Source organism: Acidithiobacillus sp. TH-A117 (assembly GCF_057473465.1).
The window spans coordinates 1-52,418 of record NZ_JBYCKQ010000011.1 but is presented as its reverse complement, the minus strand read 5'-3'; the positions used below and the strand labels follow the sequence as shown (position 1 = coordinate 52,418).

Genomic DNA, 52,418 nt, shown 5'->3' with positions numbered 1-52,418 from the left:
TAATTGGTCGTCACAGCCTGTCGTGCTAACGCCGGCTCCAGATCCCAGCTCCGTGATGCTTGATAGGTCCCAGCCAGAAATAGCAGGAGATCCAGGCCGCCCCATTGCTGTTTAATGACTGTATAGGCTTTTTGTAGCTGCTCTGTTTGGGTCACATCAGCGGGACAGATCAAGGGCTCATTGCCCAGCTGGCTGGCGAGCTGTCCGAGTTTGTCGGGATTACGCGCCGTCAGGGCAATTTTTGCTCCCTGGTCATTTAGAGCCTTGGCACAAGCCGCGCCAATGCCGGTACTGGCACCAACGAGCCAACAACGTTTGCCCTGCCAGTAGCTACTCATACGGGTACCGGATCGCCCAGGCGGGGCAACTGCATCATGATTTCACGATTTTCCGGTGTATCTGCGAGGCGATGAATTTCAATACTGACGTCTCCCACAAAAAAACCCCAGAAGCGCATTTTACTGCGATTAATGACGTGATCTTTATCGATCAGATACATCCAGTCATCTACCCGCAGATTAAAAAATCGCTTACCCACAGGCTGTCGCAGCGTATAACGCCAGCGCATGGCAAATCCCTCGGCTTCGCCCTGGGCAACGCCCACAATATCTCCCGCAGAACCTTGTGCCGTCGCGGCAAAGGTATGCTCTCCAGTGACTTGCAACTGCCACAGGCGTTCTGCATGTGTCGCTTTACCGTCATTATCCAGAAACAGAAATTTTTCACTGAGTGAGCCAACCGATTCGCTCTGCCAAGTGCCCAGCAAATGCATAATAAAGCGATTGACAACCTTACCGGAGCGATCCTGGAATATACCCGTAGCTACAGAAGGCCCATTAAAAAAATGATGAAGCTGAAATAGGGGAAGAGTTGACGCATATTTTTTCATGATGTGCCTGTCTGTCAAATAAGAGTATCCAGGAAATTATAACCGTTATACAGCAAAAAAGAGGGATGCAAAGCATCCCTCAAGGCCACCAGAAACTAAAATGCGAAATTCAAAATCAATAGATCAAGCTGAGACAGCCAAGAGCTGGTATAGATCGGCAACCGCCCGGGCACCGGCCGATTGGCCTTGGGCCATGGAATCATCAATAGTTTCCGGACCAGTTGCTGCGCCACATACGTAGATTCCTCTACGTGTTGTTCCCTGGGTATTGGTGTATTGTTCTGCACGATCAATGAAACCGTGTTTTTCCAGACCGATGCCAAAAACCTTGGAAATTTCCGGGTTGAGTGCATTAGGGTCCATACCTATGGCGTGAACCACCATATCCATGGGGATGACGATGGGTCTTTTGACCAATGTGTCTTCGCCTTTAACCAATAAACGACCATCAGGAGATTTGGTTACTTCAGCAATGCGGGCTTTCACAAATTTTGTCTTGAACTCTTCTTGGCTTTTCCAGTAAAACTTGTCTTCGTACAATCCGAAAGTACGAATATCCATATAATAAATAAATACATCAGTGGTTGGAGATATTTCCTTGATTTCCATGGCAAGATTGGTAGATACAGTGCAACAGATCTTGGAACACCATTCTCTGCCGATTTGCCGGTCACGAGAGCCTACGCAAAGCAAAATAGCCACACGCTCAGGAACCCGCCCATCTGAGGGACAGCGTATCTGCCCCGTTGCTACCATTTGTTCCATCTGGGTAGTGGTCAACACATCTTCGTAAGTGCCAAACCCCCACTCCGGTTTGTTAATGGAATCAAAATGCGTAAATCCTGTAGCGAGAACCACCGCACCTGCTTCAACTTTTTCTCCAGAACTCAAAGTTGCTGTAAATTGACCGGGTTCGCCACTGAAATCAGTCACTTTGGTAGAGGTGTGAATGGAAACATTTTTGTTGCCCGTTACCCTGCTGACCATACGACCAATAGCATCCTTAGCCCATTCGCCGGAAGGCACCAAACGGGCATATCCGGATATGATGGGTGCCCCGCCCAGGACATCTTCTTTTTCGATGATGACCGCTTTTTTGCCCATGGAAGCTATCGTTGCTGCTGCAGAAAGACCCGCCGGACCTGCCCCTACAACTAATACTGAATCGGTATTTGCCATGACACGCTCCTGGAATTCAACTGATGGTTGAAATTTAGAACATGCCCGTTATGCTGTCAAGCTTTTGTACTGGACAAAAGCTAGTCAAAGGAAAATTTCACGACCATTCGCGTATTGCCTTCAACATATCCTGCAGGCGCACAAAACAGGATTCATCCCCTGCCACTCCCAGTTCCAGACAGCCACTCCCACCCAACCACAGGGTAATACCAGGTGGAATACGCTGCTGCAAATCCTGCAAAAGTTCGCGGTTCTGCAGGTTGACAGATGCCGCCGATATGGCCATGTGAATGACCTGAACATGACAGGCTTCTGCTGCCGCCAGGAGATCATCCAGTTCCGGCTCCGGTCCGATAAACAGGACATCCACTCCCTCCCCCATCAGCAAGGCCCGGGTCATCTGCAACTCCAGGGAGCGCCCCTCCCCCGGAAAACTCGCCAACAAAACCCGCAGACGCGCTACACCAACCGGAAGCTGACTGGTAGCCACGTAGAGACATTCTCTCAACAATTCCTGAAGACACGCCTCCCGATAAGGCTGAATTTCTCCCATGAGCCGGGCACGGGCCACGCGCTGCAACAACGGCGCTGCAACCTGCAATATGAAGCGCGGCAGGCCCTCCTGCTGGAGCTGGCGACGCAAATAACTCAACAACCGTTCTGGCCGATCAGAGGCGAGCATTGTTAAGGCTTCTGCCAGAGTTTCAGGATCCTCTCGAGGAACTGTTGACGGCAAGGGAATTTCGGCCACCAAATTCTCGATTTTTTGGGCATCGGCACCGACTACAGCTCCCGGCCGATAGCCTGCTGCCAGCAGTCGATTGATCTGGTGCAAGCGGTCTATCTGGGCACGGCTGTACAAACGGTTACCTGCCAGATCCCGACCGGGCACAGGAAAGGCATAACGCCGCTCCCACATGCGCAATAATTCTTTGGAAATACCGGTTTCCTGCTCAACCACACTGATTGGAAATTGCGGCGCATCCACCTCATCCGTACTGATATCCACCAATGTTCCCTTTTTGTATATGACGTATTATTGACATATGAATCCTGAACAGTAATCTACTCTATCGTCGCCATGGAGGTTCCTGTACAAACTTGTTTACTCCATGGTCACACAAATACTCAGGAATGCCTATGAGTTATGTAAATTCTGGGGGCAATCCGCGAGCAAGGCAAGACAGTGACGCAGGAATCGCTCTTCCTGACAGACTCATTTTGTCCAAGGAACGTGAATGTTAGCCAAAAATTTTGTTGCAGACGATATGCTGAACCATCCTGAACAGATCACCGCGACCATGGCTGATCGACAAGGCTTTGGCATTATTGCCCTGGACAATCATGCTCTAGTGAAAATTTTCAATGCCGCAGAATCACGCCTCAGCGGACTCAGCACCATAGACGTTCTGGGTCGAAACTTTTTTACCGAAGTCGCGCCCTGTACTGCCAGCCGACTGTTTCGGGGCCGATTTCGTCAAGGCCTCAAGGATGGGATCATGGACACCCATTTTTATTATACATTCACCTATCGTATCCGCCCGGTCTCTGCACATGTTCATATGTTTTTCAACGTCCGCAAGAGTCCACTTTTTTTTATTTTCATTGATCGCATTATCCAGCTTTATGAGGATCTTGGCTGATGACGATGCCCGCAGAAACTAAAGTGATTACCCATTTTTTGGCGTATGTCGATGAGCTGTTGCACGCAGTAGCCGATCTTCCGGAAATCCACCAGGAACAAAAACAGCTTTATCATGTTTGCCTGAACAGCCTTTGGCAGATGTTGAACAATGCCTTTCAACAGAATGGACAACAATTTCTCAGCGCCGAACAGGTGCAGCTGCTGCAGATGGTTGATCGCGAAATTCGCCAGAATGAAGAGGACATCTCCGTCGACTTTCGTGATCAGCTCCGGCGCCTGTTGAGAGAGATGCCCGAAGATCTGGTTTCCTGACGGTGACCGATCGCGATGCTTTTTTGCAGCGATTGGCTGCGGGCATGCATCAGGGCTTTGCCCTGGACTGGCACCATAACAGTGCTAGTCACGCCTGGCCCGGACAGGCGCTATGGGCTCGAGCGGCGCGCATCAAAACCCGCTGGCGGCGCAGCAAACTGCTTCCCGGCGCACGAGTTGCCGTCGATATTCCCAACAGTCCGGCCTATGTGGCTTACATGCTGGCTTGTTGGATGGGTGGCTGGACTTTTTGCCCCTTGCCTAAACTCCATCCCCGGGAAACCCGGCGACGTCTGCAAAGGCTTCAACCGGCTTTGTGGATCCATTATTCAGCGCAGCGTCTGCAGGAAATCCCCTGTAACGGCCATACGCAAGAGGATCAGGATGTCGCGCTAATTATGTGGAGCTCGGGCAGCATGGGGGCCGGAAACGCTTACCGTCTGAGTTTTGCCGCCCTGCAATGGCAGATGGACACCCATTTGCCGGCACTGCAGCCAAGTACCGAAAGTCTGTTCTGGAATACCCTGCCCTGGGCGCATGTTTTTGCCGGGGTACTGGAATTACTGACTGCCAGCATGGCGGGCAGCGTCATTCAGTTAGAAACCCAGCGTAGCCGTTCCACGCCTCCAGGCTGCACCCATCTTTGTACCGTTCCGCGCATTGCCCGTTTGCTCGATCAGCAACAGATACAAGCCCTGGAGGGAGGCATCATCGGCGGTGCGCCCATTGGTGACCGACTGGCAGCACAGCTTCAGGGCAGCAAGCTCCGGGTCGGGTATGGACAAAGCGAAGCCGGGCCGGGCATTACCCTGGGACACCCCGGTGAGTTTGCGCCTTTTATCCTGGGATACCCCCTCGTGCAATGCACCATTGCCGGAGAAACTCTGTATTATCAATCTCCGGGACAGGCAGATGCGTATTTGGGCATGACGGGTTGGCTGCCCATGCCCCAGCCCCAAGGCTGGCGAAACAGTGGTGATGAAGTGCGACAGGATCCTGATGGCTGCCTGTACTGGTTAGGACGGGAGGACGGCGGATTCAGCCTTGCTGATGGGAACAGCGTCCGCCCCGAAGTGGAAGAGTCGCGCTTGATGGATCAATATCCCGAAGCAGAAAGCATTGTTCTCGGTGCTCCCGGGGCGCGTCATTTGCGTGCCGTCGTGAAAGTATCAGAAGCGCAAAAAGCCACTTTCATCCGTGCATGGCAAGAGCCATATTTGTTGCATATTCCCGAGCAGACATTCTGGGCACAGGCGCCAGCCCCCCAGGGCAAACCCAGCCGGCGCTGGTTGTATGAAAACTGGCCGGCGTAAACTTCCTTTCGCTTTTGTGGCTGGCTCCCCTATAATTTTTGCTCATTTCCGAATCGTGAGTAATCATCCCCATGCGCTCCCAAGCCGCGTCTGTCAGCCCCGGTGAAATTTGGGGGCATGCCGTTGCCAACATTACCCCGTCAGCCATGCCCGCTGTGACGATTTCGTTGGTGGCCATGCACAGCGGCAATTTTACCTGGCTGGCCTATAGTGTCATCGGCTTATTGATGATGCTGGTGGCTGTGCAAATTGGCATTCTTGCCCGGCATTTCCCTTCTCCCGGCTCCCTGTTTTTTTATCTCGGCAAGGCCTTGCATCCCATCGCTGGCATGGTGGCGGGTTTTGTCATGATTACCGGTTATTTCGGTGCTCTGGCAGCCGCTCCGCTGTTGGGAGGATTGTTCCTGGAGCAGGCGCTGGCATTCTTTTGGCCGGTTCAGGGTATCGGCTGGATTGCGGTGATTGCTCTGCTTTATCTACTCGTTGCCTGGCGGCTCGCACGGCGCGGGATTGAAATTTCCGCCCGTTGGGGGCTGTGGGTCGAGATTTTTTCGATCGCCTGCATTGTCCTCATCGCCGCCTTTACTCTGGGACATTACGGCTGGCGCGATCCCCATCAATGGGATTTTTCGCAACTACAGCAAGGTCCGTTTACCCAGGCGTTGATTTTGTCCCTGTTGGCTTATGGCGGCTTTGAAACGGCGGGCAATCTCGCCGGAGAAACCCGGGCGGCCCGTACCGCCATCCCCAAGGTGATGCTGTTTTCCGTGGGCATGGTGGGGATCTTTTTTGTAGCCATGGCCTATATCGAAATTCTCGCTTTTTCCCATATTCCTTCGGCTATTGGCAACAGCCCGGCACCACTCAACCGCATCGCCGAGGCCATTGGCAAACCCTGGCTGGGCATCTTCTCGGACTTAGCCATGGCTACCGCCGCTTTTTCCGCAACCATTGCCACCCTCAACAGCATTTCCCGGATTTTATTCAGTATGGCCGGGCATCAGGTCATCACCCCTTATCTGCATTTTCGCCACCCGCTGCACCATACGCCGACCCGCGCCCTGGGCTTGTTGGCCCTGCTGGTCATTACCAGTACGATAGTAGTCAGCATTGCCCAGTTTTCGATATTGTCCGTTGTGGGCACGTTTGGCACTTTTACCGGACTGGCTTTTCTGCTGATTTACAGCCTTGCCAACATTGCCACGCCGCTGTTTTTGTTTCGTCAGCAACACTCGTGGCGCTGGTTGAGCCTGATAGTTTCCGGGATTTCCCTGCCGCTCCTGCTGAAAGTTTTGCAAGTAAGTTTATGGCCTTTACCAACCGGGGGAGAAGGTGTTGCCAGCGTGCTTTTTGTGCTGTTGGTGATCATCATATTTATCCGGGGTTTGCTATGGGCACGCTACCAACCCCGGAAACTGCATCAAATCATCGACGTGGTCGATGAATAAACTTATTTCACTTCCGCTACTTTTGCCCGATTTTCAGCGGTATCAGGGAGTTTGTGCATTTCCAGAAAAATATTTCCGGCATGTAGTCCATACCAGGTCACATCGGTATGATCCATGACCGTATTCGGAGTAATCATATACATCCAGTCATTGGCATGGAGGTTATAAAAGGTTTTGCCCACCGGTTGGCGCACATCGTAGGACCAGTGCAGAGCGAAACCAAAGGCATCTCCAGATGCCTTGGCCACATTGCCGGCTGAACCTTCGGCACTACCCACAAAATGATGGTTACTGGTTTCAGTCAGATGCCAAACCCGTTGTTGATAGGTTTTTTTGCCTGCGGCATCAAAATAGGTGAAATTTTCCACCAGAGTACCCTGATTACCTTGCCAGGTGCCCATCATGCGCACCACAAAACGATTGACGACCTTACCAGAACGATTTTCAAATACGCCTTGGGCCATCAGGGGGCCATTAAAAAAGGTCTTCAGATCGAACTTTGGCCGACTTTGCGCATATTCCTGGGGCTGCGTCGCGCAACCGGCCAAGGCCATGACCAATGATAAACCGACTATTTGCTGTATTTTATTCATGATAACCTCCCAATAATGGAACCAAAGAATTCCGACCCTCTACGGACCAGACACCCATGAGAATAATGGCCAATATTTTGATCAGTGCTGGCACCAGCGCATAACAAAAAGATAAAGCCCAAAGATCTTGTCCTGCCGAATAGCCTAAGCCTTGCAATAATGGCAATATCAAACCGGCCCCTAAAGCGGTGGCTGCTTTACCTACCCAATTGAACAAACCGAAATAACTTCCCGGACGACTGCGCTTATCATGGTCGCTGTGGTCGGCCAGAAGACTCGGTGGCAGAGCCTGATCAGCTCCCAGAGTCAGCCCCGTCAGCACGCAAATCAGGGCATAGGGCCAAACATCACCCGAGCGAAGAAAAAAAGCACCTAAAAATGCCAGGATGGCGACGAACATCGACAGGCGCCAGGCCAGACTTTTACTGAAACGTCCCGATAGCCATAACCATAAAGGCATGCCCAGGGCACCTGACAGGAAATAAGCCAGCAGGAACAGGGGGGCCAGAGAATGTGCGCCGAGTATTTCATCCACAAAAAAGAAAAACAGCGTTCCGGCTACGGTATTGGCGGATTGTGAAAGCAAATAAATTATCAGCAGGTGCCGTAATGGCTTATGCTTCAGCGCTGCAAAAAAGCCCCACCAGGGGAGTCTTTCACCAACGACCGGGCGCTGCATGCCGGGTTTTTGCAAAGGCAGCACGGCCAGTACCAAAAACAGGGCAAAAATACCCGCAAATATTTCCAGGCCATGCACTCTGCCCCATTGCTGCATCAATAGATCCGGAAGGGCAGCAGCCAGCAGTACGCCCACCAAGGCTCCCGCCTCACGACTGGTGGTGAGCCAGGTCCGGCCATTGTAATCCCGGGATAATTCTGCTCCCAAAGCCTGATAGTTGACGCTGGTCACACTGAAAAACAGATAAAAAATGATCAGCGATAATGACAGGCTGAGCCAGATCATTCCCGGCCACGGATTGAAAAGTCCGTAAAAACCCAGAATCATCCCCGGTATACCCAAGAGAATCAGCACCCGGCGCCCTTGATGATGTTCTGCCCAACGGTCACTCCAAAGTCCGATCAGCGGATCCTGTATGGCATCAAGCAAACGCACCGCCAGCAATATGATACCCAGTAAACTCAGGGAAAGGCCAAAATTTTTGGCATACAGATGGGGAATCAGTAAATAAACCGGCAGTGCGCCAAAAGCCAGCGGCATTCCCAAGGGCGCATAAAGCAGAAGAGTTCTGAAGGAAGGAATACCCTGCCGCTGAACTTTATTCATGCCTGCCCAGCAGATTTTTCCGCAAGCCCGGCACCTGGGTCCGGGGACTCAGCCAGATGGCAAAAAAGTCCGGACAGAATTGCGGATCATCAATTTTACTGTGCAATACGCCATTATAATAAAAAGCGGTATATTTTCCGGGCACGCACAAACCAACAATCTGATCCCCGGATTTCACGTCCGGAAAGGCGGTTTTCAGGTCCGTCTGAAATCGGGTCAATTGCGCAGGACTCAGACCGTCCAGCCGACGCATTTCTTTCAGCGAAGTTTTTACCAGTTCGTGACTGCTGAAGCTCCGCTCATAGTCTATTCCCAATGCAAATGGCTGGGTCGGCGTGTAATCACTGCCGCTCACCCAGAGTGCCGCATTATAGACGCTGAAAAATAACCAGTTCAGATGTCCTGCGCCCAACAAATGCAAATCAGGCTCGGCGGTTTTCACTGCCGCCGGCAAGGACACCTGGGGCGGTTTTGCCCAGGCCAGCGGACTGAGCAACAATACCCACAAAAAAATGAGTAGCTTAGCCATGGAACAATGTCACCTGAGTCAGATCGATTTCACTCTCGGCAAAACCCGCCTCGCAGTACATCAGATAAAAACGCCACATTCGGCGGAAAACCGGGTCATAGCCAAGCGCCTCAATGGCTTCTTCCTGCCTGTCAAATTGCTGCCGCCATAGCTGTAAGGTCCGTGCATAGTCCTGACCAAAGTCTTTGCGTTCAAGCATCTGCAAACCTGCAGCACGGATTTCTGCCAGAAGTCGCGCCGGCGCAGGCAGCATACCCCCGGGGAAGACATAATGCCGGATAAAATCAGAGCTTTTCTGGTAAGCGGAAAAGCGTTCGTCGGCAATGGTAATACTCTGGATCAGGGCTCGCCCGCCGCGTCGCAACAACTGCCGAATTTGCTGAAAATAACTGGGCCACCACTCAGCCCCTACGGCTTCGAGCATTTCGATCGAGACAATGCCGTCATAATGGCCCTGCATGTCGCGATAATCCGTCAGAGAAAACTCCGTGAAATGATCCAGCCCCTTGCGATTTAAACGCTCCCGGGCAAAAGCCAACTGCTCGGTGGATAGGGTGATACCATGGACAAAATATCCGCAGCGCGCTGCATATTCGGCAAAACCACCCCAACCACAGCCAATTTCCAGAATCCGCGCTCCCGGAGCCAGATTCAATGCATTCAAGGCGCGGGCATATTTTTTTTCCTGGGCAGCCTCCAGACTCAGGGCATCTTCTCCATCATAGAGAGCGCTGGAATAGGTCATGCTGTTATCCAGCCAGAGCTGATAAAAATCATTGCCCAGATCATAGTGGAAAGCGATATTGCGGCGGCTACCTCGCCGGGTATTGGCGCGTAGCAAACGATTCAAAAGAGTAAATATCAGTCGCCGGGACCATGAACCTTCAACATATTTTTCGACCATAGCCCGATTGGCAATGGCCAGACGCAACAAGGCGACCGGATCACTGCTCTCCCACAAGCCTTCCATGTATCCGCGACCAAAGGCGATATCTCCATCCCGAGCCAAGCACGATAAAATGCGCCAGTCATGAATGACCCAGTCGGCGTGCAGGCCCGATTCTGCCCCCTGAAACTGCATGATCTCCCCTTCCGGGGTTTTCAGAGTCAACTGTCCGCAACCCATTCCTTCCAGCATTTTTAGCAAGGTCTGTGCAGAACGGGGCAGCCTGTTCACAGGAACGCGGCGATTATCAAACACGGTGCTCATAAACTGATCTCCTGCTGCGGGGGTTCCGGTTTTTTGTGAAAGGGGATATGGGCACGCCAGAGCCTCAGAGCCTGCCAGTGAATAAAAAAGACCACGGAAAAAGTCATGAAGGGCTGTTGCAACACCGCTCTCCATACCTTGGGCAAACTCAGCGGCTGCCGGTTTCCCGCTATCCGGGTAAGCAAACAGGGTTCGCCAGCCGCATCCAGATAATGAATATCCGCATGAAAACTCTGCTCTTGCAGGCGAAACCGAAAACGATATTGCCCTTCTACAGGTAAAAACGGCGACACATGAAAGGCTTTGTCCGCAATCAACCAGTCTCCCTGCCCAATAATCCGACGATCTGCGTGGGCGAGCAGATAACTATGGTGCTCGCCAAAAGTATTATTGACCTCTGCCAGCACCCCGCGAATCTGGTCGTTTTCATCCAGTCCCAACCAAAAACTGACTGGATTGAATACATAGCCCCAAAGACGTGGGTAGGTAACCAGCACATAGCGGCTGGCAGGAATCCGCTGCTCGGCAAAGCATCCCTGAATCCAGGGCAACAAAGCAGAGCCGTCCCGGGGACCGTGATCACGATTATAAAAACGCAGGGGACTGAAGCGTGAAAGCACCTTTTGCAAAAGGGGCAGCGCATCCAGATCGAAGCAAATGCTGAACGTGCGATAATGAAAAGCAGGACGCGGGGGTTGCAGGCGTCGGTGCATGACCCGCCCCAACAAAAGTCCACCGGTTAACGTAGGGCGTGTTCTGGGCATATTTCCATCCGGGGTTCAGAAACGGAACTCTCCTGTTGCTGCCAGGCCGCACGAATACCCATGCGATTGGCGACTTCTACCGCACTGCGCAGGCCATCCTCGTGAAAGCCGTGACCCAGCCAGGCGCCACAAAACCAGAGTCCATCCGCGCCCTGCAGACGACGGATGGCTTCCTGACCCGCCAGCGCCCCGTGATCAAAAACCGGATGGGCATAATGAAACTGCGCCCAGGTTTTTTCGGGATCCGGTGCCTGTTGCGGATTCAAGGTCACCATTACCGGTGAAGTGAAAGGCAAGGGCTGCAACTGGTTGATCAGGTAGGTGACTGCTACAGAACGCTGAGCATCAGCAACACCCTCTTCGTGAAAATTCCAGGCCGCCCAGGCCTTGCGGCGTTTGGGTAAAAAGTGTTCATCCCCATGCAGATACGCGATGTTGTCCTGATACTGGCAATGCGCCAGCGCCGCTTTCTGGGCAGGCCAGTGTTCGCCCAGCAGTTTTCTGGCTTGATCTCCATGTAATGCACAGATGACCTGATCAAAGTGCTCTTCTCGGCCACCAGCGTACTGAACCAAGACTCCGCCCTGACGATCGGGGCGCAAAGCTTCCACCGGCGTATTCAAACGCAGATCCGGCAGATCCCGGATGATACGCTGCACATATTCACGCCCTCCGCCCAGCACCGTCCGCCATTGCGGACGATTAAAAATCTGCAAAAGCCCATGATTGCGATAAAACGTCAGGATAGACCGCGCCGGATAAGCCAACATGGTCCCGGTCGGACACGACCAGATGGCGGCGGCCATGGGCAGCAGGTAGGCGCTCTTGAACCAGTCACCGTAAGCCCCCCGCTCCAGAAACTCTCCCAGAGTGATGTCCGCATCGCTCTGATTCAACCAGGCCAGGGCGGCGCGGTTGAAGCGGAGAATGTCCTTGAGCATGCCCCAGAATGCGGGACGCAGGACATTTCTTTTTTGCGCAAAAAGGGTACCGAGACTGGAGCCGCACCATTCCAGATTCAGTGCCGGAAGGCGCACGCTGAGCGACATATCGCTGGCGGTCCAGGGTACATCCAGCTCAGCAAAAAGGCCCAGCAGATGGGGATAGGTGCGATCATTAAATACCAGAAAACCCGTATCCACCGGTGCCGACAGCCCCTGGTGCTGCACATCCACCGTATGGGTATGACCACCGGCATAATCTGCGGCCTCAAACACAGTCAGTTCATGGGTTTTCCGTAATATCCAGGCCGCTCCCAGACCGGAAATGCCTGCCCCGATGATGGCAATGCGCATAAATCTCCTTTGTACCTTGTTTTTAAATGTACACTACAACACCATATTTTGTACGAATATTCCAGACTGTCTGCTGAGCAGCATGCTGAACGCCTTGATCAAAGACATAAGCCTTCAAGCGCAGCATGCAACACTCCATGGCAGAGCAAAACCAAAGGTAACCAACAATATTAATAGATACGCAAATTACCCGCCTGCGGATGCAAAACGCATAAGAAGGAGGATTGCACCTCAAGCTCTTTAGACATATTGTACTATACAATTTCTTATTTTGTATAAGGCAGTTCAATGGTTCGACGTATCATGGCAGAAAAAATCTGTGTGATTTGTCATCGCCCCTTCGCCTGGCGCAAACGCTGGCGACGCTGCTGGGATGAAGTACTGTATTGCTCTGCCGCCTGTCGAAAACAAAAGCGGTCCGCCAGGAATCCGACCGATGCCCGCTCCTGAGCGTATCATTCGTCACCTCATCGTCATTCTCGGCGATCATCTGGATCCGGAGAGCGCGGTTCTCACAGATTTTGATCCGGAACAAGATTGCTGCTGGATGGCTGAAGTACCTGAAGAATCCACCGTCGTCTGGTCCCATAAAGCCCGCATCACCCTTTTTCTCAGTGCCATGCGCCATCATGCGGAAAGCTTGCGGCAAAGGGGATTTCCTCTGAAATATCTGACTCTGGGCACCCACCCCTTCCAAAGCCTGGCGGAAGCATTGGACGACACCCTGCAGCGCTGGCAACCGCAGCAGATCATCAGCCTGCGACCGGGTACCTGGCAGTTACGCGAAACTCTGCGCACTTGTGCCGAGCGACGGGGAATTCCCTGGCAGGAACGCCGCCATCACAATTTTCTATTTTCGATTTCCGAATTTGCCGAATGGGCAAAATCCTACCGGCAGCTGCGTCTGGAATTCTGGTATCGTTATGCTCGCCAGAAAACCGGCATCCTCATGGAAAATAATCAACCGGTTGGCGGACGCTGGAATTATGATCAGGAGAACCGTCAACGTCCCGGCCCTCAGGGTCCGGGCTGGATTCCCGAACCACTGAGTTTTCCGCCGGATGCGATAACCCTTGAGGTGATGGCGCAAATCGACGCGCAGTTTACTGAGCACCCGGGCAGCCTCGCACACTTTGACTGGCCGGTGACCCCCCAGGAAGCAGAAGCGGCGCTGCAGGACTTTATCGATCAGCGTCTAGCCTCATTTGGTCCCTTGCAAGACGCTTTCTGGCCCGATCAGGTCTGGCTTTATCACTCACGACTCTCCGCCGCCATGAATCTGGGACTGCTCCGCGCCGAAACTGTTGTCCGGGCAGTAGCGCAAGCCTTTCATGCGGGTCGTGTGCCAATTGCCTCAGCAGAAGGATTCATCCGCCAGGTGCTGGGCTGGCGTGAGTACGTGCATGGCCTGTACTGGCTGCAGATGCCGGACTGGCTGGAGCAGAATGTTCTGCAAGCCCACCAGCCGTTGCCGGACTTCTACTGGACCGGGGAAACCGATATGGCCTGCCTGAAAGACACCATAAGACGCACTCTGCGCCATGGCTATGCCCACCACATTGAACGCCTGATGGTTACCGGCCTGTTTGCCCTGTTGCTGGGTGTGGAACCGCAGGCTGTTCATCGCTGGTTTCTGGCCATTTACGTCGATGCGGTGGAATGGGTGGAACTTCCCAATGTGTTGGGCATGTCCCAATATGCCGATGGTGGCTGGATGGCTTCCAAACCCTATGTAGCGAGCGGCAACTATTTACAAAAAATGGGCGGACATTGTCAGGGCTGCTCCTATCAGCCCAAATTGGCCACGGGTGAAAAAGCCTGCCCGTTTACGGTGCTGTACTGGGATTTTCTGCAGACCCACGAGGAAAGATTTCGAGCACATCCGCGTACGGCCCTGCAATGGAAGCATCTGGATCGGTTGTCTCACGACCAGCTAGCCAATATTCGGGAGCAGGCCCAGAGCATCCGTCACAATCTGCAGCAGGGCCGGGCAACCACTCTGAATCAGGTGCATCCAGACGCGCAGATTTCGCGTAATCTGGAATAAGTCTATTAGCGAGGTCAGCGATGGCAGATATCATTCCCATTTCCGTTAGTTTATCGTCCAACCCGGTACGGGAGTCTCCGGCGGATTTTCCGGTATACGCCAAAATTCTGCACCTGGGGTTGGTGCTGAGCGTCACCTTTGAACTGTGGAACAGTCTGGCGGCGCTCTGGTTTGCGGACTTCACCTGGTTTCCACTGCATGTCCTGGCGGGTTTGATTCTGACCGGCTGGCTGGTCCTGACCTGGCTGACTTACCTACTGACTCCCTGGGGGCGGCATCTACTCGGCACCTGGTTTTCTTGGCGCATGCCCCGGGCTGTCGCTCAAGATATGGCTCGACTATTGCGTGGCCGGTTACCCAGTCATGGCGTACAACCGGGATTATCCAGTCTCTGGCAAGCCATTTTCTTCGTCGGTGTCAGCGTGGTGACCTTTGGGGGTTTTATAGGCTGGCTGGTCCTGCGTGGCAATTTGCATCTCCCTGGAGGCGCTCAGCTTGGACTCACCCTGATGCGTCTGGGTACCCCCCTGTTAGCCTATTTCTGGATCGGCCATGTGCTCATGGCCTTTTATCATGCACTGCGCGGCGATGCCCTTTGGCGCATATTTGCCGTTTGGAAAAGAGGATAAAATCATGTCAATCAATCGTCGTGCATTTTTACGTTCAGCAGGTGGACTACTCCTGGCTGGTAGCGCGGGGGGACTGGTATATCCAGCCATGGCCTGGGCCGATACCAAAATTCCGGTTTTCCCCGAGTACTACACCTACACGGGGTCTTACCCTGAAATCAATCCCGACGCCTACCGCCTGCAAACCACCGGGCTCATCCATAAACCGCAGGTATTCACCCTGCCGGATCTCTATCAACTCGGTAAAGATCAGGAAATCGAAACCTTTCATTGCGTCACCGGCTGGATCGTCAACAATGTCCACTGGCAAGGCATTGCCCTGTCGCGCTTCCTGAACCTTCTGGAACCGCAACCGTCAGCCCGGTATGTGGCCTTCTACAGTGCCGATGGTGTGTATGTCGATAGTCTCACCCTCGACCAGGCCCGGGCGCCTGGCGTCATCCTCGCCACCCACATTTCCGGGCAACCCTTGCTCCGCAAGGGCGGTTATCCCCTGCGTCTGCTGGTGCCGCAAATGTATGGTTACAAAAGTGTCAAATGGGTCAACCGGATTGTGCTGGACAGCACACGACCCCAGGGCACCTGGGAGAAAGACGGTTATGCCAATAATGCTTACATCAAAAAAGGTTTTAGCTTTATGGATCTACTTTAGATAGCGGCGGCCAATCCACAGAATCACCAAGCTCAGTACAAACAAAATGGCTCCGCGCACAATCCAGATCGTTTCGTTGATCATGAAACTGCTTTTGGGGTAGGGGAAAATACCTGTCCCCTGCAAAAAGAACAGTAATCCCGAAAGCAAGACCAAAATACCCACAAAATTAAGTACTAGAAATGCTGCCTTGCGCATGGGTATATCCTCAAATGACTTCAAGCTTTCGGCAGGGTCACGCCACTTTGCCCCTGGTATTTACCGCCCCGATCCGCGTAGGAAACCTCACAGACTTCGTCGGATTCCAGGAACAACACCTGGGCGACGCCCTCATTGGCATATATTTTGGCAGGTAAGGGCGTGGTGTTGGAGAACTCCAGGGTGACGTAACCCTCCCATTCCGGCTCGAAAGGCGTGACATTGACGATGATTCCACAGCGCGCATAGGTGCTTTTGCCGAGACAAATGGTCAGCACATTACGCGGAATGCGGAAATACTCCACAGTACGCGCCAGCGCAAAGGAATTGGGCGGGATGATGCAGGTATCGCCGCTGAAATCCACAAAGGAATCTTCACTGAAATTTTTGGGATCGACAATGGCACTGCGGACATTGGTAAATACCTTGAACTCCCCGGCACAGCGAATATCGTAGCCATAGGAAGACAGCCCGTAGGAAATGATGGGACTGCCCTCGACATGACGCACCTGACGGGGAGAAAAAGGGTCAATCATGCCCTCGTGTTCGGCCATATGGCGAATCCAGCGATCGGATTTGATACTCATCTCAGCGGTTCTGCACGACAATATTGGGGAATTTGTGGCTGTGATCCACCGCCTGATTGGCCACCCGTCCGGCTACATGACGGGCCAGCTCGATGTAGATCTTGGCCAGACGCGAATCCGGGTGTGCCACCACCGTGGGTGCCCCGTTATCCGCCTCACTGCGAATGCTGCGATCCAGGGGAATGGCCCCGAGAAATTCCACCCCATCCTGCTCGGCCATGGCCGCGCCGCCGCCATGCCCGAAAATGTCATCCTCATTGCCACATTTAGGACAGATGTAAAAGCTCATGTTCTCGATAACACCGAGAATGGGCACGCCGACCTTCTCAAACATTTTCAAACCCTTGCGGGCATCCAGCAGAGCAATATCCTGAGGCGTGGTGACAATTACCGCTCCGGAAACCGGCACCTTCTGGGCCAGGGTCAACTGGGTATCGCCAGTACCCGGCGGCAAATCAATCACCAGATAATCCAGTTCGCCCCAGCGCGTATCCGACAGCAACTGTTCCAGGGCCTGCATCACCATGGGCCCACGCCAGACCATGGGCGTTTCTTCATCGATGAGAAAACCTATGGACATGGCCTTGATGCCATGCCCTTCCATCGGTTCCATTTTTTTGCCGTCCTTACTGGTGGGCTTACCGGAAATACCGAGCATGCGCGGCTGACTGGGGCCATAAATATCGGCATCCAGCATGCCCACCCGGGCGCCTTCCTTGGCCAGGGCCAGGGCCAGATTCACCGAGGTCGTCGATTTGCCGACCCCGCCCTTGCCCGAAGCCACGGCGATGATATTGCGCACCCCTTCCATCAATTTGACGCCGCGCTGCACCTGATGGGTGACAATGCGATGACCCACCGTAACCTCAACCTGCTGGTTGTGGTCATTTTGAATCTGCCGCGCCACATCCTGACTCAGACTGATGGCCACCCCGGCGCTGGGGTAAGGGAGTTCGATCCGGATCTGCTTCCCGTCCACACTTTTCAGCACTCCGGCTTGCGCGAGGTTTTTACCCAGATAAGGGTCTTCCATCGCCTGCAATGACTGCTCTACCTGTTCCCGTGTCAATCCCGCCATGATTGTCCTCATCCCCGGCATCCAAAGTTGCCGTCATCTTAACCGGTGTATCCGCAAAAATCCGTTTTAATTACGGTGAGTCAGCGCGGTAGCTCGGCACTGATCACCACTTCGTGGCGCTCCAGCCCGCCCCCTTCCCCAAAAGCTTCCTTGGGCAGAGGGTTGGCATGGGCCGCGCGGAAGTCGTCACTTTTCATCCAGGCCTCAAAAGCCGCCTGATCCACCCAGTGGGTCAGGACCACATACACGCCATCATCATTGACCGGGCGCAAAATTTCCATGCGCACAAAGCCCGGCTGTTTATCCACTTCACCGGCCCGCTTTTGGAAACGTGCTTCAAATTCGGCCCGATATTCAGCTTTCACAGGTACCCGATTCGCGACCACATATTGCATGATAAAAGCTCCTCGTTCACTCAGTCGGAAAAAGGCAGGACTGGCCCCTGCTTCAAGCCAAGTACATCCTGCATATCGTAAAATCCCGGTACTTGTTGAGATAACCAGTGTGCTGCCCGCAGGGCTCCCTCGGCAAAATTCAGGCGACTGGCGGCGCGATGGGTCAATTCCAGGCGCTCCCCCGCGCCCGCCAGCCATACCGTATGCTCACCCACTACATCGGCGCCTCGCAGAGTGGCAAAGCCGATGCTGCCATCTTGGCGCGGGCCGCTGATGGCATTGCGATCCATGCATGCCACCTCTTCCAGCGCCACGCCCCGCCCCCGGGCCACCGCACGCCCCAGAGCCAGGGCGGTTCCCGAAGGCGCGTCCATCTTGTGACGATGGTGGGCTTCGACAATTTCAGCATCGTAACCCTCACCCAGCACCCGGGTGATGGCCGGGAGAAAGGCCAGGAGTACATTGACGCCCACGCTCATGTTCGGCGCCAGCAACAAGGGAATGTGTTGGCTGGCGACCTTGAGGGTATCCTGCTGCTCGGGTGAAAACCCTGTCGTCCCGATAACCATGGGCGTTTTGTGCTGCAGGCAAGTCGCCACATGGGTCAGGGCTGCGTCCACCGGACCGAACTCGATGACCACATCCACCTGATCGAGTACCACCGCCAGATCTGCCGTTACCGGCACCCCCAGCGTCTGTACGCCAGCCAGTTGCCCGGCATCCTGCCCCAGATAGGCAGCACCCGAACGACCAATGGCGGCAGTCACTTGCAGGTCATTGCGCACGACCGCCGCCTGAATCAGCGCCCGTCCCATCCGACCCGAGGCGGCGGTAATGGCCAGACGCGTGGACTGAGGCATCAGAGGCCCATCCGGTCAAAAAAGTCTTTGGCCTTGTTCCACCAGCTTTCCTGCTGGGGATGCTGGGTCTGATCGCCGGTGGTGCTGGCGAATTCTTCGAGCAGTTCTTTTTGCCGTGCCGACAAATGGACAGGCACCTCAACCTGCAGACGACAATGGAGATCACCATGCAATTTGCTGCGGACCCCCTTGACACCCTTGCCGCGCAGACGGAAAACCATACCCGACTGGGTTCCCGGAGCAATCTGGATTTTCGCCCGACCGGTCAGGGTGGGGACTTCCAGCTCACCGCCCATGGCCATAGTGGTAAAGCTCACCGGGACCGCACAATGCAGATCATCGCCATCGCGCTCAAACAGGCTGTGGGGCTGCACCCGCACCTGGATATACAAATCACCCGCCGGCGCGCCCCGTTCTCCGGCTTCGCCTTCACCGTTCAGGCGAATGCGGTCGCCGGTATCCACCCCGGCCGGCACTTTGACTTCCAGATTCCGGGTTTTGCGCACCCTGCCGTGCCCCTGACAGGCCGTGCAGGGATCCTTGATGGTCTTGCCACTGCCATTACACTGGGGACAGGGACGGGTCACCGAGAAAAAGCCCTGGACCATACGTACCTGCCCACGACCACCGCAGGTACTGCAATCTTCCACCTTGCTGCCGGGTTTAGCCCCACTCCCATGACAGACTTCGCAGGGAGCTGAACTGGGAATCTGAATGGTGACGGTCTTGCCCAGCGCGGCTTCTTCAAGCGCAGGTCCAGTTCATAGCGCAAATCCGAACCACGCCCCGAATCCTGGGCGCGTCCGCCGCCAAAAGCCTGCTCGAACAAATCGCCGAAAATATCGCCGAAGCCACCACCACCGCCTCCGCCGAAACCGCCAAAGCCACCGCCAAAACCGGCACCTGGTCCGCCACCGCCCTGCACACCTGCATGCCCGAAGCGATCATAAGCCTGTCGCTTGGAAGGGTCGGACAACACCTCGTAGGCTTCGCTGATTTCCTTGAAGCGATCTTCCGCGCTGGGATCATCGGGATTGCGGTCGGGATGATAGCGCATGGCCAGGCGACGGTAGGATTTTTTGATTTCCCCATCGTCTGCCGTGCGCGTAATTTCCAAAATTTCGTAATAATCGCGTGTAGCCATTTTTTATCCTGAAACAGGCAAGGGGACAGGATACCAGATCCTGCCCCCTTATCACCAAAGTCTGAATTACTTCTTGTCGACTTCTTCAAACTCCGCATCGACCACATCATCGGCCTTGGCCTGACCTTCACCAGCCCCGGCAGCACCGGCCTCGGCCTGACTACCCGCCGCACTCTGCAACAGTGTGGACATGGCCGCCATCAGGGTAGCGACCGCACTTTTGATAGCCTCGGTATCTTCACCCTTGACCGCCGATTCCACTGCCGCAATAGCTTCAGTGACCTTGGCCTTGTCTGCTTCGGGAGCGGACGCCTGCTCATTCAGGGCTTTGCGGGCGCCGTGGATGCTGGCATCGGCTTCATTCCGGGCTTCAATCAAAGCCCGCGCCTTCTTGTCATCGGCCGCATGGGCTTCGGCCTCGGCGACCATCCGCTTGATTTCCTCCTCAGAAAGGCCGGAACCGGCGGTGATCTTGATGGACTGTTCCTTGCCGGTCTGATTGTCCTTGGCCGACACATGCAGAATGCCATTGGCGTCGATATCAAAAGTCACTTCGATCTGCGGCATACCCCGGGGAGCCGGAGCAATATCGGCCAGATCAAAACGCGCCAGGGACTTGTTATCCCGGGCGAGTTCGCGCTCACCCTGCAACACATGCACCGTCACCGCCGATTGATTATCTTCCGCCGTCGAAAACACCTGGGACTTGCGGGTCGGGATGGTGGTGTTCTTTTCGATCAGCTTGGTCATCACGCCGCCCAGGGTTTCGATACCCAGGGAAAGGGGCGTCACGTCCATGAGCAACACGTCCTTCTTGTCGCCGGACAATACCGCGCCCTGAATGGCCGCACCAATGGCCACCGCTTCATCAGGATTGACATCCTTGCGCGGCTCCTGACCGAAGAAATCCTTCACCTTTTCCTGCACTTTGGGCATCCGGCTCTGACCACCAACCAGAATCACGTCGGTCACCTGACTGGTGGACAGATTGGCGTCCTTCATGGCCACCCGGCAGGGGGCCATACTGCGATCGATAATATCTTCCACCAGAGATTCCAGCTTGGCCCGGGTCAGCTTCATGTTCAGATGCTTGGGACCACTCTGGTCGGCGGTGATGAAGGGCAGGTTGACGTCGGTCTGCTGGGAGGAAGACAGCTCGATTTTGGCTTTTTCCGCTGCTTCCTTGAGCCGCTGCATGGCCAGACGATCATTGCGCAGGTCAATTCCGGCCTCGGCTTTGAACGAATCCGCCAGGTAATTGATGATGCGATTATCAAAGTCGCCGCCACCGAGGAAGGTATCCCCGTTGGTGGACAATACCTCGAACTGGTGTTCGCCATCCATTTCCGCAATTTCGATGATGGACACGTCAAAAGTACCACCACCCAGGTCATATACCGCGATTTTGCTGTCTCCGGGCTTTTTGTCTTCGCCAAAAGCCAGAGCGGCTGCGGTAGGCTCATTGATGATGCGCTTCACTTCCAGGCCGGCAATACGACCGGCATCCTTGGTAGCCTGGCGCTGGGCATCGTTGAAATAAGCTGGCACCGTAATCACTGCTTCGCTGACCGTTTCACCCAGATAATCTTCTGCTGTTTTTTTCATTTTCTGCAGAATGAAGGCAGACACCTGCTGCGCAGAATATTTTTTGTCACGCACTTCCACCCAGGCATCGCCATTTTCGGCCTTCACGACCTTGTAGGGGACATGCTTCAGATCTTTCTGCACTTCGGCATCGTCATACTTGCGGCCGATCAGTCGCTTCACTTCATAAATGGTGTTTTCCGGGTTGGTGACCGCCTGCCGTTTTGCCGCTTCACCCACCAGCACCTCACCCTCTTCGGTGATAGCCACAATGGAAGGGGTGGTGCGCTTGCCTTCGCTGTTTTCGATGACCTTGACCTTGTCGCCTTCCATCACCGCGACGCAGGAATTGGTGGTCCCTAAATCGATGCCGATTACCTTAGCCATTATCTGTTCTCCTGAATCAATAAATTTATAGTGTGTGGACCGTTATGATGCCGCTTTGGGTGCCTTGGATACCGAAACCATGGCCGGCCGCAACAGACGGTCATGCATGCGATAACCTTTCTGGTGTACAGCAAGAATCCGGTTGGCATCCCCTTCTGCTTCCACCATGGCAATGGCCTGATGCAAATGTGGATCAAAACGTCCTTCGCCCATCTCTATGGGGGCGATACCGGCTTTTCCCAAGGCCTGGGCAAAAAGTGTCAGGGTATTTTCAATGCCCTGGCGGAATTGGGTAATGGCCTCATCGCCTTCCAGAGGTGTCGCCAGCGCCAGTTCCAGACTATCGATGACCGGCAGCAGTTCTCTGGCAAAGCGGTCAACGGCATAATTGCGCGCATCTTCTATCTGTTTTTCCGAACGCTTGCGCTGGTTTTCGGCATCGGCCAGAGCGCGCAGATAATCGTTGCGGTAGGCTTCCGCCTTTTCTTCCCAGTTGACGGTATCCGAAGCCGTTTCGGGGTTTTCTGCCACTTCAGCTTCTTCCGAAGCCTCTGAAGAGGACACGGGTTTTTCTTCTTCACTCATGCGCAATTTTCTCCTGACTCGTTGGGTTTTCCACCATATGGGGAAAAGCCGGAAATTTTTCAAGTCGCCGCAATCAAGATTGTGATAAAGCGCGACCGAGCAGGTGGGCAGTGCCGTCCACCAGCGGAATGATTTGTTGATAGGGCATCCGCATCGGCCCGATCACGCCCAGCACACCCAGCACTTCACCGTCCACCACGTAAGGGGCAGACACCACACTGCAATCACTCAAGGGCGCAAAGCCGGACTCCTCACCAATAAAAAGGCGCACTTCACTGCCGCGCATACTGCCGTCCAGCAGATGCACCAGATCCCGCTTCTGGCGGACGGCATTGAGCAGCTCACGCAGGCGCTCACTCCCGGCCAGTTCGGGCAGGTCCAGCAGCTGAAATTCGCCTTCAATCAGCATCCGCTGCTGGTCTTCTTCGAGCATTTCCTCACCCAGTTCCATGGCGCTGCGCAGGATGCGGTCCATCTCGTGGCGGGATTGCTGTAAATCCCGCTGCAGTTGCTGAATGACCTCCTGCAAAGGCCGACCGCCATAACTCTCATTGAAATAATTGGCGGCCTGATTAAGCTCGGCAGCGCTCAGAGCGTGTTCGGTGCGAATCAGGCGGTTTTCCACGTCGCCCTTGTCCGTCACAAAAATGGCGAGGACTTCTTTTTCCCGCAACGCCAGAAAATCCACATGGCGCAGAGTCCGGTTGGCGCGCCGAGGCACCCGCACGAATCCGGCCATGTGGGTCAGTTCGGACAATACTTCCGTAGCGGCGTGGAGCACCTGTTCGGTGTCAGGAATATGATGACCAATGCGCTGCACTAGCAACTGATGGGATTGGGGGGACAGGGGTACGACCCGCAGCAGGGCATCGACAAAAAAGCGATAACCCACATGGGTGGGAATACGCCCCGCCGACGTATGGGGAGAAATCAGGTACCCCTCATCTTCCAGATCCGCCATGACGTTGCGGACAGTGGCCGGGCTGATTTTCAAACCGGCATCTTTAACCAGTTGCCGACTACCTACCGGAATACCATTGGCAATATGTTGCTCGATCAGGGATTTGAGCAGATGGCGGGCACGTTCGTCCAATGCCATCAGGTATGCCTCGGACATGACTGAAGCTTACGGGCAAACCGGGAGGGTGTCGTCCACAGCCTCAGCGCGGCAGTGAATAAAACGGGGGATACGTTGTACATAGTCGAATCGCGGCCTTTAGCACTCAACCATCACGAGTGCTAATAACTTAGCAAAAAAAGGATGGTTGAGCAAAGAACCGGTCCAAGCTCCCTGAAGATTCAGGGGAGACCACAGGGAGTCAGAGCAATTACTTGATCTTGTCTTCCCGATAAGCCACGTGCTTGCGGGCCTTGGGGTCGTACTTTTTCATTTCCAGCTTGTCCGGCGTGGTTTTTTTGTTTTTGGTCGTGGTATAGAAGTGACCGGTACCGGCCGTGGAAACCATTTTGATCTTGTCGCGCATCAGTTAAATCCTCAGATTTTTTCGCCGGCAGCACGCAGTTCAGCCAGAACTGCATCAATACCTTTCTTGTCGATGGTACGAATACCCTTGGTGCTCACCCGCATGCGTACCCAGCGATTTTCACTTTCCACCCAGAAACGGTGATACTGGAGGTTCGGCAGAAAACGCCGACGGGTCTTGTTGTGGGCATGCGAAACATTGTTGCCGGCCATGGGCTTTTTGCCGGTCACCTTGCAAACTCTGGACATCAGATAAATCTCCCTGAAAAATGGCGCCCTTTATATCACGGATCAGCACTGACTGCCAGCAGCAGCAAAAAATAGCAGCAAAAACCCTCCGCCGGATATCTACATGCACTCTAACAGCATTGCCTGACAAGCGCTTCCCCTGTAATTTATCACCACTATGACAAAACGCATCCTGATCACCAGCGCCCTCCCCTATGCCAATGGCCCAATTCATATCGGTCATCTGGTGGAATATACCCAAACGGACATCTGGGCCCGCTACCAGCGCTTGCGCGGTCATGATTGCGTCTATGTCTGCGCCGATGATGCCCATGGAACAGCTGTTATGCTGCGTGCCCAGAGTGAAGGCATTACCCCTGAGGCCTTAATTGACCGCATGCACGCAGAACATTTGCGCGATTTTACCGGCTTCGGGATCAGCTTTGATCTCTACCACAGCACCCACTCTCCGGAAAATTTTGAAATTTCCCAGGAAATCTATCGCGCCCTGCGCAGCGCCGACCACATCAACATCCGGGAGATTGAACAGGCTTACGATCCCATTGAGGGAATTTTTCTGCCAGATCGTTTCATTCGCGGCACCTGCCCGCGCTGCAAGGCTGTCGATCAATATGGAGACAGTTGCGAAGTCTGTGGCGCCACCTACAGCCCCACCGACCTGATCAATCCGGTTTCGGCAGTGTCGGGGGCAGTTCCCGAACGCCGGCAATCCGAGCATTACTTCTTCCAGTTGGGTGATTTTACCGCCTTCCTGAAACAGTGGATTCACAGTGGTGTGCTCCAGGAAGAAATGGCCCACAAACTGGACGAATGGTTCAGCATCGGCCTGGCCGACTGGGACATCAGCCGGGACGCGCCCTATTTCGGCATCCCCATTCCTGATGCGCCGGGCAAGTTCTTTTATGTCTGGCTCGACGCCATGCCCGGCTATATAGCCGCTACCCGCCACTGGTGCGCCAAGCACGATCGCGATTTCAAGGATTACTGGGGGCAGGATGCCAACGCCGAGATTTATCATTTCATCGGCAAGGACATCATCTACTTTCACGGGCTATTCTGGCCGGCCTTGCTCAAGGGTTCCGGATACCGCCTGCCCGACGGCATTTTTGCCCATGGCTTTATGACCGTCAACGGCGCGAAAATGAGCAAGTCCCGGGGGACTTCCATCACCGCCGGACAGTACCTGCAGCAACTCAATCCTGAATTTTTACGGTATTATTTTGCCACCCGCCTGAACAGTCATGCCGAAGACATCGACCTCAATCTGGAAGATTTCCTTCTCAAAGGGAATGGCGACCTGGTCGGCAAGGTGGTCAATCTGGCATCCCGGGCGGCGGGATTCATTCACCGCTTTTTTGGCGGACAATTGGCCGCCTCTCTCGGCATCGACCAGGCCTTTTACACCAGCCTGCTACAGCAGCAGGAAAGCATCGGCGAGGCTTATGAAAGCCGCGAGTATGGCCGGGCCATGCGCGACATCATGGCGCTGGCCGATCAGATCAATGCCTATGTGGATCAGAATGCCCCCTGGACCATGGCCAAAAATCCCGAACAGCGGGAAGACCTGCACCGTGTCGCCACGCTTACCCTCAATGGCTTTCGGGTGCTGGTGACCTTGCTGAGCCCGGTGCTTCCTGAACTGGCCCGGAAATCCCTGGCCTTTTTACAAACGGAACTGAGCTGGACAGGACTGGCGCAACCCTTGTTGAATCATGCCATTCAACCCTATAGCCACTTGTTGCAGCGTATGGAAAAATCCCAGGTAGATGCCTTGATTCAGATCCCTACGGAAACGGCTACCGCCCCTGCCAGCGCCAGCACGGCAAAAGCTGCGCAGACACCGCCAGCAGCCAAAGCCAGCCCTGGCGATGATAGCAGCACCATCAGCATCGAGGATTTCAGCAAGGTTGATTTGCGCATTGCCCGCATTGTCGCGGCTGAAGCAGTGGAAGGCGCCGATAAACTGCTGCATCTAACCCTGGATATTGGTGAGGAAAAAACCCGCTCGGTGTTCGCGGGTATCAAGAGCGCCTACGATCCTGCCAGCCTGCAAGGGCGGCTCACGGTCATGGTGGCCAATCTGGCGCCACGCAAAATGCGTTTCGGCTTATCCGAGGGCATGGTCATGGCTGCGAGCGGCCCGGAAGGCGGGCCTTTCCTGTTGTCACCCGATACGGGCGCCCAACCGGGGATGCGGGTCAAATAATTCCCGGAGGCACTGCGGGCTCAGACAGTACTTATCAGTTTTCCAGCATCCAGCCCAAGGTCTGATCCATGGAGATATGCGTCAAGGGACCGAGATGCGCTTGCAAGCGGGCGGCCGAACCCAGCAGGCGCGGCACTTCGTTGGCACGAACAAAAGCGGGGTTGATCCGTACTTCCAGGTGATGGCCACTGATCTGCTCGACCAGGGCCATTATCTCGCGCAGAGAGTAAGCCTGGCCCGAGCAAACATTGAAAGTCTGGCCGCAGACTTCCGCAGCGGCGTCCAGCAGCAGATGCGCATAAATGGCGACCACGTCGCGCACATCGGAAAAATCCCGGCTCACGTCCAGATTGCCCAGCTCTATGGCCGGTGCCCGGCGGCGGAAGTGGGAGACAATCTTGGGGATGAGGAATTTTTCGTCCTGTCCGACTCCGGTGTAGTTGAAAGGCCGAGTCATCACGATGGGCAAGCGTTCGCCAAAGGTGCGGACCATGTGTTCCATGGCCAGCTTGCTGCAGGCATAGTGATTGACCGGCGCCGGACAGATGGATTCGTCGATGACCTCCACCCCCGGCGTGCCATACACATTGGCTGAGCTGGTCACCAGCACTCGCTGCGGGGGACGAGAATTCATAGCGCGTCATTGGGCAACGCCCTCCTCAGGCGGAGAGCTTACAGCGGAGCCAGACCTCATTCCACATCGGCATAGATGATTTCCAGGTTGATGTCTGCATCCAGACAGGCGAGCCGGAAGCTGCCCTCCTGACAGGTATCGTGAATCCCCTCCGGATAACGAAAGATGTCCGCCCTGCGAACATCCTGGTCGATGATGACGTATTCACGCAGCCCGGGAATGTGCCGGTAGGCAAAAAGCTTTTCCCGCCGGTCGATGCGGGCGGTGGAAGGCGAGGCAATCTCCACGATCAGGCAGGGGCGGGCGCGGTAGTAAGGGGATGCGCGGTCTTCCGGATCGCAGGCCAGGAGCAGGTCTGGGTAATAGAAATAGCTTTCCTCGCCATCATTCACCCGCACCTTCATGTCCGCCATAAAGAGCTGACAACCGCGCTTGCGGGCCAGGGAGTGCAGGGCCACGAACATGCCACCAGCGATCAGGCCATGCCGGTCACTGGCACCCGTCATAGCCAACACCTGTCCGGCGAGATATTCGTGCTTGATCTCGCTGAGTTGTTCGCTTTCCAAATAGTCGGCAACGGATATAACGGTTTTGACACCGGCTTGAATCGTCACAATAGCCTCCGCAAGAATTTTGCTCTAAAGCTAGACCTGCCCCCCAACGGCGTCAAGCCAGCCATCCCGTTATAGGCTTGCGCCGGCGACCAGTACTTCTGCTGGCTGGTAACCAGCCTTCCCGCATGACTGAGGTAACCGAACTTGTCCCCCCAGGCCGCCGATCTGTTTGCCTAGCTCCCGGAGTTGGCGGTCGGTTTCCTGCATCCGAATAACGCGGGGTAGCCCAACAGCCAGCGCGACCCGACACTCATGACGCTGGTTGCAGCAGGACATCGACCATCCGATCCATGATCTGCCGGATCATTTCAGCGTGGTGTCTATGCGGTCGTCACCGCAAGCGATCCGCATAGACACCACGCCGACCTCGTGTTCTCCTTATTCATATTGCGTTGACTTGCTTACGGTCGATGCATTGCCTCAGCATGCAGCTTTAGGCCAAGGGCGCCAATGACCTTGAGGATGGTGTCAAAACCGGGGCTACGCTCCCCGGAAAGCGCCTTGTAAAGGCTTTCGCGGGAGAGGCCCGCGTCTTGGGCAACCTGGGTCATGCCCTTGGAACGGGCAATATCACCAAGAGCCTTTGCAATGAAGGCAGCATCACCATCTGCTTCTTCAAGGCAGGCTTCGAGATAAGCCGCCATCTCTTCCGGTGTTCTGAGGTGTTCTGCAACGTCATAACGAGTGGTAACAGTCTTGGTCATGGCAACTACTCCGAAAGGTTCCGCGCGAGACGCAATGCGGCCTTGATGTCATTGGCTTGAGTGCTCTTGTCTCCGCCAGCCAGGAGAATGATGAGATCTCGGCCTCGCTGCTTGAAATACACCCGATAACCGGGGCCGCAGTTGATTCGCAACTCGGATACGGGTGGGGCACCATCGAGACGCACCTGGTGATGCTGAATGCGGCGGAGCTACTCCACCCCCGTAATTCTTTCAAAGAAAACAGAGGGTGGCCCGGGCTAGCGCCAATGCCTGGGCGTAAATCCTTCGGGAACCCGGATCTCGAAGATCTCGTCGTGGATGTCGGCGGTATAGAGCCCGGCCTGCTGGGCCTCTTCGCGGACTTCCAAATCCCAGTCCACTCCAGCCAGAATGCCGATGCGCTCCATCTGCGCCTTATCGGGAAACCAGTCCGGGAAATCCGCCAACTGCCCCAGGAGCTGCTCGATGGCGTCCTTCTTTACCCGGCTCTTGACCTCCACCATGACCGCCAACTGTCGGTCATTGCTCCAGGCCAGAACGTCGTATTCCCGCTCCTGTCCCAGGCGGCGCACCCGCAGCCGGGGGCTAATGTTTTCCATGGCAAAACGCTGGATCAGGATACGTTCCATGGAGGGCAAGGCCAGCCCTTCCGTGAAATAACCGAACTTGTCCCCCAGGCCGCCGATCTGTTTGCCCAGCTCCCGGAGTTGGCGGTCAGTTTCTCTGCCCAACTTCTGCAATATCTGATCGGTTTCCTGCATCCGGCGATCCGTCTCCCTGGACTGCTCCGCCAGGCTGAAGACCAGTTTTTTTACGTCATCCCAGGTAATGTGCTCCGTGCTGGTGGACATATTGCCTCGCTCCCTCATCAAACCCGTGCAATGATTATAGCGCGCGGCCGCTCTACATCCAGCAGAACCTGGCACTCATGAGGTAGCTTGCAGCAAGGCGGAGGTGTCCAAGGCTTTTCGGTCTTCGGCGTTGCCGTTCACCGCAAGCGATCCGCATAGCGGAAAGCCATATTACGGGCTTGCTCGGCATTGTTTCTGAGTGCCTTGATGCTGGGTTTTCGCCGTGGACGGTGTGCTGCCCGATCGCCAAAGCGAATGAATAAACACAGCCGGTTGTCTAACATCGGTTTCCAAAGCCTGGCCAACCCATAACGATCTGATATGAGATTAGAATGCAAACCCCTGCCGGACGCGGCGCAGGTCTGACCCGGATGCACATGCTACAAAGCTAGACCTGACCCCATTTATCATCAAACCTTGTCAGCCTCGTCCGGCACATCCGGGATGGCGCTCAGATAGCGTTCGAAATCCGCCCGCCGACCCTGGGCTGCCTCCTGACGCAAAAAGTCCAGGGTCAGCATGGATGCCAACTTTTCCGCAGCCGCGCTGGCAATAAACTGATTCACCGAAATCGCGTCACGCGCAGCCAGTTCGCGGATCTTGGCATGCACTGAATTCGGCAGACGTACGGTCAGGGCTGTCATGATGCACTCCTCAACAAAGTCAGAAAAGATGCCGGGGTGATGGGCGTTAACCCCAGCTCAACAATCCGCTGAAAATCGTGAATATTAAGGGTCACCAGGAACTGACTGTTTGATGCCACGGCGCACTCCAGCACCATGTCGTCGTCCGGATCACGCAAAAATGGACGCCACAGGTAATACACATCCTGCAAGTGGGCAATAGATGTCAAATAGCGCAGATAAGCCAGAGCATCGTCACGCCGAAGTCCGTGGGAGCAGATCGGCCATATAGCGCCCGGTAAAACCCGAGGCACCTGTGACGAGTACCGTCTTCAAAACGAGAATCCCTGCCGGACCCGGCGCAGTAGAGCCCGGCCTGCTGGGCCACTTGGCGGACTTCCAAACCCCAGTCCACCACGGCCAGGATGCCGACGCGCTCCATTTGCGCCTTATCGGGAAACCAGTCCGGAGAATCCTCCAACTGCCCCAACAACTGCCCGATGACTTCCCGTATACTTCTTCAATTGATATGGAAACGCTATAATCGCTCGTAGCATATATTGACCCGGCAAGGCAGTCAGCGTGAAAATCGTTGGAACTATTCAACATATTGAGACTATCGCCGATGGGTCCGGTATCAGGGAGAGGGCCAATCTTCGGGAACGGTACGGTGAAGGAAACTGGAAAAAGAAGAAAGGAGTTGCCTCCATATGTCTGGATGATGGCTCCTTGGCGACTGCCGAGTTACATTGGTATGAAGCTCATGGCGTTGGCAAAGTCAAAATGAAGGTAAAACGATGGCTATAAAATTTGTGGTGTGCGTCAACAAGCCGCAAGGCGGCGAATTTTCCATGGATGACGTGGCAATAGGTCAAATATACGAGGTTGTCGAAGCGGTAGACCAGCGCGGGTTCATTCGCATTCTCGATCAAAGCGGCGAAGACTATCTCTATCCAGCACCTTGCTTTGAACCAGTCAGCCTGTCGGAAACCGCTAGTCACAGACTCCACGATGCCCTGAAGCAGGCAGTCTGACCGGCACCATCCCCTCATGACACGGGTTGCAGCAACCGGTCCAAGATCTGCCGGATCATGCCAGCGTAGTGTCTATGCGGCCTTCACCGCAAGCGATTCACATGGCGGAAAGCCATATTACGGGCTTGCTCGGCATTGCTTCCGAGCGCCTTTATGCTGGGTGTCAACAATTACAATTCAAGGGCTCCGTGCTCATTCTGCTGAGGTATGTGGATCCCTTCAACGCCACCTTTCGGCGCATGGGTGACATTCCTGCCGCTTTTTAGGTGCAGATGAATCAGTCAACCAACTTCGTCATAGGGGAAGCGCCCCGCCCAAAGGTTCCGAACGATCAAATAGCGTTTCCGGTGCCATATCCAAGTTGTCTGGCCAGCAGACCGTATCAAAGCCCACATAAGCCCGCTTGAACTCGTCCGGGTTCTTCAGCCGGGTAAATGCCCCTTTATCCAAATAAGGGGTCATGTCAAAGAGACGATGATCCCCAGTGTCAAACCACAACTCCAAAGTAAAGTCGTCCCGGGGTAAAACACGTACAACGCTTTCCATTGCTTCACCTCAACGTAAGGGATCAATCGGGAAGGGCGTTTGCCCGTTCACCGCCAACTCCCAATCAGCCAACAAATCTTCACGGTGGATTTCGATCCACGCCTGAACCAGACGCACTTTGGAATGTGGAAGCACACCACTCAACAAACTGCCATCGAGCATCGAAAACGAGGCATCCTGGCCTTGGTACTTGGCATGAATATGCGGCAAATTGTGACGCTCGTCGTCAAAAAAATAGAGTATAGATAACGATCCCGTAAAACATACTAATCGTTGGCATGGTCGCCCCCGTATTGTTTACCCACCCACTGACGATACTCGCCGCTGGTGACATGGTCCATAGACTCCACGATGCTCTTGAAGCAGGCAGCCTGACCGGCACCATCCCTCTCATGAGGCAGCTTGCAGCACAGCATCCACCATCCGGTCCATGGCCCGCAGCAGGGGGCGCATGGTCTGCAGATCTTTCCAGGCGCGTTGGTGGCGTTGCAGCAGTGCGGGGGTGTCCAAGGCTTTCCGGTCTTCGGCCACGGCCAGCAGATCCCGATACAGGCCGATTACCATGGGCGGGCAGTCGGGGTCCTGCTTCAGGTCGGTTTGGGTATGGCGGGTATGGCGCAGCTGCGCCCCAGGGGCCTGGATCAAGTGATCATAGTTCACCAGAATCCGCTCTTGGCCATGGGTCAACAGAATGCTATTCAAAGTATGGGTCAGCCAGAGCAGATAGCTTTGGGTGCGGTCCATGCCATCCCGTTTTTGCAGGGAGTCGGCGATGCTTACCGGGTTGCGCAGGGCCAGGCAGTAGGCGACCTTTCCACCCGCCCGGGCTAACGCCTGTTGCCAGAATGCCAGCAGGCGGCACAAGCGCGGGTCTTTGAAGGCATAAGGTTGCCCTTCCTGACGCTTGCTATGCAGAAGGGCCACGGTCTGCTCCAGAAAACCGACGTCCACCAACTGCGCAATCTGTTCCGATGACAAGGGGGTACTGTGATACCACTGGGAACCCAAGCTCTGGAGCATAGCTTCATTCAGGTGGTAGATGTCCATGTCTTCCCAAAAACCTTTGGGATTGACCTCGGGCATGGGCTCCATCAGATGCGCCCCCAGTTGCACGCCCAGAGTCAGCAGCCCGCGCGTAAGGGCACTGGTGCCGCTGCGGTGCATGCCCAGCACGGGTATCCAGCAAGGCACGGCGGCTTCGCTACTCAATCGTAGAGCTCTGCTTGGGCAAAACGGGGGGCGGCGGCGTCCTTGGCGGCCAGTGTCGGTTGCTTGTCCGGCAGGTCAAGGTCAGTCAGCGGCCAGTCAATGGCCAGGTCCGGATCATTCCAGAGGATGTTGCGGTCGTGTTCGGGATACCAGTATTCCGTGGTCTTGTAGAGAAAGTCCGCCGATTCACTCAGCACCACAAAAGCGTGACCAAAGCCCGGCGGCACCCAGAACTGGCGATGGTTCCCGGCAGACAGCTCCACCCCGGCCCATTTCCCGAAGTGGGGCGAGCTCCGGCGCAAATCCACGGCCACATCCCAGACCCGGCCACTGACCACCCGGACCAGTTTGCCCTGGGGTTTGACGAGCTGGTAATGAATGCCGCGCAGCACCCCGCGCACGGAGCGGGAATGATTATCCTGCACGAACTCCACATCCAGCCCGGTATCGGCGGCAAAGGTCTTGCGATTGTAGCTTTCCAGAAAGAAGCCCCGCTCGTCCCCAAAAACCTTCGGTTCGAGAATCAGGACCTCGGGCAAGGCTGTCGCTATCACGTTCATCGGAGTCCCTCCTGCAAAAGTTGGAGCAAATATTGACCATAGCCGTTTTTCTGCATGGGGGTGGCGAGGCGTTCGAGCTGTGCCGCATCAATCCAGCCAGCGTGTCAGGCGATTTCTTCGGGGCAGGCGATTTTCAAGCCCTGCCGCTTTTCGATGGTGGCGATAAACTGCCCCGCTTCGAGCAGGCTTTCATGAGTGCCGGTGTCCAGCCAGGCAAAACCGCGCCCCAGGGTCTGCACCTGCAACTGGCCCTGCTCCAGATAAACCCGGTTGACGTCGGTGATTTCCAGTTCGCCGCGCGGCGAGGGCTGAAGGTTGGCGGCGATGTCCACCACCTGATTATCGTAAAAATACAGGCCGGTAACGGCGAAGCTGCTTTTGGGCTGGGCGGGTTTTTCTTCGATACTCATGGCGCGGCCGGTGGCATCGAAGGCCACCACGCCGTAGCGTTCGGGGTCGTGGACATGGTAGGCGTAGACCGTGGCACCCTCGCGCTGGGCATGGGCCTCTTTGAGCGAGGCTTGCAGATCATGGCCCCAGAAGAGGTTGTCGCCCAGCACCAGACTGCTGGGCGCGTTGCCGATGAAATCGCGGCCTATGACAAAAGCTTCAGCCAGCCCGTTGGGACTGGGCTGCACAGCATATTGCAGATTCAGACCCCACTGGCTGCCATCGCCCAATAATTGGCTGAAACGCGGGGTGTCCTGGGGTGTAGAGATGATGAGCACATCGCGGATGCCCACGAGCATCAAGGTACTCAGGGGATAGTAGATCATGGGTTTGTCATACACCGGCAGCAGTTGCTTGCTGACCGCCTGGGTGACGGGGTAGAGCCGGGTGCCGGAGCCGCCGGCGAGGATGAGGCCTTTGCGGGCTGTGGTCATAGGGGTGATCATAGCGGAAGTTCCTCGATCAATCGTTGCACCTGGGTTTGCCAGTGCGGCAGATACAGGCCAAAGGTGCTTTGCAGTTTGCTGCAGTCCAGCCGGGAGTTCGCCGGCCGCGGGGCTGGCAGCGGATAGTCGGCGGTGGCGATGGCCTGTTCACCCGCGAGCTTGCTTTGGCCGTAAACGCTTTGGGGATTGGGAGCATCGCCCTCGGTGTAGGGCGCAGGTTTGGTGCCGTCGAATACATAGTCGGTGGAGTAGTGCAGCAGCCAGGCCCCAGTCTGGGCGGCATGGTCGGCCAGCACTTGCGGGGCGTCGGCGTTGATGCGCCGAGCAAGGTCGGACTCGCTCTCGGCCTTGTCCACTGAGGTGTAGGCGGCGGCGTTGACGATGAACTTGGGCCGCTCTTGTTGCAGCAGCGCCCGCAGGCCATCGAGATCGGTCAGATCGGCCTGGGCGCGATTCATGGCCCGCACCTCGCCCAAGGGCAGCAGGGCACGGCGCAGTTCCCAACCGACCTGACCGTCGGCCCCCAAGAGCAGAATGCGTGGGGCTTGCGTGATTCGATTCATTCTGAACCTCCGCGCTGCCCGCCTGGCTGTTGAGCATGCAAAAGGGTTCTTTCCCCCTTCGGAGAGACCCCCTTGAGGTACAAAGTATCAGGGGAAAGATCAATTTCATCGGTCCAGACAACGACACCATTTTCCACATGAGCGCGCATAAATGCCCCCGGCTCTTTCAGGGGCGAATAAGCAGGATAGTCAAGGTAAGGACGCATATCGAAACGCCGGATCTCTCCCGTTTCAAACTCTGCTTCCAAAACAAAATCCGGCTTTGCTTCAACTTTGATCACATCGGGCGTCATAATGGTCACCTCAGTGCAATGGGTCGATCTTGAAAGGCGTCTGGCCGGTGCTGGCCAGATACCAATCCGCCATCAAATCATCCTGGTGCAACTCAACCCAAGCCTGAACCAACTTCATCTGCCGATTGGGCAATGCCCTGTACGCGGAACCGAATGACGCCGCCCAGCCCGCCAAAGGGCGGCCCCGCAAATATGGAGACCGCTGCGGCTCGGTGACGGCGCTGGCCGCGCCTTTCCGGGACCAGGCGCAGAGGGTCTCGGTCATGCTCTACGGCAAACAGCGCGAGGTACTCGCCTACGATCAGGTCTTTATGCTCAAAAACCTGCGCTGCCCAGCGCGGGTCGTCTGGGTCTTCCGCAAGACTCAGTGGGTGGCCTTCTTCACCACAGACCTGACCCTCTCGGTCACCCAGATCATCGAATACTATGGCGCCCGCTGGAAGATCGAGGCGGGCTTCAAAGAAATCAAACAGGAAATCGGCAGTGCCCGCAGCCAGATCCGTACCGCCGATGCGGTCACGAACCACCTCCATTTCTGCCTGCTGGCCACGACGCTGACCTGGATCTACGCGGAGCGCATCGAGGCTAACCCCGAGCGCCGCCATATCGTCAAAGGCCGGACCAGTTTTGCCTTCTCCGACGTCCGTAGACTCATCGCGGACGAAGCACTCTCCGACCATTTTCTGGGGCTTTGGCCTCATCTCTGCCAACCCCTCCATAAATCATTCACCAAGGTGCTCATGCGTATGGTGGCTTGAGGTTTGGCGATCAGCAAAATGTGAAATTCAGTGAAACTTCAGTTTACTAATAGCTAGCCCGGAAATGGCTATGCCAAATAAGGTGATACCAATCAGCGCAGCAATAGTGTAACCTAAGTGGTAGTAACTGGGCACAGAAGAACCAAAATAGCCGTGATGAAAATAATCTACCGCATCAATCAACGGAAAATATAACAAATAACTACGGTAAGGTTCAGGAACAATAAATGTCGGAAGAAATATACCACTAAAAGGCAGCATTAGGTAGAGAATGATATGCGACACCTTTTCGATTGTTTCGCTTAGCTCTGCAAGTGCAGCCATGATGAGCACAAAACCAAAAGAAAACCAGATAACCAGTAAATAGCCCAACTCCATTGTGAGAATGTTAGCAGGTATATGACAAATACCCAGCACAATTAAAACTGGAAAAAGAAATAAAAAAACACCCATAGCGCTAGAAAATTCTAGTAATATTCGCGAATAAATAATATCCATAGGGCGTATAGGCTGATGATGCAAAAGAGATCGGTTCACTTCAATGGCTTTAGTAACACGTCCTGTACCGTTGCGCCAAAATAACAAGGTTGGATAACTGACAGCCATATATTCTGCAGGACTTATTCCGTAAGGATAATTACCTTCTATAAACGAAAAAATAATCATCACCCCCACCACAAACATGGCAGGCTCGGCAATCATCCACAGCATTCCCAGCCCTTCGCGACCAAAGCGCGTGACCGTTTCCCGCAGCATCAGCGCCCAGATTACCCGCAGTTGCAGGCGGAGCTGATACCAGAAGGTTTCCTGACCGGCCTTAGCGTTCATGGTGCTCCTTGATGCCGGCGTAGAGAATGCTCAGCACCCCCCAGATCATGAGCGAGACAATCAGTACCGCCAGAATATCCTCAAAGCGCTTGGGCTCCTGGGGCGCATCGGGCAGGTTGGGGCGGCTGATGGTTTCCAGATAGAGTTCCCGTTTCTGGGCGGTCATCCGCGCCTGTTCCAGGGAGGTGACGGCAGCTTCCAGGAGTTTTTGGGCGAGGAGCTGGTTGACGGTCAGGCGCTCGAATTCAATGTCCTTGCTGGCCAGAGATTGGCGGTCGCCGGTAACCTTGGCCTGTTCGGCGGCGATCTGCCTCTGCAGAGCCTGTATGCTGCTTTTCAGGACCGGTATCTGCGGGTTGGCGGGCGCATGGGCCATGATGGAGGACAGTTCGGTCTGTTGGGTGATGAGCTGATCCTGCAAGCGGCTGACCATGCCCAACTGCAGGCTGCTTTGCGCGGGCGGGCTGAACACCCGGTGGTTATTGCGGTATTCCGCCAGCGCCAGAGTCGCATCGCGCAGGGAGCGTTTGGCCTGTTCAACATCCTGCTTGGCATAAAATACCGCCCGGCTGCGGGCGGTGGCGTTGAGCTGGTTGACAATGTCCTGACTTTTCTTCAGAAGAAAATCATTGATTTTCTGGGCATCTTTGGCGGTATAGGCCCGCACCTTGAGCTCACTGATACCATTGGTACTATCCAGGGTATCCGCCACCATGCTCTGGTAGTAGCGCTATAAGCGCACATAGGAGGTATAGGGATAAAACACCCCGCCGAAGCGGTTGAATATATCAATCTCGCTGTTCCCGTAAATCTGCTTGAGAGGATAGAGCTTATTGACGGCCATCATGCCGTCCCAGGAGGCAATGAAAGAGCTGATGGTTTGCGCGGCACTGGTGGAATTGCTGCCCCCCAGGTTACTGAGCAAAGAGGCTAGCCCACTGCTGCTGACTCGCTGGTTGGGGCTGTACACCACAAAGCGGGCTTCGCTGATATAGATAGGTGATGCAATCAGACCGAAGTACAGGATAGACAGGCCCGTAGGAACCAAAACGATCCAGATGAACAGCTTGTTGAGGTTTTTGATGCGGTTCCAGAGGGACTTCAGCACGCAGCGGGTTCCTGTGTAAAATTGCAATAATTAACCAACATCAGCATTCCGCCATCGCGGAGCGCAAGCCAAGATGCTCTACAAAAGGCTCAAAATCCCTGTCACTGTAGAGCAGCGATAAATCATCTTCGATGCAGCGCGTGGCGATGATCGTATCGATGGTTTTTCGAATCGTCACCCCTTGCGTCCTCAACGCCCGAAAGTTTCGGGCTGCTTGCAGGGCAATATCCTTCCCACCAAGCACTATGATATCCAACGAGGTCAGCAGCTTTCTGGCCAAATTGAAGTCTTTCTCACTGCGAAAGCCCTGCAGAACCTCTGCCAGAATCAGATCCCCCAGCCCCAGCGGCTCGCTGCTCAACAGGCTGTCAAGCCGCTCGCTTTGCGGGGTTGTAGTGCCTCTGAAAAAATCAACCCAAACGCTGGAATCGACCACAATCACTGGTCGCTTCTCATGGCATTCAGGTCACCGTCCCAGGGCAGCTTGCCCCGGAAACGGCGCAGTTGTTCTTGTTGCCGTAGCCTCAACAACGTGCGCAAGCCCATTTCCACAGTCTCTTTCTTGGTCTTCAAGCCGGTCAGCCGGAGAGCATCGCTCATTAATTGGTCATCGATTTCTATATTGGTGCGCATAATATGTACCAGTTATGTGTCTAGTACACAATTTAGCGCCTTGACAGCCGACTGTAAAGCCGTTGGCTATGGCGTTTTTAATACGAGTATAGAGGGGCTTCAGCACGCAGCGGGTTCCTGTGTATGGGAATGTTCAGATTCAGGCTGTAGGGGCAGTTAGCGCCTCAGCGCGACCATAGATGTCATCAAAACGGACAATATCGTCTTCGCCCAGGTAAGCACCGCTTTGCACTTCGATGAGCACCAGATCGATCATGCCGGGATTTTCCAGTCGATGATGACAGCCTGCAGGAATATAGGTGGACTGATTGGTCATGATGAGCTTTTCTTCGTGGCCGTTGACGATGCGGGCGGTGCCGGACACCACAATCCAGTGTTCGCTGCGGTGGTGGTGCATCTGCAGAGAAAGCTTTTCGCCCTTTTTGACGACAATGCGCTTGATTTTGAAATGTTCGCCTTCTTCCAGGGTGGTGTAGGTGCCCCAGGGGCGGTGGACGGTGGTGTGCAGATCAACAGTGCTGTGTTTGCGGGATTTGAGGCGCTCGACAATGGTTTTGACTTCCTGATCGCGACTGCGGTCGGCCACCAGCAGGGCATCGGGGGTGTCCACAATCAGAATGTCTTGCAGGCCGAGGACGGCGGTGAGGCGGTCGGGGCTTTGCACCACGCAGTTTTGGGTGTCCACCAGCACACAATCGGGGGCGTGGACCTGGTTGCCGTCGGCATCCTTGGCAATCAGGGAACCGTAGCCACTCCAGGCACCCAGATCATTCCAGTCAAAGCCTGCTTCGACCACGGCCACATTGGGGGCTTTTTCCATGACCGCATAGTCAATGGAAATATCCGGCGCCTCCTTGAAGGCACTGCCCAGTTCCCAGGTGTCGCCGTTGCGGCTGGCACCGTCCATGGCGCTTTGCACCGCTTCCAGCACTTCCGGGGCATATTGTTGCAGGGCACTGAGCAGACTATCGGCGCGCATGCAGAACATGCCCGAGTTCCAGAGATAATGGCCGCTGTCGAGGTAATCCTGGGCGGTAGATTGATCGGGTTTTTCGACAAAGCGGGCGACCTGATAGCCGCCTTCCAGAGCAGTCCCCTTCTGGATGTAGCCGTAGCCAGTTTCCGGCGCAGTCGGCGTGATGCCAAAGGTGACCAGATAGCCTTGCTGGGCGAGATCCGCTGCCTTTTGGACGGCTTCGGCAAATTGGGACTGGTCCTGGATCAGATGATCGGAGGGCAGCACCAGCAGAATGCTGTCCGGCCCGGCGACTTCCTGTGCCCAGAGGGCAGCGGCGGCCATGGCGGGGGTGGTGTTGCGTCCGGCGGGTTCGAGCAGGTAGTGGACATTATGGACCGTCTGACCGTGAATCCGGGCGCATTCGGCAAAGGTGTCGCGGGTCAGAAAGTAGTAATCGCGGTTGGTGACGGTCAGCAGCGGAGCATCGCCTTTGATGTCAATGACCCGGCGCAGGGTTTTCTGGATGAGACTTTCGCCATCGGGCAGGGTCACAAAGGGCTTGGGGAAAGACTTGCGCGACAAGGGCCAGAGGCGGGAACCGGTGCCACCGGAAAGAATGACGGGTACGATGCGCATCATCTGTTTCCTCATTTGCGGTTAAATCTGCGGTGGATGACCAAAGCATTTTTGTTCGGGTCATCTTGCCTGAAATATAGCCGATAACGCAAGTTTATGATGGCTACGTATGGAGTCGGCAGCAGATGTTGCCGAACAGTTAATAAAGGTATATTTTCTATACCATGATTTCTTTTGAATTTGACGAACAGAAAAGCTTGAGCAACCTGCAAAAACATGGGATTGATTTTGTTCAGGCACAAGCACTCTGGAATGATCAGGACTTGATTGAAATTCCTGCAAAAACAGTAGATGAACCACGGTCCATGGTCATAGGCAAAATCAAAGGCAACCACTGGTCAGCAGTCATCACATACCACAACAAACGCATCCGAATCATCTCTGTTCGTCATGCACGTACTGAGGAGGTCAACCTGTATGAAAGCAAAGAAATTTGATATGGACTTTGACAACGGCCTGGATGTAAGTGGAGCGTTGAACATGGTCAAGGCGCACCGCCCCCTACAAAAACAAAAAAGGGTGAATGTAGACTTTCCTAACTGGATGATCGAATCACTTGACAAAGAAGCCAGCCGTTTAGGTGTAACCCGTCAATCCATTATCAAAATTTGGTTGTCAGAACGTCTTGAACAGCAGCATAAGTTGTCCACTCCGCAGACCGTCCGCCAGCGATAAACCCACCCCATCATTCTTGCTTAACTGGGGTTAACGGGATAAAGCGATTGCGCGGCAGCATCCAGAGTCCGCGCAGCACTGTCCAGCGGACGGATAGTGTAAACCATTCAGGGTGTTACATGCTGGACATGGCGCTGGAAAGCGCACTGGAAAGCGCGCTGCAACGCAGGGGTGGCCGATTCTGGTGTATCCAGCGCCTCCAGAAACGCCGCGTAATCGTCTTGCGACAAGGTCGTGGATTCATGCGCGCGCACAACAGACTGCGCATGGGCAACAGCGTCTCTCAACACGAATTCAGATACACTCACTTGCCTGTAGGCCGCTGCTTTATCAAGCAAACGACGGGTGCTTTTATCACAACGAATGTGCAAAAGGGTATCTTTGGTCACCGTGGACATAATTCATCACTTGTGAATATTTTGTGAAATATAATAAGCCAATATACTTACGCGTCCTGAAATTCTGAAGACTAATCCAGATGGACGATATTTTCTGAATCGACAGCAATAACTTCAGGATGTGGGCGGAGTCGAGCCGGTTTGCTGTCTTGCTGGCGGGTATCAATAGTTTCAATTTCCGTCTGGAGCATCTGATCCAGATTTTTTGGCAAAGTGAAACGGCCTTTCCCGAGCCCTAAAACACGAGGTTTTGCTGACTCATTCAAGGAAACCAGGCGGGCAACCGGTTTACCTGCCCTGGCTATAATGATTTCCTCTCCAGAGGCGGCCTGATCCACATAGCGGGAAAGCTGGGTTTTGGCTTCGTGCATGTTGATGATTGGCATGGCTACCTCCTCCATGCAGAAATATAATGAGCCCAGTTTAGTCCCGTCAGGTGCGGCAGGCAATCTCCAGCGCCCGCACCCCCAGCTCTTCGACGGCGATTTCCAGGTGTCGGGGTGTGGCCTCGGGGTAGCGGGAGGACCAGAGCCAGTAGTCGGTGCGGCCATCGGTAAACTGCTGTTCGGCGTAGAGCTTTTCCAGAATGGGGACATGATCGCCGTAAAAGCCGAGCACACTGGGGCGCGCCAGTTTAGGCAATTCATCCATGAACTGCCGGAGCATGGCCCCTGCGTTGCGGACGTGACGCAGGTAAATGGCGAGGTCATCAGCACTGACCGGAGGTTCCTGGAGAAGCAGGATTTTCTTTTCTTCGGCGCTGATGCTTTCCAGATGCAGGGGGCCGTGATTTTCCATGGTGATGATGAATACAAAGGTCGGCTGAGTGGCGTCCTGGAGGATTTTCAGGGTCTTGCTGGCTACGGCCAGATCGCCGGTGTAGGGGCCGCTGCGGTCTTCCGGTGTAAAGTCGGCCACATCGATAAACTGGTCAAAACCCAAGAGCGGATAAATGGTATTGCGGGCATAAAAACTGGAGGGATAGGGATGAATGCACAGCGTGCGATAACCCCGGGCCTTGAGCCGCCAGGCGAGGCTGGGCAGAGGCCGGCGGGCTAGAAAGCGGTAGGGCTGGAACTGATGAATGCCTAGACTGGCCGGTGACCATCCCGTCAGCAGGCTGAATTCGGTGCGGATGGTATTGGCCCCCCAAGGCGGCACGCGAATTTGCCCGCTTTGCACGCAATGCTGCGCGGCTGCGTCAAAATCCTTGAATACTTCCGGGGCGACCTGCGGCCAGAGGCGGCGGATATCAAAAAACGATTCACTTTGCACGATGACCAGATGGCCGGATGCCGGGTCATTGGAGAGGTCCGACGCCGGAAGACTTTCGAGGCGCGTACGCTGCTGATCAACAGTACAGGGTTCAGAGAGCGGCCCAAAAGGCCGGGCGGCAGGTACGACAATGGGCGCCCGCTCGGCCCAGCCATATTGCCAAAGGCTGGGAGCAAAACCCATGTCGCGAATATCTTTGCCGGGCTGGAGGCTGGGGGCGTCGGACCAGCGGGTGCCGATCCAGAGCAATCCTGCGGCGACCAGCAAGGCGAGGCAATTATATTTCAGAAACAGCAGCCAGGGCATGTGTGCGGTGATGGGAGCTTCGGCCCAGAGGGCGGCAGCAATGACCGCTACCGCAATGAAACCCAGGGCGATGGCTCGCCACAAGCCCAGAAAGGGCAAATACAGGCGGGGATGCTTGATGGCATCGGTGAAGTATTCAAAATCCATGAATACAAAGGGTTCGCGGAGGCTGGCTTCCTTGGCATTACCCACCAGCACCACCGCCAGCCAGATCCCCAGGGCAGCCAGGGCGGCAAAAATCGGGCGCTGCACCACCAGCAGCAAGAGGGTAAACAGCAGTAGCCATAGACCCCCGTGAATCAGATAGGTCCATAGCTTGCGTCCTGTCAATCGCGGGCAGGGATGAACCAGCGCCTCGACCGCCAGGGAAGCCAGGCCGCCGATGCCCAGACAGCAGGGCCAGATGATTTCAGTCATGGTGCCCACTGTAGCCCATCAGGCCGACAATCCAGATAGAGATACTGGCGGGCAACACCGCCAGCCACCAGGTGCCAAAATTGAGCGGGAAGGGAAAACTGATACGCGCCTTGTTCCGGGCCAGACCGTTGCGAATGAGCGTGGCGGCACGCGGGGGCTGCATCAGAAAAGGCTTGGGGCCGGGCATTTCCCGGCACATGGCCGAATCCACATAACCGGGCATGATGACCGTGACCTCGGTGCCTTCCTTGGCCAGCCAACCGCGCAGGGCTTCGCCATAGGCCTTGATGGCCGCCTTGGACGCGCAGTAGCTGGGGGTGACGGGCAGCCCGAAGTAGCCCGCCAGAGAACTCATCAGCGCGATCTGTCCGGCATGGCGCTGGCGCATGGCGGGCAGGACGGCATCTACCAGCACCCGGGTTGCCTGCAGATTGACGGCCATCAGGGCTTCAGCTTCTTCCCAGACTTCGCCGGACTCATCGGGGCCGGTATTGATGTTCATCCCGGCATTGGCGATGACCAGGTCCAGAGGGCCTTCTTTTTCGCAATCCGCCACCCAGGCCCGTAACGCGGCGCTGTCACGCACATCAAAACTGCGCTGGGTGACTGTGGCCCCCTGCTGTTGAGCAGCCTCGACGATCTTGTTGAGTTTATCCCGATTGCGGCCATGCAGATGCAGGGTTACGCCGGATTGCGCATAAGCGGTGACGAGGGCGGCACCAATGGCGCTGGTCGCTCCGGTAAGGAGGATGGTTTGCGGAGATCGTTGCGACATAAGAGTTCCTCTATGGGGGACTGTGATAATGTGAGGCGTTCGACCGCCGTATCCAGAGCCAGATGGATGCCGGTATCGCAATAAAATCCGCCGTTGATCTGGGTCGTATGAATCAGCACCCGGCGAAACGCCGACCAGAGGTCCGGGTCGGGAGACTGTGGGGCTTGCCAGAATTCTGCCAGACTTTGCTGGCTGGTAAGACCGGGGACATTGTACACCGGGTTGGCGAGGGTGATCACCGGCTTGCCCACCTTCAGCGCCCAGGTGCCGACGGTGCTGTTGATGGTCACCACACCGGCACAATGTTCCAGGAACAATTCAAGATTCCCGTAATCATAATAGTGAACGCGATCGGCCATGCCGAGTTTCAGGGCCAAGTTCTGCACAAATTCTTCGTAGGGTAGAATGCCGGGGTCCAGGGGATGATTTTTGACCACCAGATGCAGGCTTTTATCCGCATACTGCTGGAAAGAATCGAGGCTTTGGCGGATGAAGTCATAGGTGTCGCAAAACGCCGAATGGCAGGTGATCTGACTGTCGCTGTAGAGCTGCAGGGGCAACAGGAAAAAGGGCTGCCCCCTTTCGATGAATTGATAGTTGCGCGCCAGGTCGCTGTTGAGGCGGCGGCGTACCTTGGGATAGCGCCGTACATACCAGAAATATTCGCGCACCGGATGCACCGGGGCATGGTGGCGATAATGGCGAAAGGCGATCGGATTGAGAATATCGCCACTGTGGTAGAGCACATCATGAAGAGCGCGCATGCGGAACTTGCCCAGAAAGGGCTGACTGCTATCGGGGATGGGCACGCGTTTGACCACCTCCCGATACCAGTCCGGGTCCTTGGGAAGCTGGGAGTGACCATTGACGCCGCCACGTTCCAGGGTCAGCCAGTAGGGCCGCAAATAGCCTTCTTCAAACACATGCACCCTAATGCCCAGGCTCTTGGCGAGGGGATGGACGGCCAGATGCACCGGACGCTGATCACCGAAGAGGACCACATCGGTGATATGCTCACGGCGCAGATGCGCCTCTAGAAAGTCTGGAAGCTGATCCGGCCGACCATGAAAACGGGTCGCCTTGCGCGGGAACCAGTACACCAGGTCACCGCCGCAGAACTGGATCTTTTGCACTGAATGGCCGCGCTGCAGCAGGCGATCTGCCAGCCGCGCAAAAAACGGGCTGGCCACGCCTTGCAGGAACAGGAAATTTTTCATCGCACCCCCACCACCTGACGCAGCAGCAAGCGAAACGCCTTGCGCCAGATGGGCAGATGATAGTCGCTGCTGCCATGACGCTGGGCATGCAATGCGCTGACTGCTGCTTCAGGACTACAGAGGCGCTGTTGCCGGGGATAAATGTAGCGGGGGTAGAGAATCAATGCGGCAGCGACCAGGGCATCCAGACTGAGCTTGCGCTGCCGCCGGGGAATGGGCTGCCGGTCTGTGGTCAGGCCCCAGCCCGCATAAAAGGGACTGCCGTAACAGGTCACGGGAATATTGCGCAGTAATGCCTCAAACCCGGCTGCAGAGGTCATGACATGCACCTGATCGACCTGGGTCAGCAACTGATGCATGCTGACATCTTCGACCACTTCGTCACAGAACTGCTGGGCCTTGGTTTCCTGAGCACCTGCTTGACGCAGTCCGGCGCGGACATCCGGGTGGGGTTTATAGACGATGTAGGCGTCGGGATGCCGCTCCCGCACCTGGCGGAGCAGGTTCAGATTACTCCGGGTAGCGGCACTGCCCAGGGCGATGCTGGCGTCACTTTCCACCTGGCCGGGCACAAGAATGACGGAGATTGGCGGGGGCATTGCCGATGCCGTGGAGGCTGGCGCGTTTGCCGGAGAGTTACGGTCTGCTGGCCGATGCCAGTTACCCTGCCCCACATTGTATTTGGTGAGTCCCAGGGTCACGATTTGCGCCCGCAAGGCCCGGGCCCGATCCAGCAGGGGGGCATCAAAATCATGGGTGGCGAGGATTTGTTCCAGGTCCGAAGGCTGGCTGGCATCGTAATACAGGCCACTGTGGTCAAAACAGTAAGATAGAGGCGCAATCAGATCCGCACCCAGGCCGATGGAGCGTAGAAAGCCATCCTCCACCCGAATGACGGGATGATCCGCCGGAGCCTTCTGCGTGCCCCAGAGCAGCAGGGTCGCCCCCGCCGGAGCCTGATGTACATGGCGGATAAAATGCAGGCGACTCTCCGGCAGAAACGCCCGCAATGGCCCCTGTTTCCAGGCCGAAAATCCGAGGGCATATAACTCGGCCGGCATTTTTTCTGATGCGATGCTGATAGGCTGGTTCTCCTAGGAAATATGGGTTTTCAGGGCGCTCAGGCTGTAGTGCAGATCTTCAGGCGTATGTTCGACGTTCAGAAAAAAGCGGAGACGCGCCTGTTTTTCCGGAACCGCTGGATAGAGGATGGGCTGCACATGCACTCCCTGCTCCAGCAGGGCGGCAGACAGCCGCACCGCCTGCAGGGAGCTGCCGACAATCAGCGGGGTAATGGCATACCCGCTACTCAGGCCGGTGTCCATCTGTAGTTGCCGGGCAACTTCCAGAAAATAGCGACCCCGTTCTTGCAAAGTGCTGACCCGCTCCGGTTCCTGTTGGAGGATATTCAGTGCGGCAAGGGCGGCGGCGGCCAGGGGCGGGGCCAGACCCACGCTGTAGAGAAAACCCGGCGCCAGATAGCGGAGATTGTCAATCAGGGCCTGTTCCCCGGCGATATATCCCCCACAGGAAGCCAGGGTTTTGCTCAGGGTACCCATCCAGATATCGACTTCGTGGGGATCGACATGAAAATGCTCGGCAATCCCCCGGCCTCTAGCCCCCATCACCCCGAAGGAATGGGCTTCATCCACCATCAGCCAAACCTGATGCTGTTTTTTCAGGGCGATGAGCCGGGGCAGGTCGGGAAAATCACCATCCATGCTGTACATGCCTTCTACCACGATGAGGACCCGCTCGGCCTGACGGCGCTGCTGGCGCAACAGGGCATCCAGGGCTGCCAGATCATTGTGGGGAAAGCTCAGGCGCCGGGCGCCGGACAGCAGGCGCTTCGGAGGGCAGATACGGGAGTCAGGATTGGTCTGTTTAAATCCACGTTAATAGTTCAAAATCAGTACCATATAATATAAATTTCTGCCCGATATGACACCGTTGTCGCCATGTAACGTCACATGATGTCAGTTTTTAACGTCAACCCTTGAGAAAGTACAAATTTTATGATTTTGACCATTGGCCGCATTATCTGATGATTTTTAAGCGCATTCCAGACAACTTCCAAATTGGCCGCTCCTAAGGCTCCTCACGGCAGTGGCAATACTCAAATACAAAGCATGCACTATGCCAAACCACGTAACTTCATATAGGCCTTGCGCGGGTCTACGATGGATAAATTTTCGACCATACCCAGCGCCAGCAGCGCTTTGTCGCCGGTGACAGACCAATCTGCACCTGCGGCCAAAGCTGCCGCGATAATCCAGGCATCATCGGGGTCAGGAATGCCAGGGCTCGGCTGCTCTGCTTCTGCCACGATCCAGGCATAGCGATGAAAAAAATATCGGCTTCTACCAGAGCCTGTGCATCCACTGCAAACTTATCCCGTGCAATTCGCCTAAACTCCGCATGTATTCTGGGATCGAGCATGATGACCAGACGCTCATCGCACGCCAAGATATTTAGCAAATCGGCGCACAGCCCACGCCCGAAACGTCCGGCAAGCCAGACATTAGTGTCGACAAAAACCTTCATGAAAAATCACGGAAAAAGTCTTCATCGCTCAAATAACCAGCGCGTTCTGCGTAGGGCTTGAGCAAAGCACGCGAACGATTGAGTTCATTCAGCGCAGCCTACCTGCGCAGCATCTCGCGCACCACATCACTTTTACTGCGGTGCGCACTTGCTGTCATGCGGGTTAATACCGCGTCTAGTTCGTCATCCAGCCGTATGGTCAGTGTAGTCATGTCTCACAAAGAATAGTATACGCATTCCCGTCGCGCTATCATATCTTCGCTCATCTGCTCCACTTCGATGGCCTCATGGCGGACCACCACATTTCCGCGATGATCATAATCTAGGTTGGCCTCCTATCTGGAGTGTCCCCGGGTTTCAGGGTATTTCACTTTGGGTACCCTTGTTGGGATAGACCCGCAAGCTCCGAGTCAGTCCGATTCATACTTTGTTGGCAAAAATACCTTTTGGGGTTAATGGCTGTTGAAAAACCCGTCTGATAGGTTATAGTTTTCCTATGAAAGTCTGCACACATCGCGGGTTATTGATTGCCGTTTTGACGCGCAATGAGCACTGCCCACCGCATGTGCATGTTGGAACAAGTGATTGGAATGCACGCTTTGAATTCAGCTTCTGGCACAACGGGGTACGTCTGTGGGATGTGATGCCTACCCAAGAATCACCTTCCGCAGGGCTGCTGGAAGAGATTCGACAAACGATAAAGAGGGCCGAGAACCTGCACCGCGCCCGGAAACTCTGGTGGCAGAGTCGCCAAACCCTCTGTCTGGAGAATTTACTTTGGGACACCACTGCTCAAACAGCGGTAATCCCAAAAGGCGCGCACCCTGGTACAGTTCAGATTGTATCCGGTCGTTTTGATGACGTGCGAAATATGACGGTTTTGCATTTGGCAGGCGCCCCCTTGCCCTTGGAGATCCAATTATGACGATTCAAGCAAAAAATGGTTTTGACGAAGCGGTGACGCCCGAAGTGTTGCAGCGGGCTGTGGCTTTAGGGCGAAGTCGCCATAGGGGGAACATTCATGCCCTCTCCTTGCACTATCTGCCGGACAAGCGTGCGCTGATGATCACCTTTGGTGACCAGACAGCCATCGTTCTGCCCGTAGAGAACTATGCTGAGCTTACCGGGCTCACGGAGAAGGAACTCCAGCAACTGAGTTTATGTTTTGCTGGCAGTGCGTTATGCCTCAATGATCGCGATTTGCACGTTTCTATCGCCGGACTGATGGCCGCGAGCCAACCGCTGCTGGAAGCGGCAAGAACGGTAACGGCTTCTTATAACGGTAGCTTGAGAACGCTCGCAAAGGCGGCTGCATCTCGTGAGAATGGCAAGAAAGGTGGGCGCCCGCGATCGTTAACCCATCCCGGATTGGTGTAAGAACGGGTAACAAACGGCGGGCCGGTAATGCGGCCTCTGCCGATCTGAGGTGTCCTGACTGAGCATCAGGCGGTACGGAAAAAACGTCGGGTCAGGCGTCTCCAGGCGTCAGACACTCGGGATATGGTCGTCGTGACATGCCAATGATTCCTGCAGCCGTTGCGATTCTTTTTGCGCCTCAGCCAGGAGTTGATCCCCGTCATCAGGCGGATACCCGCTTTCCAGCATCTTGCGAAACACCTGGTAGGCGTCATCGCTGCTTTCATAAGCGCGTTTGGTGTCTTCGTCATTCACCCATGCGTAGACGATCACCTTGCTTGGGGCGTGGTAGCGGAAGAATAGTCGGTACTGCTGGAAGAACTTGGCCCGAAACCAGTGCTTGTAATCGTCACCGAGCGTCCTACCCTGGCGGTACTCCGGTCGCGTCGGGTCTTGCGGGATGACGTCGAACGCCAGCTTGGTGATCGCGGCCAGCCGTTTGCTGGCGTTCTTTTTTACGTACCCGGCCGGGTCCTTCTGCTTCAGAGTCTCGACCTGCTGCGCCAGCCCTTCGATCTGCGCCAGGAACAGTGGATGAGCGAAGACCGTCCAGCCATGAATGACCAAGGGCTCAGGCTTCCCTGCTCATTCATCGTCTTCCGACAGAGCGGCATCGAGATCGACATCGACGCCGCCGACCAGCGCCTGGATGCGTTGGACGAGGCCAGCATCCACAACTTGCAGCCGCTCGGGATGGCGAGTGATGTCAGCGGCCAGGAAGCGGAGGAACTGACTAAGCACCGGGTCGTCACCGTCCAATGCTTCAACGCGCGTCAGCACCACCTCTCCGCTGGGGCGAATGGTGTAGTGGATCTTGTCGCGCTTGCCCAGCTTGAGGGCACGACGCACGGTTTCTGGCACCGTGGTCTGGTAGCGATCGGTGAGTGTGGATTCGACTTCGAGGGTCGCGGCCATGGCAGTCTCCTGTGGATCTGGGTTGACGCCTGAATGGTAATGCAGTCGCATTACCATGTCAATGCGGTTTTTACTTACGGCTGGCGTGGCGGCCGTTGCCATGTGATCATCGACGTTACACGGCGTCCAGACCATAACCACCATCCGCCCCCACAACAGGCCCGCCGTGATAAGGCGGACCTCCCCGTAGTCCTTACGGTCATCCTCGCGGGTAAAATGCTTGCCCGCAAAGCCCAATGGGGCGTCCTCAAAATCCAGCCCACCTCAGTTCCTTCGCCACCTCCTGGAACACTTTCAGCTCATCCTTGTCGATATTGGCACGTTCGTTCTTGCCAAATCCAGTAAGAGGAAGAAACCAGCGATCCGCCATCTTGGTAGCCACGATGGCACCTGGCTCCGCCACGCTTGCCCTGTCCGGGCAGGGCGACCCGCTTTTTCACCACATGGCCGCCCAGGTCTGCATCGACGAGTCCTTGGGCCATCTCGGAGACGGCATCGCACAGGGCATCATCTGTCAGTTCTGCTTTTCGCATCCAGCACGTGAAAGTTCGGGTGCGGAACACGCTTCTCATCGGCAGCGCACACCACTTAGTGCAATAGATATCCAGTCAAGTTCCCCGCTTGGGTCCCTTTAGCGTATCTGCCACCCGCTGGAGTGGGCTCCTGGAAAAACTGGTCAGTCGTAGAAATCGCCACACTGGAATGGGTTCATTGGTATAATCATCGGAAAGGGAAGCTGCGTCAGGTTGCACAAAAGTAGCACTCCTGTTAAATTATTACATGCTTTGGTGGATCAGGTTAAAAAGGAGCTTTCTGCTATGTTAATCACAAAGATTCGCAAGCAAGGTGGCGCTGCTGTCGTTACGCTCCCCGCAGAGGTATTAAGGCAATTGGATGCTGGCATTGGCGAGGAATTGGGTATCGAGGTTTCCCAACACATGCTCATTATGCGGCCAGCACGCGGTGAGCGACGGCGCTATAGCTTGAGAGAATTATTTGCTGGTGTCACCGAGCAAGACATGCTTGACCTCGCGGAAGACACCGTCTGGGCCAGGGAGGGTGCTCCCACCGGGAGGGAGTTGATTTGATCGGACGGAAGATCCCATCCCCTGGTGACGTGTACTGGATTAATCCCAATCCAACGGCAGGAAACGAAATCCGGGATCGGCACCGGTTCGTGGTCATCACGCCCACCGAAATCAATAAGCTGGGTTTGGTGACTTGCGTGCCAATTAACAGTGGGGGCAATCATGCCAGACTGAACGGATTGATCGTGGCCATCGCGGGGCACGACACGACGGGTGTGGCCGTCTGCAACCAGATGCGTACCTTCGACCTGCACGCCAGAGCGGGTGATGTGCAGTACGTTGAAACACTAGACCAACAAACCACGCGCGAGATTATCAACCGGGTAACTAGCATTCTTGATCCAGCGTGACGTGATGGCCAAACTCTGCACATTTCCGGGAAAGCCGAAGAAGGGGATTGATACAGAAACCATGCGCACCAATTGCCGTGAACCAAACAGCACATGGGCACCATTTGGGCACAAAAAAACCGGCACGCAGCCAGTCATCTTGTAATACATTGATTTTATTGGTGCGCAGTACTGGATTCGAACCAGTGACATTCTGCTTCAGGGTCTCGACCTGCTGCGCCAGCCCTTCGATCTGCACCAGGAACAGTGGATGAGCGAAGACCGTCCAGTCATGAATGACCATGGGCTCAGGCTTGAGGTGTCCTGACAATAGTGGACAGTCCCGTTTCAAGCGGCCACCATAGCTTTGACTATCGGCTCGACATCGATGGTTTCATGGCGGACCTCCACATTTCCGCGATGATCATAATCCAGGTTGCCACCAATCTGGGCTGCCCACGGGATTCAGGGTACCTCAGTTAGAGTGGATATGGACACCATGGACAAGCTCTGCAAGCTCTTCAAATGTGGCGTTGGCGATATTTTTGAGTATATAGATGGTCCCGATAGCGATAATCCCTGAATTGTTCAGTAGATTTCATTGTTTTTCGATGAAATTTATCGATTTTCGAGGAGGGCACGAGAGCTAATGGTCAAAACTAGCTATTGTTTGGATAGAATCCTCAATGCGTGGGCACATTTTGGGCACAAAATGGGCACCATTTGGGCACAAAAAAACCGGCACGCAGCCAGTCATCATGTAATACATTGATTTTATTGGTGCGCAGTACTGGATTCGAACCAGTGACCTTCGGCTTCGGAGGGCAGATACGGGAGTCAGGATTGGTCTGTTTCAATCCGCGTTAATAGTTAAAAATCAGCATGATATAATATAAATCCTGCCCGCTATGACACCAATCGCCGCCATATAACGTCACATAATGTCAGTTTTTAACGTCACTCCTTGAGAAAGTACAAATTTTATGATTTTGACCATTGGCCGCGTTATCTGATGATTTTTACGCGCATTCCAGACAACTTCCAAATTGGCCGCTCCTAAGGCTCCTCA

73 protein-coding genes and 2 pseudogenes (1 of these 75 running past the window's edge) are annotated in these 52,418 nt (G+C 55.1%); 19 read left to right on the top strand and 56 right to left on the bottom strand.

The features are described from left to right. The 4 genes from AC2VLR_RS02100 to AC2VLR_RS02085 form a co-directional block, all read right to left on the bottom strand. Positions 1-338, bottom strand: the 5' end (the start) of a protein-coding gene (locus AC2VLR_RS02100; protein WP_486880651.1) for an SDR family NAD(P)-dependent oxidoreductase. 424 nt of this gene lie to the left of the window's left edge; the window shows 338 of its 762 coding nt (coding positions 1-338); it begins with the start codon at positions 336-338; its stop codon lies off the left edge, out of view. Further along, positions 335-889 carry a DUF3833 family protein gene (locus AC2VLR_RS02095; RefSeq protein WP_486880649.1) on the bottom strand — a complete coding sequence of 185 codons (555 nt, stop codon included), beginning with the start codon at positions 887-889 and terminating at the stop codon, positions 335-337. The genes AC2VLR_RS02100 and AC2VLR_RS02095 overlap by 4 nt, the downstream gene beginning before the upstream one ends. 123 nt (positions 890-1,012) lie before the next feature. Continuing rightward, positions 1,013-2,068, bottom strand: coding sequence for a CoB--CoM heterodisulfide reductase iron-sulfur subunit A family protein (locus AC2VLR_RS02090; RefSeq protein ID WP_215842667.1), 1,056 nt, complete (start codon positions 2,066-2,068; stop codon positions 1,013-1,015). A 97-nt stretch (positions 2,069-2,165) separates the two neighbouring features. Continuing rightward, positions 2,166-3,077, bottom strand: coding sequence for a MerR family transcriptional regulator (locus AC2VLR_RS02085; protein WP_486880648.1), 912 nt, complete (start codon positions 3,075-3,077; stop codon positions 2,166-2,168). 229 nt (positions 3,078-3,306) lie between these two features. Here AC2VLR_RS02085 and AC2VLR_RS02080 point away from each other — a divergent pair, with 229 nt between their 5' ends. The 4 genes from AC2VLR_RS02080 to AC2VLR_RS02065 all read left to right on the top strand — a co-directional run bounded on the left by AC2VLR_RS02080 (position 3,307) and on the right by AC2VLR_RS02065 (position 6,786). After that, complete coding sequence (locus AC2VLR_RS02080; RefSeq protein WP_486880647.1) at positions 3,307-3,711, top strand: PAS domain-containing protein; 405 nt, start codon at positions 3,307-3,309, stop codon at positions 3,709-3,711. Then, positions 3,711-4,025 carry a hypothetical protein gene (locus AC2VLR_RS02075; RefSeq protein ID WP_486880646.1) on the top strand — a complete coding sequence of 105 codons (315 nt, stop codon included), beginning with the start codon at positions 3,711-3,713 and terminating at the stop codon, positions 4,023-4,025. Before AC2VLR_RS02080 ends, AC2VLR_RS02075 begins: the two co-directional genes overlap by 1 nt. A gap of 2 nt (positions 4,026-4,027) precedes the next feature. After that, complete coding sequence (locus AC2VLR_RS02070) at positions 4,028-5,338, top strand: AMP-binding protein (RefSeq protein ID WP_486880645.1); 1,311 nt, start codon at positions 4,028-4,030, stop codon at positions 5,336-5,338. A 71-nt stretch (positions 5,339-5,409) separates the two neighbouring features. After that, the gene (locus AC2VLR_RS02065; protein WP_486880644.1) at positions 5,410-6,786 is read left to right on the top strand and encodes an APC family permease; all 1,377 of its coding nucleotides are present in this window, start codon (positions 5,410-5,412) and stop codon (positions 6,784-6,786) included. 2 nt (positions 6,787-6,788) lie between these two features. Here the strand turns inward: AC2VLR_RS02065 and AC2VLR_RS02060 are convergent, their stop codons facing one another. The 6 genes from AC2VLR_RS02060 to AC2VLR_RS02035 are packed head-to-tail and all read right to left on the bottom strand — an operon-like array spanning position 6,789 to position 12,462. Then, a complete protein-coding gene (locus AC2VLR_RS02060) occupies positions 6,789-7,379 on the bottom strand; it encodes a DUF3833 family protein (protein WP_215842661.1) in 591 nt (196 codons plus the stop codon). Continuing rightward, entirely contained in the window at positions 7,372-8,664 is a 1,293-nt protein-coding gene (locus AC2VLR_RS02055; protein ID WP_486880643.1) for an MFS transporter, read from the bottom strand. Before AC2VLR_RS02055 ends, AC2VLR_RS02060 begins: the two co-directional genes overlap by 8 nt. Further along, positions 8,657-9,193, bottom strand: coding sequence for a chalcone isomerase family protein (locus AC2VLR_RS02050; protein ID WP_486880642.1), 537 nt, complete (start codon positions 9,191-9,193; stop codon positions 8,657-8,659). The genes AC2VLR_RS02055 and AC2VLR_RS02050 overlap by 8 nt, the downstream gene beginning before the upstream one ends. After that, a complete protein-coding gene (locus AC2VLR_RS02045) occupies positions 9,186-10,403 on the bottom strand; it encodes a class I SAM-dependent methyltransferase (protein WP_486880641.1) in 1,218 nt (405 codons plus the stop codon). The genes AC2VLR_RS02050 and AC2VLR_RS02045 overlap by 8 nt, the downstream gene beginning before the upstream one ends. Next, positions 10,400-11,167, bottom strand: a complete 768-nt coding sequence (locus tag AC2VLR_RS02040; protein WP_486880640.1) for a DUF1365 domain-containing protein — start codon at positions 11,165-11,167, stop codon at positions 10,400-10,402. Before AC2VLR_RS02040 ends, AC2VLR_RS02045 begins: the two co-directional genes overlap by 4 nt. Further along, entirely contained in the window at positions 11,143-12,462 is a 1,320-nt protein-coding gene (locus AC2VLR_RS02035) for an NAD(P)/FAD-dependent oxidoreductase (RefSeq protein WP_486880639.1), read from the bottom strand. The genes AC2VLR_RS02040 and AC2VLR_RS02035 overlap by 25 nt, the downstream gene beginning before the upstream one ends. Before the next feature lie 288 nt (positions 12,463-12,750). Here AC2VLR_RS02035 and AC2VLR_RS02030 point away from each other — a divergent pair, with 288 nt between their 5' ends. From AC2VLR_RS02030 to AC2VLR_RS02015, 4 genes are read left to right on the top strand one after another with little or no spacing between them, the layout of a single operon-like run. Further along, positions 12,751-12,912 (top strand): DUF2256 domain-containing protein, encoded by a 162-nt coding sequence (locus tag AC2VLR_RS02030; protein ID WP_486880638.1) that lies wholly within the window; start codon positions 12,751-12,753, stop codon positions 12,910-12,912. Then, entirely contained in the window at positions 12,899-14,509 is a 1,611-nt protein-coding gene (locus tag AC2VLR_RS02025) for a cryptochrome/photolyase family protein (protein WP_486880637.1), read from the top strand. The genes AC2VLR_RS02030 and AC2VLR_RS02025 overlap by 14 nt, the downstream gene beginning before the upstream one ends. A gap of 20 nt (positions 14,510-14,529) precedes the next feature. Next, positions 14,530-15,138, top strand: a complete 609-nt coding sequence (locus AC2VLR_RS02020; RefSeq protein WP_486880636.1) for a hypothetical protein — start codon at positions 14,530-14,532, stop codon at positions 15,136-15,138. A gap of 4 nt (positions 15,139-15,142) precedes the next feature. Next, positions 15,143-15,790: a molybdopterin-dependent oxidoreductase gene (locus tag AC2VLR_RS02015; RefSeq protein WP_486880635.1), complete on the top strand. Its 648-nt coding sequence runs from the start codon at positions 15,143-15,145 to the stop codon at positions 15,788-15,790. Here the strand turns inward: AC2VLR_RS02015 and AC2VLR_RS02010 are convergent. The 11 genes and pseudogenes from AC2VLR_RS02010 to rpmB all read right to left on the bottom strand — a co-directional run bounded on the left by AC2VLR_RS02010 (position 15,782) and on the right by rpmB (position 24,340). Then, a complete protein-coding gene (locus AC2VLR_RS02010) occupies positions 15,782-15,988 on the bottom strand; it encodes a hypothetical protein (RefSeq protein ID WP_486880634.1) in 207 nt (68 codons plus the stop codon). The two genes, AC2VLR_RS02015 and AC2VLR_RS02010, sit on opposite strands and share 9 nt — an antisense overlap. 20 nt (positions 15,989-16,008) lie before the next feature. Beyond that, the gene (gene dcd, locus AC2VLR_RS02005; RefSeq protein ID WP_486880633.1) at positions 16,009-16,575 is read right to left on the bottom strand and encodes a dCTP deaminase; all 567 of its coding nucleotides are present in this window, start codon (positions 16,573-16,575) and stop codon (positions 16,009-16,011) included. A 1-nt stretch (position 16,576) separates the two neighbouring features. Beyond that, on the bottom strand, positions 16,577-17,653 hold the full coding sequence (gene apbC, locus AC2VLR_RS02000; RefSeq protein ID WP_486880632.1) for an iron-sulfur cluster carrier protein ApbC: 1,077 nt from the start codon (positions 17,651-17,653) through the stop codon (positions 16,577-16,579). 80 nt (positions 17,654-17,733) lie between these two features. Next, positions 17,734-18,048, bottom strand: coding sequence for an antibiotic biosynthesis monooxygenase family protein (locus AC2VLR_RS01995; RefSeq protein WP_486880631.1), 315 nt, complete (start codon positions 18,046-18,048; stop codon positions 17,734-17,736). 20 nt (positions 18,049-18,068) lie between these two features. Continuing rightward, positions 18,069-18,908 carry a 4-hydroxy-tetrahydrodipicolinate reductase gene (gene dapB / locus AC2VLR_RS01990; protein ID WP_486880630.1) on the bottom strand — a complete coding sequence of 280 codons (840 nt, stop codon included), beginning with the start codon at positions 18,906-18,908 and terminating at the stop codon, positions 18,069-18,071. Beyond that, positions 18,908-20,052: pseudogene (gene dnaJ / locus AC2VLR_RS01985) on the bottom strand (molecular chaperone DnaJ). The gene dapB and the pseudogene dnaJ overlap by 1 nt, the downstream one beginning before the upstream one ends. A gap of 66 nt (positions 20,053-20,118) precedes the next feature. Next, on the bottom strand, positions 20,119-22,023 hold the full coding sequence (dnaK, locus tag AC2VLR_RS01980; RefSeq protein ID WP_486880629.1) for a molecular chaperone DnaK: 1,905 nt from the start codon (positions 22,021-22,023) through the stop codon (positions 20,119-20,121). Between the two features lie 42 nt (positions 22,024-22,065). Next, on the bottom strand, positions 22,066-22,608 hold the full coding sequence (locus tag AC2VLR_RS01975; protein WP_486880628.1) for a nucleotide exchange factor GrpE: 543 nt from the start codon (positions 22,606-22,608) through the stop codon (positions 22,066-22,068). A 73-nt stretch (positions 22,609-22,681) separates the two neighbouring features. Continuing rightward, entirely contained in the window at positions 22,682-23,707 is a 1,026-nt protein-coding gene (gene hrcA / locus AC2VLR_RS01970) for a heat-inducible transcriptional repressor HrcA (RefSeq protein ID WP_486880627.1), read from the bottom strand. 229 nt (positions 23,708-23,936) lie between these two features. After that, positions 23,937-24,092 carry a 50S ribosomal protein L33 gene (rpmG, locus tag AC2VLR_RS01965; protein ID WP_215844602.1) on the bottom strand — a complete coding sequence of 52 codons (156 nt, stop codon included), beginning with the start codon at positions 24,090-24,092 and terminating at the stop codon, positions 23,937-23,939. 11 nt (positions 24,093-24,103) lie between these two features. Then, positions 24,104-24,340, bottom strand: coding sequence for a 50S ribosomal protein L28 (rpmB, locus tag AC2VLR_RS01960; RefSeq protein ID WP_024892956.1), 237 nt, complete (start codon positions 24,338-24,340; stop codon positions 24,104-24,106). 157 nt (positions 24,341-24,497) lie between these two features. On the opposite strand from rpmB, the gene metG reads away from it, so the two are divergent. Beyond that, positions 24,498-26,546 (top strand): methionine--tRNA ligase, encoded by a 2,049-nt coding sequence (gene metG / locus AC2VLR_RS01955; protein ID WP_486880626.1) that lies wholly within the window; start codon positions 24,498-24,500, stop codon positions 26,544-26,546. Positions 26,547-26,580: 34 nt separating this feature from the next. On the opposite strand, the gene AC2VLR_RS01950 is transcribed toward metG, so the two are convergent. The 7 genes from AC2VLR_RS01950 to AC2VLR_RS01920 form a co-directional block, all read right to left on the bottom strand. After that, positions 26,581-27,180 (bottom strand): GDP-mannose 4,6-dehydratase, encoded by a 600-nt coding sequence (locus AC2VLR_RS01950; RefSeq protein ID WP_486880625.1) that lies wholly within the window; start codon positions 27,178-27,180, stop codon positions 26,581-26,583. A gap of 56 nt (positions 27,181-27,236) precedes the next feature. Continuing rightward, a complete protein-coding gene (locus AC2VLR_RS01945) occupies positions 27,237-27,794 on the bottom strand; it encodes a Uma2 family endonuclease (protein ID WP_486880624.1) in 558 nt (185 codons plus the stop codon). 401 nt (positions 27,795-28,195) lie between these two features. Further along, positions 28,196-28,498: an addiction module antidote protein gene (locus tag AC2VLR_RS01940; protein WP_486880623.1), complete on the bottom strand. Its 303-nt coding sequence runs from the start codon at positions 28,496-28,498 to the stop codon at positions 28,196-28,198. A gap of 5 nt (positions 28,499-28,503) precedes the next feature. Next, positions 28,504-28,683, bottom strand: coding sequence for a type II toxin-antitoxin system RelE/ParE family toxin (locus AC2VLR_RS01935; protein ID WP_486880622.1), 180 nt, complete (start codon positions 28,681-28,683; stop codon positions 28,504-28,506). A gap of 72 nt (positions 28,684-28,755) precedes the next feature. Further along, positions 28,756-29,349 (bottom strand): hypothetical protein, encoded by a 594-nt coding sequence (locus AC2VLR_RS01930; RefSeq protein ID WP_486880621.1) that lies wholly within the window; start codon positions 29,347-29,349, stop codon positions 28,756-28,758. 410 nt (positions 29,350-29,759) lie between these two features. Further along, the gene (locus AC2VLR_RS01925; RefSeq protein WP_486880620.1) at positions 29,760-29,993 is read right to left on the bottom strand and encodes a toxin-antitoxin system HicB family antitoxin; all 234 of its coding nucleotides are present in this window, start codon (positions 29,991-29,993) and stop codon (positions 29,760-29,762) included. Then, positions 29,990-30,286 carry a PIN domain-containing protein gene (locus tag AC2VLR_RS01920; protein WP_486880619.1) on the bottom strand — a complete coding sequence of 99 codons (297 nt, stop codon included), beginning with the start codon at positions 30,284-30,286 and terminating at the stop codon, positions 29,990-29,992. The genes AC2VLR_RS01925 and AC2VLR_RS01920 overlap by 4 nt, the downstream gene beginning before the upstream one ends. Positions 30,287-30,769: 483 nt before the next feature. Between AC2VLR_RS01920 and AC2VLR_RS01915 the strand changes: the two genes are divergently transcribed. Both AC2VLR_RS01915 and AC2VLR_RS01910 read left to right on the top strand, forming a co-directional pair. After that, positions 30,770-31,006, top strand: a complete 237-nt coding sequence (locus AC2VLR_RS01915; RefSeq protein WP_486880618.1) for a hypothetical protein — start codon at positions 30,770-30,772, stop codon at positions 31,004-31,006. Between the two features lie 101 nt (positions 31,007-31,107). Further along, entirely contained in the window at positions 31,108-31,272 is a 165-nt protein-coding gene (locus AC2VLR_RS01910) for a hypothetical protein (protein ID WP_486880617.1), read from the top strand. Between the two features lie 28 nt (positions 31,273-31,300). Here the strand turns inward: AC2VLR_RS01910 and AC2VLR_RS01905 are convergent, their stop codons facing one another. The 8 genes from AC2VLR_RS01905 to AC2VLR_RS01870 all read right to left on the bottom strand — a co-directional run bounded on the left by AC2VLR_RS01905 (position 31,301) and on the right by AC2VLR_RS01870 (position 35,338). Next, the gene (locus tag AC2VLR_RS01905) at positions 31,301-31,552 is read right to left on the bottom strand and encodes a DUF2442 domain-containing protein (protein ID WP_486880616.1); all 252 of its coding nucleotides are present in this window, start codon (positions 31,550-31,552) and stop codon (positions 31,301-31,303) included. A gap of 9 nt (positions 31,553-31,561) precedes the next feature. Beyond that, a complete protein-coding gene (locus AC2VLR_RS01900; RefSeq protein ID WP_486880711.1) occupies positions 31,562-31,795 on the bottom strand; it encodes a DUF4160 domain-containing protein in 234 nt (77 codons plus the stop codon). Between the two features lie 147 nt (positions 31,796-31,942). Beyond that, the gene (locus AC2VLR_RS01895) at positions 31,943-32,761 is read right to left on the bottom strand and encodes a sulfotransferase family protein (RefSeq protein WP_486880615.1); all 819 of its coding nucleotides are present in this window, start codon (positions 32,759-32,761) and stop codon (positions 31,943-31,945) included. Beyond that, positions 32,758-33,321 carry a dTDP-4-dehydrorhamnose 3,5-epimerase gene (gene rfbC, locus AC2VLR_RS01890; RefSeq protein WP_486880614.1) on the bottom strand — a complete coding sequence of 188 codons (564 nt, stop codon included), beginning with the start codon at positions 33,319-33,321 and terminating at the stop codon, positions 32,758-32,760. Before rfbC ends, AC2VLR_RS01895 begins: the two co-directional genes overlap by 4 nt. A 104-nt stretch (positions 33,322-33,425) precedes the next feature. Then, the gene (gene rfbA, locus AC2VLR_RS01885) at positions 33,426-34,217 is read right to left on the bottom strand and encodes a glucose-1-phosphate thymidylyltransferase RfbA (RefSeq protein WP_486880613.1); all 792 of its coding nucleotides are present in this window, start codon (positions 34,215-34,217) and stop codon (positions 33,426-33,428) included. Next, positions 34,214-34,780, bottom strand: a complete 567-nt coding sequence (locus AC2VLR_RS01880; protein ID WP_486880612.1) for an SDR family oxidoreductase — start codon at positions 34,778-34,780, stop codon at positions 34,214-34,216. Before AC2VLR_RS01880 ends, rfbA begins: the two co-directional genes overlap by 4 nt. After that, on the bottom strand, positions 34,777-35,073 hold the full coding sequence (locus AC2VLR_RS01875; protein ID WP_486880611.1) for a DUF2442 domain-containing protein: 297 nt from the start codon (positions 35,071-35,073) through the stop codon (positions 34,777-34,779). The genes AC2VLR_RS01880 and AC2VLR_RS01875 overlap by 4 nt, the downstream gene beginning before the upstream one ends. Before the next feature lie 10 nt (positions 35,074-35,083). Beyond that, positions 35,084-35,338, bottom strand: a complete 255-nt coding sequence (locus tag AC2VLR_RS01870; RefSeq protein WP_486880610.1) for a DUF4160 domain-containing protein — start codon at positions 35,336-35,338, stop codon at positions 35,084-35,086. On the opposite strand from AC2VLR_RS01870, the gene AC2VLR_RS01865 reads away from it, so the two are divergent. After that, complete coding sequence (locus tag AC2VLR_RS01865; RefSeq protein ID WP_486880609.1) at positions 35,286-35,831, top strand: transposase; 546 nt, start codon at positions 35,286-35,288, stop codon at positions 35,829-35,831. The genes AC2VLR_RS01870 and AC2VLR_RS01865 overlap by 53 nt on opposite strands. Positions 35,832-35,858: 27 nt before the next feature. Here AC2VLR_RS01865 and AC2VLR_RS01860 read toward each other — a convergent pair whose 3' ends face one another. The 6 genes from AC2VLR_RS01860 to AC2VLR_RS01835 all read right to left on the bottom strand — a co-directional run bounded on the left by AC2VLR_RS01860 (position 35,859) and on the right by AC2VLR_RS01835 (position 39,994). Further along, entirely contained in the window at positions 35,859-36,659 is an 801-nt protein-coding gene (locus AC2VLR_RS01860; protein ID WP_486880608.1) for an ABC transporter permease, read from the bottom strand. Then, positions 36,649-37,374: a KpsE/RkpR family capsule polysaccharide export protein gene (locus tag AC2VLR_RS01855; protein WP_486880607.1), complete on the bottom strand. Its 726-nt coding sequence runs from the start codon at positions 37,372-37,374 to the stop codon at positions 36,649-36,651. The genes AC2VLR_RS01860 and AC2VLR_RS01855 overlap by 11 nt, the downstream gene beginning before the upstream one ends. A 15-nt stretch (positions 37,375-37,389) precedes the next feature. Next, positions 37,390-37,767 carry a hypothetical protein gene (locus tag AC2VLR_RS01850; RefSeq protein WP_486880606.1) on the bottom strand — a complete coding sequence of 126 codons (378 nt, stop codon included), beginning with the start codon at positions 37,765-37,767 and terminating at the stop codon, positions 37,390-37,392. Between the two features lie 40 nt (positions 37,768-37,807). Then, the gene (gene vapC, locus AC2VLR_RS01845) at positions 37,808-38,209 is read right to left on the bottom strand and encodes a type II toxin-antitoxin system VapC family toxin (protein ID WP_486880605.1); all 402 of its coding nucleotides are present in this window, start codon (positions 38,207-38,209) and stop codon (positions 37,808-37,810) included. Next, positions 38,206-38,400, bottom strand: coding sequence for a type II toxin-antitoxin system VapB family antitoxin (locus AC2VLR_RS01840; RefSeq protein ID WP_215843053.1), 195 nt, complete (start codon positions 38,398-38,400; stop codon positions 38,206-38,208). Before AC2VLR_RS01840 ends, vapC begins: the two co-directional genes overlap by 4 nt. A gap of 139 nt (positions 38,401-38,539) precedes the next feature. Then, positions 38,540-39,994, bottom strand: coding sequence for a mannose-1-phosphate guanylyltransferase/mannose-6-phosphate isomerase (locus tag AC2VLR_RS01835; RefSeq protein WP_486880710.1), 1,455 nt, complete (start codon positions 39,992-39,994; stop codon positions 38,540-38,542). Between the two features lie 164 nt (positions 39,995-40,158). Between AC2VLR_RS01835 and AC2VLR_RS01830 the strand changes: the two genes are divergently transcribed. Both AC2VLR_RS01830 and brnA read left to right on the top strand, forming a co-directional pair. Beyond that, a complete protein-coding gene (locus AC2VLR_RS01830) occupies positions 40,159-40,431 on the top strand; it encodes a BrnT family toxin (RefSeq protein ID WP_486880604.1) in 273 nt (90 codons plus the stop codon). After that, on the top strand, positions 40,412-40,669 hold the full coding sequence (brnA, locus tag AC2VLR_RS01825; protein ID WP_486880603.1) for a type II toxin-antitoxin system BrnA family antitoxin: 258 nt from the start codon (positions 40,412-40,414) through the stop codon (positions 40,667-40,669). The genes AC2VLR_RS01830 and brnA overlap by 20 nt, the downstream gene beginning before the upstream one ends. Positions 40,670-40,776: 107 nt before the next feature. Here brnA and AC2VLR_RS01820 read toward each other — a convergent pair whose 3' ends face one another. From AC2VLR_RS01820 to AC2VLR_RS01780, 9 genes are all read right to left on the bottom strand, one after another. Then, on the bottom strand, positions 40,777-41,067 hold the full coding sequence (locus AC2VLR_RS01820) for a type II toxin-antitoxin system TacA family antitoxin (RefSeq protein WP_486880602.1): 291 nt from the start codon (positions 41,065-41,067) through the stop codon (positions 40,777-40,779). A gap of 71 nt (positions 41,068-41,138) precedes the next feature. Then, positions 41,139-41,453 (bottom strand): type II toxin-antitoxin system Phd/YefM family antitoxin, encoded by a 315-nt coding sequence (locus AC2VLR_RS01815; RefSeq protein ID WP_486880601.1) that lies wholly within the window; start codon positions 41,451-41,453, stop codon positions 41,139-41,141. A 46-nt stretch (positions 41,454-41,499) separates the two neighbouring features. Then, positions 41,500-43,065, bottom strand: coding sequence for an LTA synthase family protein (locus tag AC2VLR_RS01810; protein WP_486880600.1), 1,566 nt, complete (start codon positions 43,063-43,065; stop codon positions 41,500-41,502). Beyond that, complete coding sequence (locus AC2VLR_RS01805) at positions 43,058-43,840, bottom strand: SDR family NAD(P)-dependent oxidoreductase (RefSeq protein WP_486880599.1); 783 nt, start codon at positions 43,838-43,840, stop codon at positions 43,058-43,060. Before AC2VLR_RS01805 ends, AC2VLR_RS01810 begins: the two co-directional genes overlap by 8 nt. Next, complete coding sequence (locus AC2VLR_RS01800; protein ID WP_486880598.1) at positions 43,747-45,057, bottom strand: capsule biosynthesis protein; 1,311 nt, start codon at positions 45,055-45,057, stop codon at positions 43,747-43,749. Before AC2VLR_RS01800 ends, AC2VLR_RS01805 begins: the two co-directional genes overlap by 94 nt. Next, entirely contained in the window at positions 45,054-46,118 is a 1,065-nt protein-coding gene (locus AC2VLR_RS01795) for a capsular polysaccharide export protein, LipB/KpsS family (protein WP_486880597.1), read from the bottom strand. The genes AC2VLR_RS01800 and AC2VLR_RS01795 overlap by 4 nt, the downstream gene beginning before the upstream one ends. A 33-nt stretch (positions 46,119-46,151) precedes the next feature. After that, positions 46,152-46,898 (bottom strand): aminotransferase class I/II-fold pyridoxal phosphate-dependent enzyme, encoded by a 747-nt coding sequence (locus AC2VLR_RS01790; RefSeq protein ID WP_486880709.1) that lies wholly within the window; start codon positions 46,896-46,898, stop codon positions 46,152-46,154. A 293-nt stretch (positions 46,899-47,191) separates the two neighbouring features. Then, on the bottom strand, positions 47,192-47,383 hold the full coding sequence (locus AC2VLR_RS01785) for a hypothetical protein (RefSeq protein ID WP_486880596.1): 192 nt from the start codon (positions 47,381-47,383) through the stop codon (positions 47,192-47,194). A gap of 316 nt (positions 47,384-47,699) precedes the next feature. Next, positions 47,700-47,813 carry a ribbon-helix-helix protein, CopG family gene (locus AC2VLR_RS01780; protein WP_486880595.1) on the bottom strand — a complete coding sequence of 38 codons (114 nt, stop codon included), beginning with the start codon at positions 47,811-47,813 and terminating at the stop codon, positions 47,700-47,702. Between the two features lie 284 nt (positions 47,814-48,097). Between AC2VLR_RS01780 and AC2VLR_RS01775 the strand changes: the two genes are divergently transcribed. Both AC2VLR_RS01775 and AC2VLR_RS01770 read left to right on the top strand, forming a co-directional pair. Next, positions 48,098-48,526, top strand: coding sequence for a hypothetical protein (locus AC2VLR_RS01775; protein WP_486880594.1), 429 nt, complete (start codon positions 48,098-48,100; stop codon positions 48,524-48,526). Further along, the gene (locus tag AC2VLR_RS01770) at positions 48,523-48,978 is read left to right on the top strand and encodes a DUF2442 domain-containing protein (protein WP_486880593.1); all 456 of its coding nucleotides are present in this window, start codon (positions 48,523-48,525) and stop codon (positions 48,976-48,978) included. Before AC2VLR_RS01775 ends, AC2VLR_RS01770 begins: the two co-directional genes overlap by 4 nt. Before the next feature lie 108 nt (positions 48,979-49,086). Here AC2VLR_RS01770 and AC2VLR_RS01765 read toward each other — a convergent pair whose 3' ends face one another. From AC2VLR_RS01765 to AC2VLR_RS01750, 4 genes and pseudogenes are all read right to left on the bottom strand, one after another. Continuing rightward, complete coding sequence (locus AC2VLR_RS01765) at positions 49,087-49,584, bottom strand: type II toxin-antitoxin system YhaV family toxin (protein WP_486880592.1); 498 nt, start codon at positions 49,582-49,584, stop codon at positions 49,087-49,089. 18 nt (positions 49,585-49,602) lie between these two features. Continuing rightward, the gene (locus AC2VLR_RS01760; protein ID WP_486880591.1) at positions 49,603-49,932 is read right to left on the bottom strand and encodes a type II toxin-antitoxin system PrlF family antitoxin; all 330 of its coding nucleotides are present in this window, start codon (positions 49,930-49,932) and stop codon (positions 49,603-49,605) included. 247 nt (positions 49,933-50,179) lie between these two features. Next, positions 50,180-50,314 carry a hypothetical protein gene (locus tag AC2VLR_RS01755; RefSeq protein ID WP_486880590.1) on the bottom strand — a complete coding sequence of 45 codons (135 nt, stop codon included), beginning with the start codon at positions 50,312-50,314 and terminating at the stop codon, positions 50,180-50,182. 19 nt (positions 50,315-50,333) lie between these two features. Then, a pseudogene (locus AC2VLR_RS01750) lies at positions 50,334-50,504 on the bottom strand (type II toxin-antitoxin system RelE/ParE family toxin); the annotation flags it as partial. A 246-nt stretch (positions 50,505-50,750) separates the two neighbouring features. On the opposite strand from AC2VLR_RS01750, the gene AC2VLR_RS01745 reads away from it, so the two are divergent. Next, the gene (locus AC2VLR_RS01745; protein WP_486880589.1) at positions 50,751-51,020 is read left to right on the top strand and encodes an AbrB/MazE/SpoVT family DNA-binding domain-containing protein; all 270 of its coding nucleotides are present in this window, start codon (positions 50,751-50,753) and stop codon (positions 51,018-51,020) included. Beyond that, positions 51,017-51,370 carry a type II toxin-antitoxin system toxin MazF gene (mazF, locus tag AC2VLR_RS01740; protein ID WP_486880588.1) on the top strand — a complete coding sequence of 118 codons (354 nt, stop codon included), beginning with the start codon at positions 51,017-51,019 and terminating at the stop codon, positions 51,368-51,370. The genes AC2VLR_RS01745 and mazF overlap by 4 nt, the downstream gene beginning before the upstream one ends. Here mazF and AC2VLR_RS01735 read toward each other — a convergent pair. Further along, positions 51,348-51,653, bottom strand: coding sequence for a hypothetical protein (locus tag AC2VLR_RS01735; RefSeq protein WP_486880587.1), 306 nt, complete (start codon positions 51,651-51,653; stop codon positions 51,348-51,350). The two genes, mazF and AC2VLR_RS01735, sit on opposite strands and share 23 nt — an antisense overlap. A gap of 132 nt (positions 51,654-51,785) precedes the next feature. Between AC2VLR_RS01735 and AC2VLR_RS01730 the strand changes: the two genes are divergently transcribed. Further along, complete coding sequence (locus AC2VLR_RS01730; RefSeq protein ID WP_486880586.1) at positions 51,786-51,932, top strand: helix-turn-helix domain-containing protein; 147 nt, start codon at positions 51,786-51,788, stop codon at positions 51,930-51,932. Positions 51,933-52,418 lie beyond the last annotated feature (486 nt).

Excerpts from the sequence above, each read along its gene's own strand:
- AC2VLR_RS01840 (WP_215843053.1), bottom strand. The coding sequence starts at position 38,400 with ATGCGCACCAATATAGAAATCGATGACCAATTAATGAGCGATGCTCTC.
- AC2VLR_RS01915 (WP_486880618.1), top strand. The coding sequence starts at position 30,770 with ATGGCTATAAAATTTGTGGTGTGCGTCAACAAGCCGCAAGGCGGCGAA.
- dnaK (WP_486880629.1), bottom strand. The coding sequence starts at position 22,023 with ATGGCTAAGGTAATCGGCATCGATTTAGGGACCACCAATTCCTGCGTC.
- AC2VLR_RS02055 (WP_486880643.1), bottom strand. The coding sequence starts at position 8,664 with ATGAATAAAGTTCAGCGGCAGGGTATTCCTTCCTTCAGAACTCTTCTG.
- dcd (WP_486880633.1), bottom strand. The coding sequence starts at position 16,575 with ATGAGTATCAAATCCGATCGCTGGATTCGCCATATGGCCGAACACGAG.
- metG (WP_486880626.1), top strand. The coding sequence starts at position 24,498 with ATGACAAAACGCATCCTGATCACCAGCGCCCTCCCCTATGCCAATGGC.
- AC2VLR_RS02060 (WP_215842661.1), bottom strand. The coding sequence starts at position 7,379 with ATGAATAAAATACAGCAAATAGTCGGTTTATCATTGGTCATGGCCTTG.
- AC2VLR_RS01940 (WP_486880623.1), bottom strand. The coding sequence starts at position 28,498 with ATGACCAAGACTGTTACCACTCGTTATGACGTTGCAGAACACCTCAGA.
- AC2VLR_RS01770 (WP_486880593.1), top strand. The coding sequence starts at position 48,523 with ATGACGATTCAAGCAAAAAATGGTTTTGACGAAGCGGTGACGCCCGAA.
- AC2VLR_RS02045 (WP_486880641.1), bottom strand. The coding sequence starts at position 10,403 with ATGAGCACCGTGTTTGATAATCGCCGCGTTCCTGTGAACAGGCTGCCC.
- AC2VLR_RS01860 (WP_486880608.1), bottom strand. The coding sequence starts at position 36,659 with ATGAACGCTAAGGCCGGTCAGGAAACCTTCTGGTATCAGCTCCGCCTG.
- AC2VLR_RS01855 (WP_486880607.1), bottom strand. The coding sequence starts at position 37,374 with ATGGTGGCGGATACCCTGGATAGTACCAATGGTATCAGTGAGCTCAAG.
- AC2VLR_RS02050 (WP_486880642.1), bottom strand. The coding sequence starts at position 9,193 with ATGGCTAAGCTACTCATTTTTTTGTGGGTATTGTTGCTCAGTCCGCTG.
- hrcA (WP_486880627.1), bottom strand. The coding sequence starts at position 23,707 with ATGGCATTGGACGAACGTGCCCGCCATCTGCTCAAATCCCTGATCGAG.
- apbC (WP_486880632.1), bottom strand. The coding sequence starts at position 17,653 with ATGGCGGGATTGACACGGGAACAGGTAGAGCAGTCATTGCAGGCGATG.
- AC2VLR_RS02040 (WP_486880640.1), bottom strand. The coding sequence starts at position 11,167 with ATGCCCAGAACACGCCCTACGTTAACCGGTGGACTTTTGTTGGGGCGG.
- rfbA (WP_486880613.1), bottom strand. The coding sequence starts at position 34,217 with ATGATCACCCCTATGACCACAGCCCGCAAAGGCCTCATCCTCGCCGGC.
- AC2VLR_RS01735 (WP_486880587.1), bottom strand. The coding sequence starts at position 51,653 with ATGGTCATTCATGACTGGACGGTCTTCGCTCATCCACTGTTCCTGGTG.
- AC2VLR_RS02010 (WP_486880634.1), bottom strand. The coding sequence starts at position 15,988 with ATGCGCAAGGCAGCATTTCTAGTACTTAATTTTGTGGGTATTTTGGTC.
- AC2VLR_RS01870 (WP_486880610.1), bottom strand. The coding sequence starts at position 35,338 with ATGACCGAGACCCTCTGCGCCTGGTCCCGGAAAGGCGCGGCCAGCGCC.
- AC2VLR_RS02075 (WP_486880646.1), top strand. The coding sequence starts at position 3,711 with ATGACGATGCCCGCAGAAACTAAAGTGATTACCCATTTTTTGGCGTAT.
- AC2VLR_RS01805 (WP_486880599.1), bottom strand. The coding sequence starts at position 43,840 with ATGTCGCAACGATCTCCGCAAACCATCCTCCTTACCGGAGCGACCAGC.
- AC2VLR_RS02020 (WP_486880636.1), top strand. The coding sequence starts at position 14,530 with ATGGCAGATATCATTCCCATTTCCGTTAGTTTATCGTCCAACCCGGTA.
- AC2VLR_RS01880 (WP_486880612.1), bottom strand. The coding sequence starts at position 34,780 with ATGAATCGAATCACGCAAGCCCCACGCATTCTGCTCTTGGGGGCCGAC.
- AC2VLR_RS01930 (WP_486880621.1), bottom strand. The coding sequence starts at position 29,349 with ATGTCCACCAGCACGGAGCACATTACCTGGGATGACGTAAAAAAACTG.
- brnA (WP_486880603.1), top strand. The coding sequence starts at position 40,412 with ATGAAAGCAAAGAAATTTGATATGGACTTTGACAACGGCCTGGATGTA.
- AC2VLR_RS01975 (WP_486880628.1), bottom strand. The coding sequence starts at position 22,608 with ATGAGTGAAGAAGAAAAACCCGTGTCCTCTTCAGAGGCTTCGGAAGAA.
- AC2VLR_RS02065 (WP_486880644.1), top strand. The coding sequence starts at position 5,410 with ATGCGCTCCCAAGCCGCGTCTGTCAGCCCCGGTGAAATTTGGGGGCAT.
- AC2VLR_RS02090 (WP_215842667.1), bottom strand. The coding sequence starts at position 2,068 with ATGGCAAATACCGATTCAGTATTAGTTGTAGGGGCAGGTCCGGCGGGT.
- AC2VLR_RS02095 (WP_486880649.1), bottom strand. The coding sequence starts at position 889 with ATGAAAAAATATGCGTCAACTCTTCCCCTATTTCAGCTTCATCATTTT.
- rpmB (WP_024892956.1), bottom strand. The coding sequence starts at position 24,340 with ATGTCCAGAGTTTGCAAGGTGACCGGCAAAAAGCCCATGGCCGGCAAC.
- AC2VLR_RS01830 (WP_486880604.1), top strand. The coding sequence starts at position 40,159 with ATGATTTCTTTTGAATTTGACGAACAGAAAAGCTTGAGCAACCTGCAA.
- rpmG (WP_215844602.1), bottom strand. The coding sequence starts at position 24,092 with ATGCGCGACAAGATCAAAATGGTTTCCACGGCCGGTACCGGTCACTTC.
- AC2VLR_RS01875 (WP_486880611.1), bottom strand. The coding sequence starts at position 35,073 with ATGACGCCCGATGTGATCAAAGTTGAAGCAAAGCCGGATTTTGTTTTG.
- AC2VLR_RS02015 (WP_486880635.1), top strand. The coding sequence starts at position 15,143 with ATGTCAATCAATCGTCGTGCATTTTTACGTTCAGCAGGTGGACTACTC.
- AC2VLR_RS02030 (WP_486880638.1), top strand. The coding sequence starts at position 12,751 with ATGGTTCGACGTATCATGGCAGAAAAAATCTGTGTGATTTGTCATCGC.
- rfbC (WP_486880614.1), bottom strand. The coding sequence starts at position 33,321 with ATGAACGTGATAGCGACAGCCTTGCCCGAGGTCCTGATTCTCGAACCG.
- AC2VLR_RS01775 (WP_486880594.1), top strand. The coding sequence starts at position 48,098 with ATGAAAGTCTGCACACATCGCGGGTTATTGATTGCCGTTTTGACGCGC.
- AC2VLR_RS01800 (WP_486880598.1), bottom strand. The coding sequence starts at position 45,057 with ATGAAAAATTTCCTGTTCCTGCAAGGCGTGGCCAGCCCGTTTTTTGCG.
- AC2VLR_RS01820 (WP_486880602.1), bottom strand. The coding sequence starts at position 41,067 with ATGTCCACGGTGACCAAAGATACCCTTTTGCACATTCGTTGTGATAAA.
- AC2VLR_RS01950 (WP_486880625.1), bottom strand. The coding sequence starts at position 27,180 with ATGAATTCTCGTCCCCCGCAGCGAGTGCTGGTGACCAGCTCAGCCAAT.
- AC2VLR_RS01905 (WP_486880616.1), bottom strand. The coding sequence starts at position 31,552 with ATGGAAAGCGTTGTACGTGTTTTACCCCGGGACGACTTTACTTTGGAG.
- AC2VLR_RS01745 (WP_486880589.1), top strand. The coding sequence starts at position 50,751 with ATGTTAATCACAAAGATTCGCAAGCAAGGTGGCGCTGCTGTCGTTACG.
- AC2VLR_RS02025 (WP_486880637.1), top strand. The coding sequence starts at position 12,899 with ATGCCCGCTCCTGAGCGTATCATTCGTCACCTCATCGTCATTCTCGGC.
- AC2VLR_RS01760 (WP_486880591.1), bottom strand. The coding sequence starts at position 49,932 with ATGGCCGCGACCCTCGAAGTCGAATCCACACTCACCGATCGCTACCAG.
- AC2VLR_RS02035 (WP_486880639.1), bottom strand. The coding sequence starts at position 12,462 with ATGCGCATTGCCATCATCGGGGCAGGCATTTCCGGTCTGGGAGCGGCC.
- AC2VLR_RS01910 (WP_486880617.1), top strand. The coding sequence starts at position 31,108 with ATGGCGGAAAGCCATATTACGGGCTTGCTCGGCATTGCTTCCGAGCGC.
- AC2VLR_RS01835 (WP_486880710.1), bottom strand. The coding sequence starts at position 39,994 with ATGCGCATCGTACCCGTCATTCTTTCCGGTGGCACCGGTTCCCGCCTC.
- AC2VLR_RS01795 (WP_486880597.1), bottom strand. The coding sequence starts at position 46,118 with ATGCCGGCCGAGTTATATGCCCTCGGATTTTCGGCCTGGAAACAGGGG.
- dapB (WP_486880630.1), bottom strand. The coding sequence starts at position 18,908 with ATGCCTCAGTCCACGCGTCTGGCCATTACCGCCGCCTCGGGTCGGATG.
- AC2VLR_RS01780 (WP_486880595.1), bottom strand. The coding sequence starts at position 47,813 with ATGACTACACTGACCATACGGCTGGATGACGAACTAGACGCGGTATTA.
- AC2VLR_RS01995 (WP_486880631.1), bottom strand. The coding sequence starts at position 18,048 with ATGCAATATGTGGTCGCGAATCGGGTACCTGTGAAAGCTGAATATCGG.
- AC2VLR_RS01815 (WP_486880601.1), bottom strand. The coding sequence starts at position 41,453 with ATGCCAATCATCAACATGCACGAAGCCAAAACCCAGCTTTCCCGCTAT.
- AC2VLR_RS01925 (WP_486880620.1), bottom strand. The coding sequence starts at position 29,993 with ATGACAGCCCTGACCGTACGTCTGCCGAATTCAGTGCATGCCAAGATC.
- AC2VLR_RS01810 (WP_486880600.1), bottom strand. The coding sequence starts at position 43,065 with ATGACTGAAATCATCTGGCCCTGCTGTCTGGGCATCGGCGGCCTGGCT.
- AC2VLR_RS02080 (WP_486880647.1), top strand. The coding sequence starts at position 3,307 with ATGTTAGCCAAAAATTTTGTTGCAGACGATATGCTGAACCATCCTGAA.